At 64.3% G+C, this 40,485-nt stretch carries 33 protein-coding genes; 11 read left to right on the top strand and 22 right to left on the bottom strand.

Annotation, left to right across the window (positions count from 1 at the left end; genetic code table 11):
- Together EJC47_RS17965 and EJC47_RS17960 are read left to right on the top strand one after the other, a co-directional pair.
- Positions 1 to 670, top strand: a 670-nt coding sequence (locus EJC47_RS17965) for an SDR family oxidoreductase (RefSeq protein WP_126849167.1), incomplete at its 5' end; no start/stop codon positions are given.
- Positions 671 to 687: 17 nt separating this feature from the next.
- Positions 688 to 1,464, top strand: coding sequence for a haloacid dehalogenase type II (locus EJC47_RS17960; protein ID WP_126849166.1), 777 nt, complete (start codon positions 688 to 690; stop codon positions 1,462 to 1,464).
- A 285-nt stretch (positions 1,465 to 1,749) separates the two neighbouring features.
- On the opposite strand, the gene EJC47_RS17955 is transcribed toward EJC47_RS17960, so the two are convergent.
- From EJC47_RS17955 to EJC47_RS17910, 10 genes are all read right to left on the bottom strand, one after another.
- A complete protein-coding gene (locus tag EJC47_RS17955; protein ID WP_126849165.1) occupies positions 1,750 to 2,475 on the bottom strand; it encodes a cytochrome c biogenesis CcdA family protein in 726 nt (241 codons plus the stop codon).
- Between the two features lie 3 nt (positions 2,476 to 2,478).
- Positions 2,479 to 2,877, bottom strand: coding sequence for a thioredoxin family protein (locus EJC47_RS17950; protein WP_126849164.1), 399 nt, complete (start codon positions 2,875 to 2,877; stop codon positions 2,479 to 2,481).
- Positions 2,878 to 2,953: 76 nt separating this feature from the next.
- The gene (locus tag EJC47_RS17945; RefSeq protein WP_260591654.1) at positions 2,954 to 4,057 is read right to left on the bottom strand and encodes an ABC transporter permease; all 1,104 of its coding nucleotides are present in this window, start codon (positions 4,055 to 4,057) and stop codon (positions 2,954 to 2,956) included.
- Positions 4,054 to 4,788 (bottom strand): ABC transporter ATP-binding protein, encoded by a 735-nt coding sequence (locus EJC47_RS17940; protein WP_126849163.1) that lies wholly within the window; start codon positions 4,786 to 4,788, stop codon positions 4,054 to 4,056. Before EJC47_RS17940 ends, EJC47_RS17945 begins: the two co-directional genes overlap by 4 nt.
- Complete coding sequence (locus EJC47_RS17935) at positions 4,775 to 5,779, bottom strand: 3-oxoacyl-ACP synthase III family protein (RefSeq protein WP_260591653.1); 1,005 nt, start codon at positions 5,777 to 5,779, stop codon at positions 4,775 to 4,777. The genes EJC47_RS17940 and EJC47_RS17935 overlap by 14 nt, the downstream gene beginning before the upstream one ends.
- A gap of 50 nt (positions 5,780 to 5,829) precedes the next feature.
- On the bottom strand, positions 5,830 to 6,363 hold the full coding sequence (locus tag EJC47_RS17930) for a 3-oxoacyl-ACP synthase (RefSeq protein ID WP_126849161.1): 534 nt from the start codon (positions 6,361 to 6,363) through the stop codon (positions 5,830 to 5,832).
- 334 nt (positions 6,364 to 6,697) lie between these two features.
- Positions 6,698 to 7,255 carry a cytochrome P460 family protein gene (locus EJC47_RS17925; RefSeq protein WP_260591652.1) on the bottom strand — a complete coding sequence of 186 codons (558 nt, stop codon included), beginning with the start codon at positions 7,253 to 7,255 and terminating at the stop codon, positions 6,698 to 6,700.
- 56 nt (positions 7,256 to 7,311) lie between these two features.
- Positions 7,312 to 7,836 carry an NADPH-dependent FMN reductase gene (locus tag EJC47_RS17920; protein WP_185867717.1) on the bottom strand — a complete coding sequence of 175 codons (525 nt, stop codon included), beginning with the start codon at positions 7,834 to 7,836 and terminating at the stop codon, positions 7,312 to 7,314.
- A complete protein-coding gene (locus EJC47_RS17915) occupies positions 7,836 to 8,084 on the bottom strand; it encodes a DUF1348 family protein (protein ID WP_126849160.1) in 249 nt (82 codons plus the stop codon). Before EJC47_RS17915 ends, EJC47_RS17920 begins: the two co-directional genes overlap by 1 nt.
- Positions 8,085 to 8,175: 91 nt before the next feature.
- Positions 8,176 to 8,721, bottom strand: coding sequence for a carboxymuconolactone decarboxylase family protein (locus EJC47_RS17910; RefSeq protein WP_126849159.1), 546 nt, complete (start codon positions 8,719 to 8,721; stop codon positions 8,176 to 8,178).
- A 597-nt stretch (positions 8,722 to 9,318) separates the two neighbouring features.
- Between EJC47_RS17910 and EJC47_RS17905 the strand changes: the two genes are divergently transcribed.
- The 4 genes from EJC47_RS17905 to EJC47_RS17890 are packed head-to-tail and all read left to right on the top strand — an operon-like array spanning position 9,319 to position 12,046.
- Positions 9,319 to 10,254 carry a metallophosphoesterase family protein gene (locus EJC47_RS17905; protein WP_033963376.1) on the top strand — a complete coding sequence of 312 codons (936 nt, stop codon included), beginning with the start codon at positions 9,319 to 9,321 and terminating at the stop codon, positions 10,252 to 10,254.
- A 17-nt stretch (positions 10,255 to 10,271) separates the two neighbouring features.
- Positions 10,272 to 10,616 (top strand): cupredoxin domain-containing protein, encoded by a 345-nt coding sequence (locus tag EJC47_RS17900; RefSeq protein ID WP_033963377.1) that lies wholly within the window; start codon positions 10,272 to 10,274, stop codon positions 10,614 to 10,616.
- A 33-nt stretch (positions 10,617 to 10,649) separates the two neighbouring features.
- Positions 10,650 to 11,279, top strand: coding sequence for a sigma-70 family RNA polymerase sigma factor (locus EJC47_RS17895; RefSeq protein ID WP_212742081.1), 630 nt, complete (start codon positions 10,650 to 10,652; stop codon positions 11,277 to 11,279).
- The gene (locus EJC47_RS17890; RefSeq protein ID WP_033963379.1) at positions 11,276 to 12,046 is read left to right on the top strand and encodes an anti-sigma factor family protein; all 771 of its coding nucleotides are present in this window, start codon (positions 11,276 to 11,278) and stop codon (positions 12,044 to 12,046) included. Before EJC47_RS17895 ends, EJC47_RS17890 begins: the two co-directional genes overlap by 4 nt.
- A gap of 176 nt (positions 12,047 to 12,222) precedes the next feature.
- Here the strand turns inward: EJC47_RS17890 and EJC47_RS21585 are convergent, their stop codons facing one another.
- Positions 12,223 to 12,387 (bottom strand): MerR family transcriptional regulator, encoded by a 165-nt coding sequence (locus EJC47_RS21585; protein ID WP_409574493.1) that lies wholly within the window; start codon positions 12,385 to 12,387, stop codon positions 12,223 to 12,225.
- Positions 12,388 to 13,010: 623 nt separating this feature from the next.
- Between EJC47_RS21585 and EJC47_RS17875 the strand changes: the two genes are divergently transcribed.
- Genes EJC47_RS17875 through EJC47_RS17865 form a run of 3 tightly spaced genes read left to right on the top strand, consistent with a single transcriptional unit; the run spans position 13,011 to position 17,606 of the window.
- The gene (locus EJC47_RS17875; protein ID WP_260591651.1) at positions 13,011 to 15,404 is read left to right on the top strand and encodes a TonB-dependent receptor; all 2,394 of its coding nucleotides are present in this window, start codon (positions 13,011 to 13,013) and stop codon (positions 15,402 to 15,404) included.
- Between the two features lie 41 nt (positions 15,405 to 15,445).
- Entirely contained in the window at positions 15,446 to 16,543 is a 1,098-nt protein-coding gene (locus EJC47_RS17870) for an esterase-like activity of phytase family protein (RefSeq protein WP_185867716.1), read from the top strand.
- Positions 16,503 to 17,606: a LacI family DNA-binding transcriptional regulator gene (locus tag EJC47_RS17865; RefSeq protein ID WP_126849157.1), complete on the top strand. Its 1,104-nt coding sequence runs from the start codon at positions 16,503 to 16,505 to the stop codon at positions 17,604 to 17,606. The genes EJC47_RS17870 and EJC47_RS17865 overlap by 41 nt, the downstream gene beginning before the upstream one ends.
- 216 nt (positions 17,607 to 17,822) lie before the next feature.
- Here EJC47_RS17865 and EJC47_RS17860 read toward each other — a convergent pair whose 3' ends face one another.
- The 11 genes from EJC47_RS17860 to EJC47_RS17815 form a co-directional block, all read right to left on the bottom strand.
- Positions 17,823 to 19,259: an efflux transporter outer membrane subunit gene (locus EJC47_RS17860; RefSeq protein WP_126849156.1), complete on the bottom strand. Its 1,437-nt coding sequence runs from the start codon at positions 19,257 to 19,259 to the stop codon at positions 17,823 to 17,825.
- Positions 19,252 to 20,406, bottom strand: coding sequence for an efflux RND transporter periplasmic adaptor subunit (locus tag EJC47_RS17855; RefSeq protein WP_126849155.1), 1,155 nt, complete (start codon positions 20,404 to 20,406; stop codon positions 19,252 to 19,254). The genes EJC47_RS17860 and EJC47_RS17855 overlap by 8 nt, the downstream gene beginning before the upstream one ends.
- A complete protein-coding gene (locus tag EJC47_RS17850) occupies positions 20,399 to 23,617 on the bottom strand; it encodes an efflux RND transporter permease subunit (RefSeq protein ID WP_126849154.1) in 3,219 nt (1,072 codons plus the stop codon). The genes EJC47_RS17855 and EJC47_RS17850 overlap by 8 nt, the downstream gene beginning before the upstream one ends.
- A gap of 81 nt (positions 23,618 to 23,698) precedes the next feature.
- A complete protein-coding gene (locus tag EJC47_RS17845) occupies positions 23,699 to 25,057 on the bottom strand; it encodes a sensor histidine kinase (protein ID WP_126849153.1) in 1,359 nt (452 codons plus the stop codon).
- Positions 25,047 to 25,724, bottom strand: coding sequence for a response regulator transcription factor (locus EJC47_RS17840; RefSeq protein WP_126849152.1), 678 nt, complete (start codon positions 25,722 to 25,724; stop codon positions 25,047 to 25,049). The genes EJC47_RS17845 and EJC47_RS17840 overlap by 11 nt, the downstream gene beginning before the upstream one ends.
- A 210-nt stretch (positions 25,725 to 25,934) precedes the next feature.
- Positions 25,935 to 27,029 (bottom strand): sensor histidine kinase, encoded by a 1,095-nt coding sequence (locus EJC47_RS17835; RefSeq protein ID WP_126849151.1) that lies wholly within the window; start codon positions 27,027 to 27,029, stop codon positions 25,935 to 25,937.
- Complete coding sequence (locus EJC47_RS17830) at positions 27,026 to 27,412, bottom strand: response regulator (RefSeq protein WP_126849150.1); 387 nt, start codon at positions 27,410 to 27,412, stop codon at positions 27,026 to 27,028. The genes EJC47_RS17835 and EJC47_RS17830 overlap by 4 nt, the downstream gene beginning before the upstream one ends.
- Before the next feature lie 457 nt (positions 27,413 to 27,869).
- Positions 27,870 to 30,176, bottom strand: a complete 2,307-nt coding sequence (locus EJC47_RS17825) for a DPP IV N-terminal domain-containing protein (RefSeq protein ID WP_126849149.1) — start codon at positions 30,174 to 30,176, stop codon at positions 27,870 to 27,872.
- Between the two features lie 49 nt (positions 30,177 to 30,225).
- Positions 30,226 to 30,498, bottom strand: coding sequence for a hypothetical protein (locus EJC47_RS21225; RefSeq protein WP_260591650.1), 273 nt, complete (start codon positions 30,496 to 30,498; stop codon positions 30,226 to 30,228).
- Positions 30,438 to 32,684: a beta-galactosidase GalA gene (galA, locus tag EJC47_RS17820; RefSeq protein ID WP_221885184.1), complete on the bottom strand. Its 2,247-nt coding sequence runs from the start codon at positions 32,682 to 32,684 to the stop codon at positions 30,438 to 30,440. Before galA ends, EJC47_RS21225 begins: the two co-directional genes overlap by 61 nt.
- A 61-nt stretch (positions 32,685 to 32,745) precedes the next feature.
- Positions 32,746 to 35,688, bottom strand: a complete 2,943-nt coding sequence (locus tag EJC47_RS17815; protein ID WP_260591649.1) for a TonB-dependent receptor domain-containing protein — start codon at positions 35,686 to 35,688, stop codon at positions 32,746 to 32,748.
- Positions 35,689 to 35,961: 273 nt separating this feature from the next.
- Here EJC47_RS17815 and EJC47_RS17810 point away from each other — a divergent pair, with 273 nt between their 5' ends.
- On the top strand, positions 35,962 to 37,533 hold the full coding sequence (locus EJC47_RS17810; protein ID WP_409574492.1) for a peptide MFS transporter: 1,572 nt from the start codon (positions 35,962 to 35,964) through the stop codon (positions 37,531 to 37,533).
- A 135-nt stretch (positions 37,534 to 37,668) separates the two neighbouring features.
- A partial coding sequence (locus EJC47_RS17805) for a TonB-dependent receptor (protein ID WP_126849148.1) occupies positions 37,669 to 40,485 on the top strand: 2,817 nt, incomplete at its 3' end.

Below are 40,485 nucleotides of genomic sequence, written 5' to 3'. Positions count from 1 at the left end.
GTTCAAACATGGGTCACTTCTCAGTGGAAATTACTGGCCTCCCCGGGTCACTTCTCAGCGGCAATCAACAGTGCAGGACCTGCGGGACCCGAATTCCGCCTCGAACGTGATCGCTGGCACACTCGCGCAATCGGCAACAATCGACGCGATCGTCAACATCGCCGGTGCCGTGCCGCAGGCCGAGTTGCTGGCGATGACCGACGCGCAGTGGGAGGAGGGGCTTGCGCTCAAATTCCATGGCGCGCGCCGTCTTGCCACCGCGGGCTGGCCGCATCTCGCGGCCTCGCGCGGTTCGCTGATCTTCATGTCGGGGGCCACCGCCGAGGCACCCAAAGCGCTGCTCGCCGGGGTCTCCGCGATCAATGCGGCGATCTCCGGCCTGGCCAAGGCCTTTGCCGACCGCGGCATCGCAGAGGATGTGCAGGTCAACACCATCCTGCCCGGAGCGGTCATGACCGGTCGGCGCCTGGCGATGATCGAGCATTTTGCCGCAAGCCGTAACCTAGCGTTCAAGGACGCGCTGCAGGTCTATGCCCGCGAAGCCAACATATCGCGGTTCGGCCAGCCCGAGGACATTGCCGCGCTCATCGCCTTTGCGCTGTCGCCCCCGGCCCGCTGGATGACCGGATCGAGCCTGCGGATGGACGGCGGCGAAACCAAATCCCTGTGACCAGCAGAAAGCCAATCATGCCCGACCGCCCGACGTCACCTTCGCTCTCGCGCCGCGACGCTATCGGCGCGCTGGCGTTAGGCGCGGCGATTCTGCCCTCCGCCGCGCGGGCCGCACCGACGACGTTCGTCGATGCGATCGCCTTCGATGGCTTCCCGATCTTCGACCCGCGCCCGGTGGGGGCGCTGGCGAAACGGCTGTTTCCCGATCGCGGCGAGGCGCTTGCACAGCAATGGAACGCCAAGCTGTTCGGTTATGCCTGGCTCTACACCTCCGCCGGGCAATATGCCGGGTTCGATGCGCTCGCGGATGCGTCCCTGCGCTATACTGCGGAGGCGCTGCACCTCACGCTCAGCGACCGTGATCGCAGCGCACTGGTCGCCGCTTATGCCGAGCTCGATCTCTGGCCGGATGTTCGTCCGGCGCTAATGAAGCTGCGCGCTGCCGGTGTTCGGCTCGCGTTTCTGTCGAACCTCAGCGAGGAGACGCTGCGCGCCAACATGGCGCGCGGTGGCATATCTGCGCTGTTCGAACAGGTGCTGAGCACCGATCGAGTCCGCCAGTTCAAGCCCGCCAGGGCGGCCTACGCCATGGCGCTTGACGCGTTCGGCCTGCCCAAGTCGCGGATCGGCTTTGCTGCCTTTGGCGGCTGGGATGCTGCCGGTGCCGCCTGGTTCGGCTATCGGACCGCCTGGGTCGACCGGCTCGGCGTCCCGCGCGAACCGATCGAGCCGGGCCCGGCGATCGTCGCGCCCGGGATGGAAGCGGTGCTGGCCCTTGCCGGTATTGCCTGACCACAATCGCGCGATCGAGCTGAAAGAGCTTGGCTGCGGGTTCCGATCCTGTTGGCTCATACCGGGCCGACCCGGCCAGCGTCGCGCCTTCGCGATCGCCGCGATAAGGCGTCGAAAGGGACGCGGCGAAGTCGTGATCGTAGCGGCCGACTGTCCAGATCTTGGGCGGGTGACGCCGCTCGATATGGCGCAGTCCCGCTTGCTGAAATGCGTTCTCGCCTTCGTGCCGCGATAGGTGATCGGCATGCTCCGAAGCGTTCGGAGGAGGGAGGTCTGGACCGGTGGCTAGACGGAGGTCGTCAGATCGGTCAGCCAATCCGGAGAGATGCTGACCACCAGCCCTTCGAACATCCGGTCGCCACCAGTCAAAATCAGCAGGCCGACCAGGACGAGCAGGCCGCCGAGCACGCGCTTGCCGCCTTGTCCGGTGCTCATCAACCGACCGCGCCAGCGCGACAGGAAACCGCGCGTGGCGGTCGCGATCAGCAACAGCATTGTCGCAATCCCGGACCCGAAGGCGGCCATTACCAGCGCGACCTCCGCCAGATTCTGGCCTTGCGCGGCGAGCACCGTCGCGGCCCCCAGGGTTGGCCCGACGCAGGGGCTCCACACCAGCCCGAGCAGGACGCCGATACCGGCCTGTCCAGCCAGCCCGAAGCGCTCCAGTTCCGACTGCCGACGCCCGGCCCAGCCCGCGAGCGGCGACGCGAAACGTGCGAGCAGGTCTTGTGCCTGCGGCACAAGCAGCAGGGCACCGACCAGGAGCAGGATGACGGCACCCACCCGGCGCACGATTTCGCCGTCGAACCCGGACGAAGCGCCAAGCACTGCGACCGCGAAGCCGACCAGCGTGAACGACGCGACCAGTCCCAGCGCGAGCGCGAACGGACCCCATTTATGGCGCTGGGCGGCGCTGCCGATGACGATCGGCACCAGCGGCAATACGCAGGGTGACAGGATGGTGAGTGCGCCCGCCGCAAAGGCGAGCAGGGGGCTGAGGCCATTTGCCATGGGTCAGCGACCGGTCGCGGCGAGGAGGTCGGCGATCTTCGCCTTGTCGGTCATGAAGGCTATACGGCCGGTCTCGCGGCGGCCATGGAATGCGATCAGCGTCGCCTGTTTGGTAACCCCGAAGCTGCGCCAGACCTCCTTCTGCGTATCATAGTTGATGCGGAAGACGATCAGTTTGGGATAGGCCTCGGGCGTTGCGAGGCGCTTGATCGTGCGCGCCTGCGATCCGCACACCGGGCACCACCAGGCATGGACGTCGAGCAGGATTGGGCGGCCCTGCGCCTGCGCCGCTTCAAAGGCCGCACGGTCGAAATCCGCGAACTCGGCGGCCTGGACCGGCATGGCAGCGAAGAGTGCAACGGGTGCGGCGAGGGCAATGGTGGCAGTGCGAAGGAACGACATAGTGAATCTCCCGGATCGACCCAGCAGGGTCTTCACCTCCCATTCGGTTTGACTGGCGGCCCGGTTACAGCGCAGGTCAGTCGAGCTGGCGTGCCTGCGCGAGCAGTGCGGTGACGGTCGCGGCGAGCAGGAACAGGATCATGGGCCCGCCCTGCGCCAGCACCTCGGCCGCTCCCGCTCCGCGCAGCAACGCCGCGCGCGCGGCGCAAATGAAATGGGTGAGCGGGAAGGCATTGCCGATCCAGCGTGCCCAGGGCGGCAAGGTCTCGAATGGATAGAGAAAGCCCGACAGGAGCATTGCGGGCAAATAGAAGGCGACGGCACCCTGTAATGCCGCGAGCTGGGTTCTCGCCCTGACCGAGATCGCATAGCCGAGCGCGACGTGCGCCGCTGCGAACAGCGGCAGCAACACGACCAGCGCCGCGACGCTGCCGCGCGTCGGCAGGTCGAACAACATGACACCCGCTGCCAGGACCAGCAGGCCCTGTACCGTGCCGATTGCTGCATAGGGCAGGAGCTTGCCGAGAAAGGTCTGGGCGGGGCCTATCGGCAGGCCGAGCAGCCCCTCCCAGCTGCCGGATTCGCGGTCGCGTGCGAGGCTCAGGCTGCCGAGCATGACCATCGCGATCATCACCGTCACGCCAATCAGCGCGGGCAGGAAGGTCCAGTCGGCGCGCCCGCCGGGGTTGTAGAGCCGCTCGACGGCGATACCGGGGCCGCTATCGGCGGCCTCGGCGCGCTCGGCCAGCCCGCGCCAATAGCCGCCCTCGATCCGCGCGACCGCAGCATTGGTCAGCGCGGCATTCGTTCCGTCGACGACAATGCGCAACGGCCGCTGGATCTGGGTGGGGTTGGCGAACGAGCGGAGCGCCGGCACTTCGATGCCGATCAGCGCGCGACCGGCGCGTACCGCCGCTTCGGCGGAGCCGGGACTGGACGACCCGGTGATGACGGTCAGCCCCGGCAGGCGGTGCAGCGCGCGGGCCGCGTCAGCGGCATTGGCGGGCGTTGGCGCGGCGACCGCGACGCTGATGCTCGTCGCGGTCGGGCGGATCGCATAGCCGAACAGCAGCACCTGCAGCGCCGGCACCAGGACCAGCAAGGTGAAGGTCGTACGCGAGCGCATCAGCCGCAACACCTCGACACGGGCGACCGCCGCGATCCGTCGCAGCGCGATCACTGATCGGCTCCCGGTGCGAGCGCGGCGACCGCTGCCTCAAGCGTTGTGGCTCCACTTTTTTCGATCAACTCCGACGGCGCGATCGGGCCCTCCACCTGGCCGTCCCGGTAGTGCAGGATCATGGGGCAGCGCTCGGCCTCGGCCAGGTCGTGCGTCGCGATGACGACGCCGTGGCCGCGCCCGGCCAGTTCGATCAGCCAGCGCCAGATATCGGTACGGGTGACGACATCGAGACCCGCAGTCGGCTCGTCGAGCAGCAACAGGGGGGGCGTGTGAAGCATCGTCGCGGCGAATTGCACGCGCCGGCCCCAGCCGCCGGAAAGGCGCTCGAACCGCGTTGCGAGGACAGGGGCGAGGCCCCAGCGCGCCGCCGCCGTTTCGACGTGCCCTTTCGCATCGAGCAGCCCATGGACATCGGCCCGAAACCGCAGGTTCTCGGCGACGGACAGCTCGGGGTAGAGCGAAAGCCGTTGCGGCATATAGCCGATCCGCGCGCGGCGCGCGGTGCCAGGGTGCCGGATGTCGTCGCCGACGATGGTGCCGCTGCCAAGGTCCGGCCGGAGCAGTCCGGCGAACATCCGCAGCGTCGTCGTCTTGCCGCCGCCATTGGCACCGACCAGACCGACGATCGCGCCCGGCATCAGGCGCAGCGTCACATCGCGCACCACCGTGCGTGACCCGTAGCTTTTTGCGAGGCCGGCGACGTGGATCAGCGGTTCAGCCATGCTCATAGACAAAGCCGCCATGCATATATTTGGTCGCCTCGGCCCCAAGGATCAGCGCGCGCGTGCCGCTGGCAGGGCGAGCCTCGCGAAGCTCGGCGAGCGCAAGCCAGATCGCCGCCGAACCGGTATTGCCCAGCCGGTCGGCGTTCACGAAGAAGCGCTCGACGGGCAGTCCGAAATGCGTGGCGCTGTGTGCGCCAATCCGGCCGCTCACCTGATGTGGAATGATCGTGTCGACGGCGTCGAGCGCGACGCCGTGCGCGGCCGCAGCGTCCCGGCCAGCATCGAACAGCAGCGCGCCCGACGAAAGGATCGCGGCGAAATCATGATCGAACTCGCGGCCGCCCGCGCTGCGCATCTGCAGGCCCGGCGCACGGCCGAGCCCAAGCGCGCCGAACCATGCGGCCGCGACGCTGTCGCCGGTGCTCGTCGCCGGCCCAAGGATGATCGCGCCGGCACCGTCGCCCATCTGCACCATGTTGACCAATTGCCCCGAATCTTTCGCGACCCGGCCGGGGTCGAAGAACAGCGAGCCGGTCTCCGATCCGACGATCGCCACCGGCCGGGCCTCTGGTGCCGCCAGCAGACCGAATGCGATCATCAGGGCGTTGGCAAAGCCCGTACAGGCCTGGCGCAATTCGAGATGCGGACCGCGATAGTTCAGCCGATCCGCGACAAAGGCGATGTTGCCCGGCAGCGGCTGGACGGGGGTCGCGGTATGACCGATCAGATACCCGATATCATCGATCGCTAGGTTTGCCTCCGACAGCGCCCGGGCGATCGCAGCAGCCGCGAGGTCGGGATTGGCCTGGCCGGGGCGGGCGGCCTCGGTCGCGGCAGTGAAATCGCGGCAGACATGACGAGTGTTGATGCCCATGCGCCGCGCTACCGCCAGCGCCTCGCGGCGGCGCGGAAGGTCAAACCGCGCTGCGATCCGGCCGAGCAGCTGATCGGTCGATACCGCCGGGTCGGGCAAGGCATGGCCTGTGCCAAGCACCGCGACTCTTCCGCGCGACAGCCAAGTTCGATCCTGGGGTGTCGGCGCAGTCATGCCACGAGCAGCCCATCCGGCAGCCGTCTGATGTCGCGGTCGAGCGACACGGGATCGACTTGCATATCCGCAAAGGCGTCGCGGGCGAGCAGCAGGATATCGGCCAGCCCGTCGCGCGCCGCCGCGGCGGCGTTTCGTAGCGCCCGAGCCGATCCCGTTTCGAGCGCGAGCCTGCGCGCCACGCGCACATGGCGCGCTTCGTCGCGGTGGATGCGCCGCAGGACCGAAGCGACCTGGGGGTCGGCAGCGATCGGCCCGCCGGTTCGCAGCAGTCGGCCGAACATCGTACAGACGGCGGCGTCGAGCGCCGCGATCCGGGCGAGATGTAGTGGGGTGCCGCCGCGGACCAGTCCGATATGAAATCGACGAGCGGCTTCGATCTGGAACGCATCCTGCCTTGCCTCGGGCAGGCCGCGCTCCAGGTGTCGGATAAGCATGTCATGCAGCCGTTCCTCCTCGGCGATGGCACGGAGCGCGGGCGCGGCGCGATCATCCCCGGCGTGGCATGTGGCAAGGCCGTCAAAGGCCATACCGGCCGCTTCTTCGCCGCATCCAAGGAGCGGAAGCAGTGCCGCGAGGGCTGTGGCCGAGCGGGCGTCGAGCGCGACCCGCAGAGATGGAGAAGCGGGTTGCTCGAGACGACGCGCGACGTTGAAGCAGCGCGGCCGGCTTGCGCCGCCACTCCCCGGAGTATCGTTCACATTGCGGTCCTTCGCCCGACCTACCTTGGGTCTCGCCGTCTAGTTCGTCCGTTGCGGCTGATCGGTTACAGGAACCGAAAAGGGCCGCGTCACGGTAGCTCGGCGGTCCGTCCGGGGGGATCGGGCTTGGCGCGGCGTCAGGGACCGTCAGACTGGCGGAGGGCTATTTGCTGGCATCGAACGTGCCTGCTTTTACCGCGATCGGTTTGGCCGTCGGGTAGAATTGGACGAAGGTCGTCTCAACCGCCGCGTGCTGCTGGTGACAGGTGTAGCAGCTCGCCCAGGTGGGGAGCACTTTCGCCGGCTTGTCGCCCTCCGCTTCGAAGAACCCCCAGCCGCTCGGAAAGCGCTTCGCGTCGCGGATGTGAAATTCAAGATACGCGCGCTGTTCGGTCTGGAACTGCCCCGTGCGGTTGATCGAGCCTTTGGTCGCGCCACGGCGGCCTTCCTTCACGAAGATGGTGCCCTGCGGCCAGCGTCCGGTCGCCTTGAACACACGCCAGGAGGCCGGATCGACAAAGACATTGTCGAACGTATCGTGCCCGGCGATCGGCTCGTCGCCATAGTTCATGTTCAACCCCGATGTCAGGAAGATCCAGTCGCGATAGTCGGCCGGGACCACAAGCTCGCCAGCACCGTTATAGCGGGGCACGTCGCTTGCGTTCGCGGCACCAATGAGCAGCAGTGGTGTCAGCAGCTTGAGTGCGCGTATCATGGTCATGGTCCTGTTCTATCGTTGGCTGGAGCGGTTGGCGGGATTCCTGTTCGGTTGCGTTGTCATGGAGAGTTCGTCCGACGTGTGGCCGCGATGAGCGCCGCCAAGGCATCTGTCAGCATTTCCTTGATGGTCGGGCGGCATGGCGCTGCGTTCGGCAGCGGGATCGTGACCGACGCCTTCTCGACGACCTGCGCCGACATGGTCGACAGGATTTCGCGCAGTGCGGCATCGGCATGGTGCGCGCGCGGTGCGGCGTTCAACACCGCGACTGGCATAGCCGCGAAAGCCTCGCACGAGACCAGCCAGTCGAGCGCATTTTTCATGACGCCGCTGACCCCATGGGCATATTCGGGGCTGGCGATGATCAGCGCATCGGCTGCCGCGACCCGGCCCCGGAACGCCGTGACTGCCTGTGGTGGGGCCGACTCCAGATCGGGATTGAACAGCGGCAGTGTTTCCAGCGACACGATTTCGACGGCGACGCCGACGGGCGCGCGTGCCGCGATCTCTCGGAGGAGCGCTGCGTTGACCGACTGCCTGCGAAGGCTGCCCGACAAGGCGACAATGCGTATTGGGCGGACCATCAGCCCGCGCCGACCAGGCGGGGATGTCCCTCCGGCCGTGGGGGTGGGGCGATCCACAGGAAGCGGCGGTCGCTCGCTGCGATCGGCATGTCGTTCACAGATGTCTCGCGGCGGCGCATCAGGCCATCATATTTGCCGGTGAAGGTCCAGCGGTTCGTGACCAGGCGATATTCCGTCGCGCGAACCTTGAGCAGAGCGGGCTCTCGGGTGAAGGGTGGCAGCGGCGCGCGGGGAAGTTCGACGGTCATAGAGAATCTCCACGGGCAGCGGGCGCGTCGCGCAGCACCGGATGCCGTCGGCGGGCAGGGGCGTTGGGGAAGCCCGCCGACGGCAAGGGGATCAGGCGGCTTGCGCGGCGAGGACGACGGGGAAGTCGATGTCGGTCTCAGCCACGTTGTTGATATAGTTGGTCAGCACATTGAGCGCGACCGACGCGACGATCTCGATCACTTGCGCTTCACTAAAGCCGACAAGGCGGACAGCAGCGATGTCGGCTTCGCTGACCTTGCCGCGCGCGGCGAGGACCTGACGGGCGAACACGATCGCGGCATCGGCCTTCGCGTCACCCGAATGGCCGGCGCGGTTGAGCGCGATCTCGGCTTCGTCGATCTTGGCGAGGTTCAGCCCGAGATAGGTGTGCGCCGACAGGCAATAGTCGCAACCATTGGCCTGGGCGACGGCGATGGCGATCCGTTCGCGCGTCTTGGCATCAAGCGTGCGGCCCAGTGCGGCGTTGAGACCAAGATAGCCTTCGAGTGTGGCGGGGCTGGTGGCGACGAGGCGGAACAGGTTGGGGACGACGCCGAGTTGCCTCTCGACGGCGTCGAGCAGCGGTTGCGCTGCGGCGGGGGCATCTTCACGGGCGGGGATGGCGAGGCGGGACATCGAAACTTCTCCGGGCTGGCGGCTGGATGCCGCTTGCCCATTGAAGATGTCATTCCTGAGTGATTGTGATAATCTGTTCATTATACAATTCACTCATGCGGATATCGGGATAATCGCGGGGCGGCTGGAAGAGCTGCGCACCTTCGTCGCGGTCGCCGACTGGCGAGCTTCGCCAAGGCTGCGCACCACATACGGTATCGCCGACTGCGGCGAGCCGGGCGGTGGCGGGTCACCTTTCACCTTCGGGCGGCGGCACATCCTGCCGTTGGTGAACCGCCCGTCATCCCGACGTGCGCGTTTCGCTGACGCTGATCGACCGGGTTCGGCTGCGAACTTCCGGCGCTCCTGCAACGGGACAAGGGCCTGACGCACCTCTTTCGCGAGGTGCATGAGCAGGCGGCCTGGCTGCCGCTGGGGCGGATCACGCTTCATGGGCTCGCTGCGATCTTTCACCATGTGGTCGCGACGATGTGCTGCAGTCGATGCTGCCCTGGAAGCAGGCGTCGTGGGCAGAATCGCACTTTTTGGTCGATTTCAGGGAATAAACGAAGGCGATCTCCCGTCTTGCTCTCCGACCCCCCAATTGGAGTGCTGCACATGGACCTCTTCGACACGCCGGCCGATCGCCGTGATGCCCTCAGGTGCATGGCATGGGCAGGGACCGGCGCGCTCTGGGCGATGTCCGGCGGTGTCGCCTCGAGCACGATGCTCGTCGGCAAGGGGACGCGCGCCGACGTTGTTCCGAGCTTCACCTTCCTGCAGCTTAGCGACAGCCATGTCGGGTTCGCCAAGCCCGCCAATCCCGATGCGCGCGCGACCTACCGCGAGGCCGTCTCCAAGGTGATCGCGATGCCGGAAAAGCCCGACTTCATCATCCATACCGGTGACATCACCCAATTGTCGCGCGACCAGGAGTTCGACGATGCCGACCAGATCCTGAAGGAAGCCGGCATCCAGACCTTTCATGTGCCTGGCGAGCACGACATGCTCGACGAAGGCAATGGCAAGGCGTTCCTCGCCCGCTATGGTAAGGGTAGCAAAGGGGCGGGCTGGTTCAGCTTCGACCATAAGGGTGTCCATTTTGTCGGGCTGGTCAATGTTGCCGACCTGAAGCCGGGCGGGGCAGGGCGGCTCGGTGCCGAGCAGATTGCGTGGCTGGCCAAAGACCTGGCCGGTCATGCGTCCTCGACCCCAATCGTGATCTTCGCGCATATTCCGCTATGGATGCTCTATGCCGAATGGGGCTGGGGCACCGATGACGCCGCCCAGGCGCTGACCCATTTGCGCCGCTTCGGCTCGGTCACGATCCTCAACGGCCATATCCACCAGATCGCCCAGAAGGTGGAAGGCACGATGATCTTCCATACCGCGCGCTCGACTGCCTTTCCGCAACCGATGCCGGCGACTGCGCCATCGCCCGGCCCGCAAGTCGTGCCGGCGGGGCAGCTGCGCGGTCTGCTCGGCATTACCGAGGCGACGTTCAAGCGCGGCGAGCATCCGATCGCGCTCGTCGACACTACGCTTTCTGCCTGATCCCGGAGATTATCCTTATGGTCCGTTATTCTATCGTCCTGCTTGCCGCGCTCGCCGGTGCCGTCGCCACGCCTGTTGCCAGCCGCCCCGTGGCGGCCCAGGCAGCCGCAGCCGCGCCGATGGTTCATATCTCGAACTTCACCTTCGGGCCCCAGGTGCTGAAGGTGAAGGTCGGTCAGACCGTCACCTGGGTGAATGACGACGACATCCCGCACACCGTCGTGTCGGGCACGAACCTGTTCAAGTCCAAGGTCCTCGACACGGGTGACAGGTTCAGCTTCACCTTCACCAGGGCGGGTGCCTATGGCTATTTCTGCTCGCTCCATCCGCATATGACGGGCAAGGTTCTTGTCTCGGCTTGAGGGAGGCGCGCGGATGCGCGGTGGCGTGGCGTGATGGGCGGGCGCGGCAGCATTTTTCGGCCCCGGCTCGTCCCAGGCGGACGGGCGCGGGCGGAGGGTGCCGCCGCGCCCGAAGATGCCCGGCGTTTTCGCGAGGTCATGCTGCCGCATCTCGATGCGGCCTATAGCCTCGCGCGCTACCTTGCCGCCGACGCGACGGCGGCCGAGGACATCGTCCAGGAAGCCTTTCTCAACGCTTTTCGGGCGTTCGGAACCTATCAGGGCGGATCGGCCAAGGCATGGCTGTTCGCGATCGTCCGCAATTGCTGGCGCGACCGGGCGAGCGCCGAACTCGGCCGCAGCCGGGTGCTGGTGGACCATGCCGGCTTGACCGAGGGCCAAGCGGCGGCACTCGACAATTATCCCGATGACGGGGAATCGCCTGAAGCTGCTGTGCTCCGTCAGGAGGAGGTCGAGAATGTCCGTACCGTTATCGCCGCCATCCCGGAGCCGTTCCGGGAGGCGCTCGTGCTGCGTGAAATGGAGCAGATGTCGTACCGGGAGATTGCCACAGTGACCGAGGTTCCGATCGGGACCGTAATGTCCCGCCTGGCGCGGGCGCGCGACATGCTGGCGACGTTGCTGCTGCCCCAGCCGGACGCGCAGCGGGAGGAACGCGCATGACCGGGTGCGAGGATCGGCTGCTCCAGCTTCACGCGCTGCTCGACGGTGAACTGGATGCGGTGAACAGCGTCGCGATCGAGGCGCATTTGAAGAGTTGCGTCGGCTGTGCCGAGGCCTTCGCCCGACTGGAAGCGGTGCACGCCCAAATCAGCGACCCCGCATTGCAGCTCCAGGCCCCCGCGTCGCTGCGCGCGCGGATCGAGGCCGACATCGCCGCCGAGCGTCCCGGGCGTGTGCTGGGTAGCATGCCGCGCCGCAGCCGCTCAGCCGGTCCGTGGCTGGCCGGCGGTGCATTCAGCGCGATGGCGGCAAGCCTGGCACTGTTGGTCGCGGTGCCGCAGCTTACGACGGGAACGATCCAGGACCAGCTGGTCGCGAGTCATGTGCGCTCCTTGCTGGCGAACCACCTGACCGATGTCGCGACCTCGAACCGTCATGTCGTGAAACCCTGGTTCAACGGGCGGATCGATTTCGCACCGCCGGTGCCCGAACTGGCAGCGCAGGGCTTCCCGCTGGTCGGCGGGCGACTGGACTATCTCGATGGCCGGGTCGTCCCGGCGATCGTCTATCGTCGGCGGTTGCACACCATCAATCTGTTCGTGATTCCCGCAGGCACCTTCTCGTCGCCGGTCGGGATTGCGACGCGGCGCGAGGGCTATAGTCTGGTGCGCTGGACGAGCGGCGGACTCGAATTCTGGGCGGTGTCGGACATCGATCCGGGCGACCTCGAACTGTTCCACCACGCCTTTGCGCGTGCGGCATCATGATCGGAGGTCCGGTGCCAGTTGGCGGTCAGTATCGTGACGTCGCGTGCAGGGCGGTGCTGCTCGCGAATGACCGGAAATGCCCCAAAGGTCCACCGTGAACCGCGATGGCGTTCGTCCAAAGCTCGTGCTGCGCGGAATTAGACCTATCTGTAAGCGCATCGCGGGAGCTGAACCGATTACGTATACTTTTCGATAAGTGCGGTGATGCGCTGCTTGCGGCGCACTACCTCGTCGAGGGTAAAGCCAAGATCCTGCGCCTGGTGTATGAAGGTGAGTGTTTCCAGGATGTCTGAGCTGTAGTTCCGGTAGCCATTTTCGCCTCTTACCGCGAGGGGGATCAGCCCGCGCCGCCGGAGAGAGATTCCTCGCGACTGCTGGTCATTTCATGAGCGTCGCCCAGATGGCACAGATCTTGAGGGACCACCTTGGCCACGCGGCCCACGCCGTATCGACACGCCAATTGCCCAATTGGCTATTGAGAGCGGTCGCCCTCTTCGATCCCGAAGTGAGGAGCTTGTTGCCCGAGCTTGGAAAAAGAAAAGATGCGACCGCTGCTAAGGCACAGCACCTGCTCGGTTGGAACCCTCGCCCCCCTGAAGAGGCGATCATCGCGACTGCTACCAGTCTGGCGGAACTCAACTTGCTTAAATCCCGCTAGGTCAGTTCTTCAAGCGGAGTCCCGCGGGGCGACTTCCTATGGTTTGGTGTCGAATTTTCCCCGCAGCCTAATCGGTCAGACCAGCCGTATCGCGCACCGGCAGCGCGGCAGCGCATCACCTCGATCGCATCAACCTCAGTGAAATCATCCCAGCGTCGAGACCAAAATCCTCCGGTCTCTGAACCCTGAAACTGTCCCATGAGACCTAACGTCGAACAAAAGATGCGCAAAAAGTGAAACGTTTCATAAAGGCGTCATACTGCGATGCGACAGCGCGGTACCGAATCGGAAAAAAGGGGGACAAACATGGCTTTCAAGAAAATATCCGGAGCCGTAGGGGCCCGGGTGGCCAGCGGCGCGCTCGTTGCCATCCTGTGCGCGCAAGAGGCGCATGCGCAGCGCACGGAGCCCCCGGGCACCACACCAGCCGAGGTCGCCGCAGCAGATGGGAGCGACATCGTCGTGACCGGGCAAAAGCTCGGCGCGGGCAAGGCGCGCGCGACGTTTGAGCTGGACCGTACCGACATCGCCGACCGTCCGTTGGGCGCGGACATCACCCAAAGCCTGGCCAAAGTGCCGGGCGTCAAGGTTTCGACCGGCGACGCCCGAGGCGGCTCGTTCTCGTTCGAACTGTTCTTGCGCGGTCTTAACAAGGAACAGATCGGCCTGACGCTGGACGGTATTCCGACTGGCGATGCGCGGTTCAACGGCGGGTCGCCGCCGCAACGCTTCATCGATTCGACCAACATCGGCAGCATCGTCGTGTCGCAGAGCGCGGGGGACATCGGCGCGCCATCACGCTTCGCGCTCGGCGGTTTCATCGATTTTCGTACCGAGGAGCCGACCCGTGACTTCGGCGTGACGGCGGAAGGGGGCGTCGGCAGTTTCGACTATAATCGCGCCTCGCTGCGGATCGACACCGGCACTCTTCCAGGCGGTGTCGCCATGTATGGCAGCTTCTCGCACCAGCGGAATGCTGTGTGGGCGGGGCCGAATGCGCGACATTCCAATCGCGACCATGGCGAGTTCAAAGCGGTCAAGACGTTCGACAACGGTTCGTTCCTGAAGGCTCGGGTGTCATATAACAGCCAGTTCGACAACGACTTCAACATCGTGACGCTGGCGCAGTTCAACGCGAATCCGAAGAGCGATTTCCTCAACGATACGCTGACCGGCATTCCCAATCAGGATTTGAACTATGGCGGCACCTTCGGCGGGGCGCGCCGCGATTTCCTCGCCTATCTCAACGGCAAGTTCGTCCTTGCCGAACACGTGACCCTTGCCATCAACCCCTATTACCAGACGCTCGACGGCTATTCGCTAAGCTATCAGAACCGTCATCGTCAGCTTGCCGGCGCGGACCCGTATGCGGTGCTGGGGTATACCGCGAGCGGCGGCGCTGTGCGCCCGGCGCTGGCAACGACGTCCAATCCGAACGTGGCCGGTGGCCCGGCCGACATGCGCGTCACGCCGCGCAAGCGCGAACGCTACGGCAGCACGGCGGAGCTCACGATCGCTGACCTGGTGCCGCGCAATAGCGTCCGCATTGGCGGCTGGTTCGATGGCGGCACGTCGTCGGAGGAACGCGACTTCTATCCGATCATCCCCTCCACCACGCAGCTCGCGTGGAAGGGCGGTTTGCCATCCTATGTGCTCTACAATCGGTCGACGTCGATCACGACGCTCGAATTTTACGGTCAGGATTCCTTCCAGCTTGTACCGGGCGTGCTTCGCCTCGATGCCGGCGTAACGTGGTACCATGTCCGATATAAAGCGCAGTCGCCGCTGGAATATTCGGCGAAGCTCGATTTTTCGCAGAATTCGCCAGTTCAGCCAAAGGTCGCGTTCAGCCTCACACCGCTTGCCCACCTCGAAATCTTCGGCGGTTTCGCCCGCAATTTCTCGGGCATCCCGGAGGATGCTTTCCTCGGCTCGACCGCCATCATCCAGCCCGGCGACCTCAAGCCCTTGCAGTCGAGCAACATCGACGGCGGCGTGCGCTATACCGCCAAGCACCTGGCGCTGTCCGTACAGGCGTTTCATGTCCACCTGAAAAACGGCGTGGGAATCGTGCCCAACGATCCGACCGTCACCGATCCGATCGACATTCAGCGCGGAAACCTGGCCACGCGCGCCGCGAGCATTCTGGGGCAGACCAGCAACGGCGTCGAGGTCGCGGCGCTGGCGACTTTCCCCTGGATCGACGCCTATGCGACCTATTCCTATCAGCAGGCCAAATACGATGACGCCGCCATCGGCTCGCGCGATCGGCTCAATCTTGCCTCGGTCGGGATCATCGCGGGGAGCGATGTCCGGGATATCCCGCGCAACAGCGCCTATGGCGAACTGACGCTGAAGCCCGTTGCGGGGCTGCGGCTGCAGGGTAATGTCAAATATATCAGCAGCCGGGTGGGGGGCGACATCATCGCGCCGACCACCTTTCAGGAAGTCGCGATCGACCGCATCCCGGGTTACACGCTGGTCGGCGCAATGGCCCGCTATGACCTGCCGCAAATCGGCGCGCTGAAGAATGCCTCGATCCAACTTAACGTCGATAACGTGTTCGACGTCGGCTATATCGCCTCGGTCACCAGCGCGACCGCGACGGCGACCGAAACCGGTTTGCCCGGACGGTCGCTTGGCCGCTACTTCATCGGTGCGCCGCGCACTGTGACGGCCTCCTTCAGAGTGAGGTTCTAAGGGTGCCGAGCGGGCGCTCAGCAGCGATGGCGCTTTTCGCGATGAATCTCATGTCGACCGGGGCTGACATGTGTCACGCTCGGTCGGCAGCGGCCGCGCGGATTGTTGCGACCGCCGATGTACCGTCAGGTGCGGGCGACGGGCATGTCGGGGGCATTTCGGGTCTGGACTATGACCAGAGGCAGCGCGCGTGGCTGATGATCAGCGATGACAAGTCAGAACATGCGCCGGCGCGTGCTTACCGCCTGCGTCTGCGGCTCGCAGGGGATCGGCAACTGGCAGTCGACCATATTACGCCGGTGACCCTTCGGAGTGAAGCTGCGCGCGCTTACCCTCAGCCGGGCCATGGGAGCGAAGCGGTCGACCCGGAGGCCATCCGATTCACGCCGGATGGCAAAGACTTCCTTTGGTCAAGCGAGGGCGACGCCGCCGATGGCTTCGGTGCCAGCGTTAAGACAAGCGGACGCGATGGCCGCGTCCGCGCTCTTGTCACCTTGCCTGGCAATCTGCAAAACCGAGGGCGTCCCAACCGAACCGTCGAAGGTTTGAGCTTTGCTCCTGACGGCGCGCTTTGGGTGGCGATGGAGGCCCCATTGCGCGGAGACGGGCCGGTAGCCGATGCTGATCATGCGGCGGTCGTCAGGTTCACGCGGCTTCGCGCGGGGCGACCGCCTCAGCAATTCGCGTATCGGGTCGACCCGGTCGTTCGCGCGGTCGCGCATCGGCTGTCCGACAATGGCGTGAGCGAAATTCTCGCCTTGGATGCTGAGCGCCTGCTCATTCTGGAGCGATCCGGCGAGCAGCAGGATGATGGAACGTTTCGTTTTCATTGCCGCCTCTATCTCGCGGATTTCGGTGGCGCGCCCGACGTTGCTGACGTGGCATTTCTCGATACGGCACAGCCGACCTCGCCAAAACGGCTGCTCGTGGACTTTGACGCGCTTTCGCCGGAGGCGTCGGGCAATCTCGAGGGGATGGCATGGTGGCCAGGTACCACTTCGTCCAGGCACAACCGCAAGCTCGTCCTGGTCACCGATAACAATTTCGACGATCGCGTCGTGACCCGCTTCGTCCTCATCGATCTGCCCGCTCACCTGCTTGCGCGCGATCCTCGGCGACTTGTGGATCGATTTCGATAAACGTACCCAAGGCTGTGCCAGGTTGGAGGGAATAATAACCGCAATGGGGGACGCGAAGCGGGTAAGACCACCGACGCTGAAGGATCTCGCGCGCGAAGCCGGTGTCTCGCTCACCAGCGCGTCTTATGCCATTAATGGAACCGGCTCCGTAGGTCCGAAGACCCGCGCGCATATCCTCGATGTCGCAAAACGCATCGGCTTTCGCCTCAACCTGAGCGCGAAATCGATGAAGTCGGGCCGCTCCGGCATGTTGGCGCTGGTCATTCCGGATCTTGGCAATCCGTTCTTCGCGGCGCTGGTCCAGGCGGTTTTTCGCGAGGCCCGCGCGGCGGGGTATCAAATCTATATGACCAACACCGAAGGATCTGAAGAGATCGAGGCGGAAGCGCTGGCGATGGCGGTCGGGTTGCGCGTCGACGGCCTCATATGGTTTTCGATACGAGACAAGGACACGTCGGACGGCATCCTGTCCAATACGCCGACGGTCGTGCTCGATCGCTCGGTCCCTGGATATGACACCGTGAGTGTGGACTATCTGGAGGCGGGGCGTCTTGCCGGGCAGTATCTTCTGGAACGCGGCCATCGCCGGATCGGGATTGTGTCCGGCCCCCTCGATATCGCCAGCATGCGGGACCGCTGCGCGGGTGTGGTCGAGGCCTTTCAAAAGGGCGGGGAGATCGTCTTCAACTTGGAAAACAGCTTTTCGCTCGACCTCGAACCGATGGTCAAATCGCGACTGATCGAGGACCGCCCGACGGCTATCTTCGCGGGGGCGGACATTATCGCGATCGGCGTCATTCGGTTCGCACAGACCCTGGGTCTGTCGGTGCCTGCCGATCTGTCTGTGCTGGGGTTCGATGATATCGATCTCGCCAGCCTGACACAGCCCCAGCTATCAACCTGCGAAATCCCGATCGAACACCTCGCCGGACGCGCCTTGCAAACGCTCGTTGCTCGAATCAAGGGTCGGGACGATGCCATCCAGTCGTTGCTGTTGGAATCCCGCGTAATCGAGCGAGAGTCCGTTGCTCGCCTGCTGCCGTTGCTTTCCGTCGAAGCTTAACAACAACATTATGCCGCCGCGGACGTCATCGATGCGGCAGAGTAACTTGCAATCCAACGCCTTCGGAAGCCTGGAGTGGTTTAATCTGCGACATCCACGCCGAGGTGGCGGACGGTATTTTCGATGTTCACATCGCAACCTCGCAGCGTGCGGTCACGAAGACGACGGTGCTGGTCACCGCGTCACGCGGTCGAATCAGCGCAGCCGTGATGGGCGTCAACCCGGCGCGGCAACCCCATCGTGTTGCGCAGACCATCCGCCCCCCAGTGCCCGGATCAGGCGGATGCTCGCCTGTAGTCGGCGGGTCTCGAGGTCGAGCGCGGCGCGACGAGTGCGCAATGCTGTGGTCTGCGCAGTGAATACCTCGAGATAGGTGACCGCGCCCTTGTCGTAGCGGTTGAGCGAGAGGCGCTCGGTCGCGGCCGCTTGGCGCACCGCCTCATTCTCGGCCGCAGCCTCGTCGCCGAGATGGTGGAGCTGCGCGAGATTGTCCTCGACCTGCTGGAATGCACTCAGCACGGTCGCGCGATACTCGGCACCGGCGCTCGCCCATCGTGCCCGCGCGACCGCAAGCTCGGCTCGTCGGCGGCCCCCGTCGAACAGGTTCAACACTGCGCCAGGGCCGATCGACCAGATCGTGTTCGACGCGGACAGGAGACCTGGCAGGCCAGTATCCTGGAAACCGGCGCTTCCGCCGAGCCGGATCGCTGGGAAGAAGGCGGCCTTGGCGATCCCGATTCCGGCATTGGCCGCAGCGACGCGGCGTTCGGCGGCGGCGATGTCAGGACGTCGCTCGACCAAGGTTGCCGGCAGGCCGAGCGGCACGACGGGGATCGCGAACGGCGTCGTCGCGGGGGCGATGGTGAAGGCCGAGGCGGGTGTTCCGACCAGGCTCGCGATCGCATGTTCGGTCAACGCGCGGGCGGCGGCAACGTCGGCGAGCTGCGCGCGGGCCTCGGCGAGCTGTGCGCCCGAACGGCTGGTCTCGATCCCGCTGACAATCCCGGCCTGGAAGCGCCGCGCGATCAGATGGTCGGCCTTGGCAAAGGCGTCGACGGTCTGCGCAAGCAGCTCGGATTGCCGGTCAAGCCCGCGCAGCGCCATATAGTCGGAGGCAAGCTCGGCCTGCAGGCTGAGCCGGATTGCGGCGAGATCGTCGCCCGAGGCCTGCATTTCGGCCTTGCCTGCGGTAACGCTATTGCGCACGCGGCCCCACAGGTCGACCTCATAGCCGAAGCCCGCCTCGATCGTGTTGGCACCGTACACATCGGGCTGGTTGCTGCCGCGCAGCGGGCGATGGTCGGACTGGCGGTTGCGCGTGACGCTGGCATCGGCACCAAGTTGCGGGAGCAGCCCGGCGCGGGCCTGGCCAAGATAGGCGCGAGCAGTGTCGTAGCGCGCCAGTGCGCCGGCGAGCGTCGGATTGTCGCTCGCGACTTTCTGTTCGAGACCGTCGAGCTGTGGATCGGCGAACACGCTCCACCACGCGTCGGGCACGATCGCGCCGGGCGCGACTGCGGGCTGCCAGGTCCCGGCTTCCTTGAAAGCGGGCGGCGTTGGCGTGATCGCCGGATGGTAGGGTGGGGCGAACGAGCAGCCAGCGAGGCTCGCCAAGGTGATCGCCGCGATCGCCGCGCGCAATCGGTCAGCCACGCGCGCTTCCTTCCACGCGCACCAATTGTCCGTCGGTCAGCGAATCGGGTGGATTGTCGACGATCTTCTGCGTCGGCGAGAGCCCCGACAGCACTTCGACCGTCTGGCCGAGATCGCGCCCGAGCGTGACGCGCTGGAGGCGGATGTGGTGCGTGGCATCGACCGTCGCGACTTGCGTCCCCTGCGCGCGGAACAGCAGCGTGGTCGAGGGGATCTGCACCGTGCTCGCTTGCCCGCGCACATCGAAGCTGACTTGCGCAAAGCCGCCGGGGCGCAGCGCACCCTCGGGATTGTCGGCGACGAGCTGGACCTGGAAGGTGCCGCTTTGCGGCGCGATCGCGCCCGAATTGCCGACGACGTGTGCGGTAAAGCTGCGGCCTGGATAATCGGGCACGCTCAGCGTGGCGGTGAGTCCCGGCGTCATCGTCGCCGAATAGCTTTGCGGCACGCTGACATAGATGCGGATTCGCCGTGTGTCGGCGACGACGAACATCGGTTGCTGCACCGAAGCCCCCGGCCCGACCAGATCGCCGATATCGGCAGAGCGCAGCGTCACCGTCCCGGCAAAGGGCGCGCGCACCGTCGCGAAGGTTTTCAGCGCGAGCAGCCGCCCGAGATCGGCGCGTGCCGATTGCACCGCGGCGTTGCGCACGGCGAGATCGCCATTCTTTTCGTCGACTTCCTGCTTCGACACCGAATTGTCGGTGAGCAAGTCGTTCCAGCGCGCCGCTGTGCTGCGCGCAAGACCGGCATGTGCCTGCGCGCTGACCAAAGCGGCGCGCGCGGCGATGATCTGCTGGTCGAGCTCGGGCGTGTCGATCCGGCCGAGCGGCATGCCCGCCGCAACCGGCGCGCCGATATCCTTGTACCAGCCGCTGACATAGCCGCCGACGCGCGCATAGAGCTTGGCCATGTTCCACGCTTGCATCGTGCCGGGCAAAGCGAGCGTGTCGCCCGCCGTCGAGGATGTGATGGCGACGAGATGGACCGTCGGCACCGATCGCGCGTCGGACCAGGTCTGCGCTTCGCTGGTGTCGTGAAAGCGAACAAACGTACCGGCGGCGACCACGCCTGCTGCGACGACGAGCGCGACGATCCCGGCAGTTTTGAGACCCTTGGGCGGGGCGGCGGCGAGGGCTTCATCCATGAGCGAGCTGTCCGATTGTCGAAGGGGTGGGGGAGGGGCGGCGTTCGCGGCGATGCGCGATCGCGAAGACGACGGGCACGAAGACCAAGGTGGCAAGCGTCGCGCAGATGAGCCCGCCGATGACGGCGCGGCCAAGCGGCGCATTCTGCTCGCCGCCTTCGCCGAGACCGAGGGCCATCGGGGCCATGCCGATGATCATAGCGAGCGCGGTCATCAGTACCGGGCGGAAGCGCGTGGCCCCCGCCTCGGCGGCGGCGCGCAGCGCGTCGCCGGTCTCGGCCAAGCGCTCGCGCGCGAAGCTGACGACCAGCACCGAATTGGCGGTGGCGACGCCCATGCACATGATTGCGCCGGTCAGCGCCGGCACCGACAGCGGCGTATGGGTCGCGAACAGCATCCAGACGATCCCGGCCAGCGCGGCGGGCAGTGCCGAGACGATGACGGCGGGATCGACCCAGCTTTGGAAATTCACGACGATCAGCAGGTAGATCAGCGCGATTGCCCCGATCAGGCCGAAGATGAGCCCCGAGAAAGCTGCGTTCATCGTCCGCACCTGGCCGCGCAAGGTCACTGCCGACCCAGAGGGCAGCGCCGCCTTGGTGCCGTCGATCACCTTCTGGATGTCGCCCGCCACCGCGCCGAGGTCACGCCCTTGGGTCGTTGCATAGACGTCGAACGATTGCTGCAGCGCATAGTGCGTGACGACCGCAGGCGATGGCTCGCGGTGGAGCGTGCCGAGCCCGCCGAGGATCTGATAGGCACCAGCGCCCGATCCGGTGATGGGGAGGTTCTGGAGGTCCGACAGCGAGCCGGTGCGGTATTGCGGCGTCTGCACGACGATCGGGTAGGACACGCCGTTTTTGGGGTTGAGCCAGAAGGCGGGCGCGATCTGCGAGCTGCCCGCGAGGTTGACGGCGAGGCTGCGCGTCACGTCATTCTCGGTGATTCCGACGCGGTCCGCCTGCGCGCGATCGACGTCGAAGCCGAGTTCGGGCGCGGCCTCGGTCTGCTGGACGCGGACGTCGGCGATACCGGGAATGTGGCGCATCCGCTCGGCGAGTAGATGGGCATAGGCTTCGCCCTGCTTGGCATCGCTACCGGTCACCATCACGTCGATTGGGGCGGGCGCGCCGAAGTTGAGGATCTGGCTGATGATGTCGGCGGGCAGAAACGAGAAGACCGAGCCGGGGAAGGCATCGGGCAAGGCTTTGCGCAACGTCCGGACATAGTCGGCGGTCGGTTTGTGGTTTTCGGCGAGCGTTACCAGGATATCGCCGTCCTGTGAGCCGACGCCGCCGGTGTTCGAATAAGCGCGGTTGATGCCCGATACGGGCATGCCGATATTGTCGACGATCGACACCAGCTCGTCGGCGGGAATGGTCGCGCGGATGCGGTCCTCGACATGGTCGAACAGCGCTGCCGTCTCCTCGATCCGCGTGCCGATCGGCGCGCGGACGTGGAGGTTGATTTGCCCGGCGTCGATCGTCGGGAAGAAATTGCGGCCGAGCATGGGCACGAGCGCGAACGACAGCAGGACGACTGCCATAAAGGCAGGAATGAACACACGCCGCCGCGCCAAGGCGAAGGCAAGGACCGCGACATAATAAGCGCGTACTGCTTCGAAACGATGCTCGAACCCGCTCTGGAAGCGGATGAAGACGTTGCGCGTCTCCGGTCGACCGGTCCGGGCATCGTGCGACACCATGATCTCGGCCGTGTGCTGGGTCGCATGTTCGCGCAGCAGGAAATTGCCCATCGTCGGCACCAGCGTGCGCGACAGGATGAACGACGCGATCATCGCGAACACCACCGCCATCGCCATCGGCGCGAACAGGAAGCCAGCGATGCCTGGCAGGAAGAACATCGGCAGGAACGCGATGCAGATGCACAGCAGCGATACGAAGGCCGGCTGGACGATCTGCTGCGCGCCATCGAGGATCGCGTCGCGCACCGACTTGCCCTGTTCGAGGTGCCAGTTGATATTCTCGATCGTCACCGTCGCATCGTCGACCAGGATGCCGACCGCGAGCGCGAGCCCGCCGAGCGTCATGATGTTGAGCGTCTGCCCGACCACCGCCAGCCCGGCGACCGCGGCGAGAATGGCGAGCGGGATCGAGGCGGCGATGATTACGGTCGAGCGCCACGAGCCGAGGAACAGCAGGATCATCATGCTGGTCAGCGCCGCCGCGATCGCCCCTTCCTTGATCACGCCCGATACCGCCGCCTTGACGAACAGCGACTGGTCCGAGAGCGGCTGGACCTTGAGCGAGGGCGGCAGCGTGGCCTTGAGCCCCGGGAGCAGCGCCTTCGCCTGATCGACGATCGCGATCGTCGAGGCCGCGCCCGATTTCAGGATCGTCATCAGCACCGCGCGGCCGCCATCGACGCGCACGACGTTGCGCTGCGGCGGCGAGCCATCGCGGACATGCGCCACGTCGCGCATGAACACCGTCGTCCCGTCGACGGTCTTGATCGGCAGGTCGTTGAGCTGATCGACCAGTTCGGGCGAATTGTTGAGCCGAACGTTATATTCGAACTGGCCGATCTTGGCGGTGCCTGCGGGCACGATCTGGTTCTGCGCGGCAAGTGCTGCACCGACGTCGCCCGCCGAGAGGTGCCGCGCCTGGAGCGCTGCCGGATCGAGATCGATCTGGATCTGGCGTTCCTTGCCGCCATAAGGCGAGGGGATTGCGGCACCCTGCACCGAGGCGAGCGCGGGGCGGATGAAGTTCTGGCCGAGATCGTAGATCTTCTGCTCGCTCAAGTCCTTCGACGACAGCGCGAGCTGGAGGATCGGGACGGTCGAGGCGTTGTAATTGAGGATCTGCGGGGGGGTGATGCCCGGCGGCATCTGCTTCAGCACCGTCTGCGAGGCCGCCGTCACCTGTGCCGAGGCAGTGCGGATGTCGACGCCGGGCTGGAAGAAGATCTTCACGATGCCGACGCCGTTGAGCGACTGGCTCTCGATATGGTCGATATCGTTGACCGTGGTCGAGAGCGAGCGCTCGTAATAATAGACGACGCGGCCCGACATGTCCTTGGGCGGCAGGCCGCGATAGGTCCACACAGCGGCGATCACCGGAATCTTGATGTCGGGGAAGATATCGGTGGCGGTTTCGAGCCAGGCGATCGATCCCCCCAGGACGATCAGGATCGCCAGGACGACGAAGGTGTAGGGCTTGCTGAGGGCAAGTTTGACGAGCTGCAGCACGGTGGACCCGATGTTTCCGGAGGAAAGACGGGGCTCCATTTATGCGTGTTGCGGTGCAGCGCTAATTAAATGAATTTCACCTCAGGAGGCGGCCGGCGCTTGGATCCGCACGATCAGGCCAGGGGCGGCGTCGCCGAGCTCAAGTGTAAAGCCGTGAAGATGGGCGATCGCCGCGACGATGCTGAGCCCCAGCCCGCTGCCGGGGATCCCCGCCGCATCGACACCGCGATAGAAGCGCCGGAGCGCCGCGTCGCGCTCGTGCGGAGCGAGACCGCGCCCAGTGTCGCGGACGGTCAGGCTCAGCCCCCCGGGATCGAGCGTTGCCCCAAGCACCACCTCGCCACCCACGGCACTGAACTTGATCGCATTGTCGAGCAGGTTGCTGATCGCCTCAAACAACAATTGCGGATCGCAGCGGATCGTCGCGTCGGGAATCGGCGCGAGCCGCAGCGTCACGCCAGCATCCTCGGCCAGCGGCTCGTAGAGCTCGCACAGGCTGTCCAGCAACGGTGCGAGCGGGACGGTGGTAAAGCCCGCCTGGCGGCCGCTCGCTTCAAGCTGCGAGATGCGCAGCAAAGCGCCGAACCGTTCGAGCACGAGATCGAGATCGACCATCGCGGCATGGCTGAGCGCGACCGCACGCGGATCCGCGTCGGGCAGCGCGATAGTGCGTTCGAGCTGTCCGCGGACATGCGCCAGCGGCGTGCGCAGATCGTGCGCGACGGCGTCGGTCACGCCCTTGACCTGCGCGACCACGCGCTCGACCTCTTCGATCATCGTGTTGACCGTGCCTGCGAACAGATCGAGTTCGTCGCCGCGCGTGCTGACCGGCATCCGCAAGTCGAAGCGCCCTGCCGCGATCGCGCGGCTGGCCGCCTGCAGGTCGCGCACGCGGCGTAGCGGCGCGAGGCTCAGCAGCACGCCGGCACCGAGCACGAGGACCACGATCGCTATGCCGCTGCCAATGAGGATTTCGAGAATGCGGCGGCGCAGATCGACGATGGGGGCGATGTCGCGCGCGATCAGGATTGTCTCCCCGGTCGGGGCCTCGATCGCGAGCACCCGCAGCGGTCCATGCGCGCCGGGCTTCGCGGCGATGTTGACGGGATGATCGAAGCGGAAGTTTCGAACGATGTTGAGATTGCCCGCGATCGGTTGGCCGCTCCGCGATTGCAGCGCGAAATAGTTGAGGCCGCTGGTGCTATGGGCAAGCGCGCTGGCGATCCGTTCGGGCAGCGCATCGGGCGAACTCGCGCGCAGCCTGCTCGCTTCGATTCGCAGAACGCGGTCGGAGCGTAACGTCAGTTCGCGCGCCGACAGCCCGTAGATCAACCCGAGCAGCGCGATAACGCCCACCGCAAACACCAGCCCGAGCAAGGCTGTCAGCCGAAAGGTGCTGGTCCGGCGGATTTGCCCGAGATGCAGCCGTTCAATCGGCATCGAAGCGATAACCTTCGCCCTTCACGGTGACGATCGCCGACGGCCGACCGGGCCGGTCGAGCTTCTTGCGCAGCCTGGCGATATGCACGTTGATGAGATTGGCACCTGGGTCGAAATAATACCCCCATACCTGCTCGAAGATGATCCGGCGGCTTAGCGTGTCGCCCGCATGGCGCACGAGGAACTCGAGCAAGCGGAACTCCATGTGCAGCAGGCGCACCGGCTGCCCCGCCACGGTAATCTCACGCCGGATGAGATCAACAACGAGGTCGCCGACCTGCAACGTCGCGGCATTGGCCGGGTCCTCGCGCCGACGCAGCAGCACCTCGATCCGCATCGCCATCTCCTCAGGCGCGAACGGCTTGACGAGATAATCGTCGCCGCCCGCGCGCAAGCCCGCGATCCGCTCGTCCACGTCACCGAGTGCGCTGATCATCAAGACAGGAAGCGCGATGCGCCGCGCCCGTAATGCGGCGACGACCGACAAACCATCACGACCCGGCAGCATGCGATCGAGCGTCGCCGCATCGAACGGCTCCCGCGTTGCGCGCTCCAACCCAAGGTCACCGTCGGCGACGTGGGTCGTCACATGGCCATGCGCCTGCAGCGACGCCACGATGTGGTCTGCCGTGGCAGGATCGTCTTCGATGACAAGGATGTGGGCCATGACGGTTCCTTTATGCGTCATCGCGGCGGTAATAGGGCAGCCCCGCGCGCCTCCCTGGCGTTTCGATGCGGCACCGCTTGTGAGTGGCGCGACAGAGGGGTGGTCTAGCGGCCACGACCGTGAAGCTGAACACATCGCAGAAGCTGGGGAGCCGTGAGTAAATTTTGAACGTCCGGTTCTGGGCCCTCGCAGACCGATCAGGAAGCGCCGCTATTCGTTTGCGTCTGCCCGCGCAAAAAAGATCGTCACGCGCATTCCGTTCCCCGGCGTGGACTCAACGTCGAGCGTTGCTTTTGCGTTTTGACGAAGCGACTGAACGATCATTGCGCTCAGCTTACCCGGTTTCGGCCAGTGGGTGCCGACATCCAGCCCAATCCCATCGTCCGCGATGGTAACGCGACACCCGGCGGGATCAACGAGACTGTGCAACGAAATTGTCCCCCCGCTTCGTCCCGTGAACGCGTGTTTGAGCGCGTTCGTCAAAAGCTCGTTAACGACGAGCCCGGCCGGCATCGCGACGTTAACGGACACCGGCCAGGTGTCGACCTGAAGGTCAAGGTGAATGCCCTCCACGGCGTGAGCACGCATTACCGCCGATGCGATCTCGCTCAGATAGACGCCAAGATCGATCGTGGCGCGATCCGAGGTCTCCGACAGCGAGCGGTACAGCAGCCCGAGCGCCTCGATCCGGCCCGCCAGTCGGTCGAAGCGGGCGGTCGTCGTATCATCGGGTATCGTGCGGGATTCGAGCCGGATCAGCGCCGTGATCATCTGGAGGTTGTTGGTCACGCGGTGCTGCAACTCACGCAGCAGCGTGTCCTTTTCGCGAACGGCGGCCTGGAGCTCGGTTTCATCGTCATCGGCGCGGCGGCCGGCCTCTGCGAGCGCGACAAGCCGGAACACCGGCTCGCCACCATCGTCCTGAATGAGGTTCGACCAGACATCAACCGCCACCGGTTTTTCGCCCCAGTCGAGTTCGAAGGTGCCGACGAAATCCTCCCCCAATGCAATGGCTTCGCTCAAGCCTTCGCCACCGTCCGTCGCGACCGCGCTGGAGGGGAACATGGTCCAGTCCTTGCCGAACAGGTCGGGCGCACTTCTGCTCGTCAGCCGCTCGAATTCGATATTGGCATATACGATGCGCTCCTCAGGCGTGAGTTCGGCGACGGCAATGGCGATCGGGATATGGTCCAGGAACTGCTTGAAGCGGTCGCTTTCCAGGGCATTGGCGAGGTCGGTTGTGGCGAGCAGCTGCTCGACACCAGCGGGGCGATCATTGGGACTCGCCGGATCGGATATGTTCATAAGTCCGCCTTACCGAGCAAAAGCGCAATCACTGCAACAATTTGATCAGGCGCAAATGGCTTGGGTACGATTTGGCTGCCTGGAACGCTCTTTGCGCTCCATTCATGAGCACTCGCGCCGCTAACATAGACGACGGGTACCCCTGGCATCGCTGCCCGCGCCTCGATGGCAACCTCCCATCCGTTGGGGCAGGCACCAAGATCGACATCGGTTACAAGTCCGCGCAAAGCCGAACCAGCGGACGCGAGTTTTTCCAAAGCCTCGTTGCCGTCGCTCGCGGTCCAGACATCATAGCCGGCATCGCTGAGCGCCGTTTCAACAAGATGCTGCGTAAAAATTTCATCCTCGACGTAAAGTATAAGCGGCTTTTCTACATCGGGCATGGTGGAGCTTTCAGGAACGTCGATTGCCCGGTCGGGCGATGTGCGTGGCGCGGCTATTGTGTCGCTGAGAACGCACAATCGAGACGTTCGTGCCCGGACCGGCTGCCTTGATTTCGATCATGGCCTCCAACTGTTTTGGCGATCGTACCCACGATCCCATTTCCACGGCCGGGTTTCACTTCTGCGTGGTCGCTGGGCATACCTGCGCCGTCGTCGCCGACCATCGGCGCGTCGCTGCATAATCGGCGATAATCGCTCCGGTTCGGTAGCGACCGGGGAGCGCGTGCTTCGGTGCGTTGATGACGGGTTCCGTGATGATGGGACCGAGGCTAAGATGGGGGTGCGCCGCCATGAAAGCGCCGAGGATAGCCGGACACTGCCCATGACGCCCGCTACGTTATCGCGCAGGACGGAGCGTGGCACGCCGGATATCGGTGCCGATTAAGCCAGCTGTCCGTTAACCGATGCGCGTCGGCGCAGCGTTCCAGTCGGGCGTGGTGTCGCCCAGCAAGTTGCGTACGAAGAAGCCAAATTGCCGACGCGTGACATAGTCGATCGGGCCGGTTGAGCGGCCGACGCTGTGTTCGCCGCCCGGTACCGACAATAGATCGAAATCCTTGTTCGCCTTGATCAGTGCATCGACCACCTGCATCGTCGACGCGGGGTCGACATTGCTGTCCTGCTCGCCGACGATCATCAGCAGCTTGCCTGTCAGCCGCCAGGCATTGTCGATGCCCGAGGCGGCGGCATAGCTCTTATCGACTGGCCAGCCGAGCCACTGTTCGTTCCAACTGATCTTGTCCATGCGATTGTCGTAGCAACCGGCATAGGCCACACCGACCTTGTAGAAGTCGCCGTGGAACAGCAAGGCGTTGAGGGTACTCTGGCCGCCGGCGGAGGCACCGTAGATGCCGACGCGGGTGATGTCGTAGGATGCGTCGCGCGCGGCCAGCGCGCGGTGCCACGCGATGCGATCGGGGAAACCCGAATCGCCGAGATTCTTCCAGGCGACGTCCTGAAACGCCTTGGAGCGATTGGCGGTGCCCATGCCGTCAATCTGGACGACGATAAAGCCGAGATCGGCCAGCGCCTGCATCCCGATCACCTTGTCGCCACCGGCATGATAGCCGAACGGCCAGAAACCCTTGGGCACGAAGCTGTCGTGCGGACCGGCATAGATGTTCTCGATCACCGGATATTTCTTGCGCGGATCGTAATCGCGCGGTCGCACGACGATGCCCCAGATATCGGTTTTGCCGTCGCGTCCCTTGGCGGTGACGACTTCGGGCGGGCGAAACCCGGCGGCAACCAGGCGCGTGTCGTCGCCTGTGGTGATCCTCGCCACCAGGGTGCCGTCGTCTGCGCGGTGCAGCTCGCTGATGGTGGGCAAGTCGACGCGCGAATAGGTGTCGACGAACAGCGCCATGTCGGGCGAGAAAGCGACGTCATGATCCGCGTTGGCGGGCGTCAGCGGCGTCAGGTGGCGGCCGTCGAAATCGATGCGGTAATAATGTTTGAAATAGGGGTCCTCGCCCGGGTTCATGCCGCTCGCGGCGAACCAGATCACGCGCTTGTCATCGTCAACTTTGACGACCTCGCGCACGACCCAATTGCCATGGGTGATGCGATTTTTCACACGGCCGGTATGGCCGTCGATGAGATAGAGCTGGTTCCAGCCATCGCGCTCCGAGGCCCAGACGATCTCGTCGCCGAGCCCGTGCACGGTATGCGCGAACCGACGATCGGCATAGACGAACGTTGCGGCGTTTTCCGTGACTGCGGCGTGCGCCTTGCCCGTGTCGGCATCGACCGCGATCACGCGCGCTTGTTGGAAGCCGCGGCGGATATAATCGAACTCGACGCTGTGCCCGTCGCTGCGCCAACGCGGTTGCGAGAGTTGATAGGGGTTGGGGAACAGCTCGGCGTCGATCACCGTCTCCCGCCGCGTTGCGACGTCGAAGAGCACGGGCTGCTCCTGGTCGATCGCGTCGCCGGGCTTGGGGTAAAGCTGCGTGCGCAGCGCCGGCTGCAGCCGTCCCACCGGTGCCGCCTCGACGCGCAGAACCTGGCGCGCATAGCCCGGGCGGACACGGTAGAGCAGGATGTGGCGGCTGTCGGGCGACCAGGCGAGCGTTTCTGGATCATAGAAGTCGCCGGCCGATCCGTCGCTGCTCAGGCGGATCGCGTCCTTGCCGCCCGGCCTCCGCAGCACGAGTTGGTTGTCCTCGACCAAGGCTTCCCATTTGCCGTCGGGGGAGGGCGCTGGCCGATTGTCGGCGGGTATGGACAGATCCCGGACGACACCGAAGCCGCGCGGGCGGCGATGGTCGGCTACGACGGCACATGCGTGTCCGTCGAGCGCGCAGGACCAGGCTGCGCCGTCCAGCTCGAACAGGATGGCCGTGCCGTCCGCATCATAGTCGAACGCCGCAAATGGCAACCGCAGTGGCGCGACGGGATGCCCGAGCGCGGCGGCGAGCGCGTGGGCGATTTTCACCTGATCGAACGCCGCCGATTTGGCGAGCGTTCGGCGATCGACCGTTTCGAAGGCGAAGCCGCCCTCGACCGTCTTGCGGTAGAAGAAATGGCTGCCATCCGCGGTCCAGTGGGCCGGCCATGCCACGTCCCGCGTGAGATATTGCCATTGCTCGCGCAGACCGATCGAGCGGGTGAACGCCGCCGCGTCGGGCGCGGCGAGCAGCTTGGCCGGAAAGCACAGGGCGGCGATGGCGAGGACGAGGGCCTTGGCGCGGAGAGGGATCATCGGAGGGTCTCGGTCGATGGAAAGGAGCGTGCGGTAGGAGCGCAGCGCGTCAAGCGCGTGTCGCGAGGAGCGGCAGCATCGCGGCATCGAGGCCATCACCCGTCGCGGTGAGGCGGATCGCGCCGCCGCGCTCTCCGGCCTGGACGATCGCCATGCACAGGCCATTGAACGCCGAGCGAGCGCTGGCATGGTCGGGCTCGAGGCAGCGCGGGTCGCCATTGCCGACGCCGAGCAAGGTGGCGTCACCGTCGAGCGTGAAGGTCACGCGGTTGCTGGCGGTCGGCACCTCACGCCGCTTCGCATCGAGGATGGCGGCGCGCACCACCGCGACCTCGCCGGTGCCAAGCTGCGCCGGTCGCTGGTCAGCCCGATCCGTTGCGGCATGCCGGTCGTCTCGCGCACTTCGGTGAGGATATGGCGACCGCGTGCGAAGCCGTGTGCCTCGATCCTGCCGGGGGCATAGGGCACCTGCCATTCGAGGTGGCGATTGCGCGTCACGCTCTGATGCCCGAGGCTGTGGCCATTGAGGAACAATTCGACCGTGTCGCAATTGCTATGGACCCAGACCGCGATCTCCTGGCCCTCGCGCCCCGCCCAGTTCCAGTGGGGGAAGAGGTGGAGCGCGGGCTTGGCCCCCCACCAGGCGCGGTAATAATGATAATTGTCCTTGGGGAAGCCGCAGCTGTCCATCTGTCCGAAATTCGAGGCGTTTTCGGGCCAGCGCTCGAACGGCGTCGGTTCCCCGCGATAGTCGAACCCGGTCCACACGAACCCGCCGGCAAGGAAAGGGCGGGCATCGTAGAAGCTCCACCATGTCTCGGCGGTGGTCGCCCATTTCGGGAAGTCCGTATCGTAAGCGGGCACGATCCCGGCGGCATCGTCACGTTTATATTCGCCGCGGGTCATGACGGTGCTGCCCGTTTCGGTGCCGATCATCGGCATCGTCGGGTGCGCAACGTGATAGGGATCGATCGCGTCGAGATAGTAATTGCAGCCCATCACGTCGAGCACGGGCGACGCGCCCTCGCCGAACTTGCCGTTGAACGCTTCGGTGACGGGGCGTGTGCCATCGAGTTCGTAGACCCGGCGCTTCATCGTCGCGGCGATCCGCGCCCCGGTCGGCGTGCCGCGGTGGATTTCCTCGTTGCCGAGGCTCCACAGGATGATGCTCGGATGGTTGCGCCCTTGGCGGACGATCCGGTCGAGCTGGCTCAGCGCTTCGGGGTTGCTCGACATCTGGCGGGTCTCGTCCATCACGAGAATGCCCAGTTGGTCGCACGCCTCGAGAATCGCGGGGGAGGGCGAATGGTGCGTCGAGCGATAGGCGTTGGCACCCATCGCCTTCAACCGCTCGAGCCGCCAGACATGGAGGCTGTCGGGCACTGCGAAGCCGACGCCGGCGTGATCCTGGTGGTTGCACGTACCCTTGATCTTCACCGGCAGGCCGTTGAGGAAAAAGCCGTGATCGGGATCGAAGCGGATCGTGCGGATGCCGAAGCGGCTGACCGTGCGATCGACGGCGACGTCGGCGATGATGATCTCGCTAGCAAGACTGTAGAGCTGCGGCGTGTCGAGCGACCATAAGGCAGGATCGGACAGCCGCGCCTCCTGCGCGAAGCTGGTCCGGCCCCAGTCCGGCAGGGCGAGCGGCTGGGACAGCAAGTCGGCAACGATCCGGCCATCGGGCCCCGTGACGCGCGAGCGCAGCCGCGCGGTGGCGGCGGGTCCGTCATTGTCGATTTCGGTCTCGATCCGGATGGTCGCCCCGTCGGTGCGCACCTCGCATCGGACCGTGGCACCCCATTGCCGGATATGGGGCGGCGCGGTTTTGACCAGTCGGACGTGGCGATAGAGTCCGGCACCTTCGTACGACCACGCTTCGCCAAGGCTGACGTCGCAGCGGAGAACGAGGAGATTCTCCTCGCCGGGCTTGGCAAAATCGGTGATGTCGATGCGGAAGGGCGCATAGGCACTTTCGTTCGATCCGACGACGAAGCCATTGAAGATGACGAGGCAGTTGCGCGAGACGCCGTCGAATTCGAGCGACAGGCGTTTGCCCGCGTCCTCCGCCGTGATCGGGATCGCGCGGCGATACCAGCCCACGCTCGTCGCGGGCCACATCCGGCCGAGCGGTTTGAACCCCTGGAACGCACCGCTACGGTCAGCCTCCGAACCGGGTGCCCCGAACCGTTCGAAGGGGAGATCGACCGCCCAATCATGCGGCAAATCGACCGCTTGCCAGCCGCTGTCGTCGAACTTGGCCTCGGCAACCGGTGTCCCGACATCGCCGGATTTGCCATAGGTGTCGTGGCCGGCACCGAAACCGAAATCCTTCGCTGGATCCGCCGCATGCCCCAGCGCGAAGCGCCAGCCGCGATCGAGCGACACGATCGCACGCGGACTGTCGGTGGCAGCCGGTGCCACCGCCGCGCGAAGCGGCGGCGCAAGCGCAAGTCCGCCCGCCGCGCCGGCGGTCTTGAGGAGATCGCGGCGCGACGGGCGGGGCATGGAGAATCCTTTAACAGTGTCGGCAACGGCCCTTCATAGGAGGTGCCGCGGACTTGGACTTTCAGAAGGCGACGGTGGCCCCGACGAAGATCGTCCGCCCGAGCGGATCATAGACACCGGGATAGGTATTGCCATTGCCGAAGCTCGCCAGAATCCCCTGCGCGATGGCGGGCGGGTCTTTGTCGAGCAGGTTGTTCACGCCCGCGCGGAGCGTCAGCCCCTTGGTGAAGTTGACCGTCGTCGCGAGATCGAAATAGCTGTACGCGGGGATCTTGCTGTTGATGATGCTGCCTTGGCCATTCAGGAACGCATTGTCCGACAAGCTCGAAAGCTTGACGCTGTCGAGATAGCGCCATGCGAGCGACAGCGTGGCCTTCTCCTTCCCCGGGATCATCCAGGTGGTGCGCAACTGATGGCGCCACGTCGGCGACGGCTCGCCGCAGGTATAGCCGTACAGGCCCTTGCAGTTATACGTCCCGAGCCCTGGCAGCGGCTCGGTCGAAAGATCGAGCAGGAAGGTGCCGACAAGGTCGAGGTTGACCTTGCCGAAACGGTTGAGGTCGAGCGTGTAGCTGCTCGTGATGTCGAGGCCCGACGTCTGGAGCGAGCCGGTATTGATCGTGGTGCCGACGACGTAACCGTTATTGCCGAACAGCACGCCGCTGCGCGGATCGCGGTGGAACAGCCCGCAATAATAAGGGTCGCCGGTCGAGGCGCATTGGCTGATCGTCAGCGAAGGCGAAATCGTGCTGATGTAATCGGTCACCTTGATGTTGAAATAATCGAGCGACAGCGTGAAGGTGCGCAGCATCCGCGGGGTCAGCACCAGACCGATCGTGTAGGTGTCGGCCTGTTCGGGTTTCACATCGCGATTGCCGCCATATTGCTGCACGCAGACCCCCGCCGGGCATTCGGGAATGTTGCCATATTGCGCCGCCGTCACGCCGGTGCGCTGGCAGACCGTGAGCGATGCCGCCGGGCTGGAGCCGGCGCATGGGTCGGTCGCGGTCACGTTGCCAAGGCTGACCGCGCCGAACAGTTCGCTGATGTTGGGCGCACGAAATGCGTGGTTGTAGCTCGCGCGCAATCGCAGGTCGCTGCTCGGTGCCCAGGACAGTTCGCCTTTGTACGTCAGCGCGTGGAAATCGGATTTGAAGCCGGTCGAATCCTGTTGGTTATGGTAGGTCGAATAGCGTGCGCCGCCGTTGATCGTCAGCGCCTTGGCGAAGGGCAGGTTCGACAGGATCGGTATCTCAAGCTCGCCATAGCTTTCGTTCACGGTGATCGTGCCGTCGGAGCCGACATAGCCGTTCTGGATCGCAATCGCGTCGCCGCTGGCGCTCAGCGTCTCGCGGCGATGCTCGGCACCCAGCGCGATGCCGATGCCGCGATCGGCCCAGGGGATCTGAATGCCATATTGCCCCAGGTCGCCGTTGATCGTGCCCGAAACCACCGTCTGTGTATTGCGGCTCTGCGTCGAGCTGTTCGAAAAGAGATAGGGCAGCGCGGTGGCGCTGATCGCGCCGGCGGCGAACACGTCGATCGGCAGGCAGGTCTTGTCGGTTCCGTCGATCACCGACTGGCAGGTGGGGGTGCCGTTGACGTTGACGACGTTAAGCGCGCGTTGCGCCTTCACGTTGTCGACATTGTTCATATAGGTTTCATTGTACCGCACCAGCGACCGCAGATAGTTGACGTCGTAGCTGAAGCCCTTCGCGAAACTGCCGCGCACGCCGGCCGTGTAGCGGAAATCCTCATGCCGTAGATCGTCGCGGCGCGGGGTGGTCAGGCGCAGACCGATAAACGTGTCTTCGGTCTGCGCGGTGCCAGCGGCTGCGCCGCACAAGGTGGTGGCCTGGCTCGCCGACAGAAACGGATTGTTGCAAGGGATCGTAAAGGTCGTGCCCTGGAACAGCGCGGACGGTGCCGCCTGTGAAAAGGTACGGTCGTTCATATACATGAAGCTGCTATAGATCTCGGCAAGCGAGCTCAGCTTGAACTTGGCGAAAGCGCCTGCCGTGTAGCGCGTGTCGGAGCGCTGGAAATAATTGGTGGGCGAGTAATTGTACGCGAAGCTCGAATCGTAGGGTACCCAAGTGTGCTTGCCGTCCTTGGTATTGTCGAGCGTCTTGCCCTTGTTCGGGCCGGTCAGCAATGTGAACAGGCCGTAGGCGTTGTTGCTGGAACCACCGCATTTCAGGTTGGTCCCCGCATCGTCCACGGGGTCGAGCGCGCATGCCGAAACGTCCCGTGAATCCTGGGTTACCGGCTGCGATGTGCGATAGCCGCCATAAACGGTGACGTTGCCGCGCCCGTCCGCGAAATTCTTGCCGAAGCTCGCGTTGATGTCGGTCTTGCCGCCGTCGAACACGGTGCCGGGCGCTTGCGGATAGCCCTTGCTGTTGACCAGGCCATGAAGATAGCCATTGCCGTTGTCATGTTGGTTGACGCTGCTTTGCGCGTCGATCCGAACGCCATCGAGATTGTCGCGCAGGACGAAATTGACCACGCCCGACAAAGCGTCCGACCCGTATACTGCGGAGGCACCACCGGTTACGACGTCGATGCGCTGGACCAGCGACGACGGCACGAAATTCACGTCGATCGCTTGCTGCGGCAGCATCCTCTGGCCGTTCAGCAGGATCAGCACGCGGCCGGACCCGAGGTTGCGCAAATTGATGTTCGACGTGCCGTCTGACCCGTTCGAGACGTTCTCGTTCGCATCGGCGGTGAATTGCGGAAGCTTGTTGAGCACGCTCTCGACGCTCGTCGCGCCCTGATAGCGGATCTCGGCTTCACCGACCATCGTAAGCGGGCTGTTGCTGGTCAAATCGCGGCGCTTGATGCGCGTGCCGGTGACCACGATGTCGCTGCTTTCGGGGGTGGCCACGGTCTGCTCCGCCGTCGTCGGCGCAGCGGCGATTTGCGCATAAGCGCTGGTCGACAGCAGTGCGGATACCGATGCAGCGAGCGCTGCTCCCCGGCGGGAGTTGCGAATGGTCATAAATACCCCTGATTGGCCCTTTGCCTTCAAGCGAATGCACCACGCTCGCAGGGTTATGTCAAATATAATATACGATATTCGGTATTCAAAAGTCTCTGCGTTTCGCAAGGGTCTGACGTTACACGTTAAAAGATTGCATATAAAATACCGTATACCCTAGGGTGAAGGTTAGGATGTTGCGGAGGGTGCGATGGTTGAGGATGCGCGAAAGAGTGAGCGATGCGCCGAGCGAGCGCCCGAACGCTGCCCGACATTCGATGGCGGTTGTCCAGCATGACGTCTGTCGGCAATCGCCCCGCGACCGATGACACCAGCCGGTTTGGAGTGTCGGAGACGCCTACCGACGCCAGGACCGTGCTCGGCCATCCGCGCGGCCTCTTTGTCCTGTTTTTCGCCGAAATGTGGGAACGCTTTTCCTATTACGGCATGCGCGCGATCCTGATCTTTTACCTGACCAAGCACTTTCTGTTCGCGAAGGATCATTCGTACGCCGTTTATGGCACCTACACCTCACTGGTCTACATAACCCCAGTGATCGGAGGTTATCTGGCCGATCGCTTTCTCGGTGCGCGCAAGGCGGTGCTCGCGGGGGGTGTCTTCATCGTCACCGGCCATTTGCTGATCGCGCTGCTCGAAGGGCCGGCCGGAGCACAGGGCTTGTATCTGAACGGTTTCTATCTCGGTCTTTCCGCGATCGTGGTCGGAACGGGCTTTCTCAAGGCGAACGTGTCGGTCCTGGTCGGCGAGCTGTATGCGCGTGGAGATCGGCGGCGCGACGGCGCTTTCTCGATCTTCTATATGGGGATCAACCTCGGCGCGTGGATTGGGCCGATCCTGATCGGTATCCTCGGGGAGACGGTCGGCTGGAGTTATGGTTTCGGTGCGGCGGGCATCGGTATGCTGATCGGGCTCGTCGCGTTTGTGGTGTTTCAAAAGGATCTGCGCGGCGCGGGTCGGCGGCCCGGCGCGTTGCGCGGCGCGCCCGTGTTTGCCGGGCTTTCGCTCGAACCGCTAATCTATCTCGGGGGTATCGGTGCGGTCGGCGTCGTGTGGTGGTTGATCCGATCGCAAGGCGCGGTCGGGATTCTGCTGATTGGCTTTGCGGTGCTGACGGTTGGCTATATCGTCTGGCGGTCGGTGTACACCTTGCCACGGGTCGAGCGCGATCGCGTTTTTGCTGCGCTGTTTCTCGTCGCGCTGAGCCCGCTCTTCTGGGCGTTGTTCGAACAGGCCGGATCCTCGCTCAACGTTTTCACCGACGAACGCGTCGATCGGATGCTGTTCGGCTATCAGATCCCGGCGGCGGTCTTTCAGTCGATCAACTCGGCTTTCATCATCGTGCTTGCGCCGCTGTTTGGATGGGGGTGGGCCATGTTGGCGCGTCGGCGGCTGGAGCCCAACGTGCCGCTCAAATTTGGGATCGGGCTGATCCTGGTCGGGCTCGGTTTCCTGGTGTTGGTTGCCGGCGCGGCACCGCGCGGTGCGCTGACCCCCGCGCTGTTCATCGTGCTGGTCTATCTGTTCCACGCGATGGGCGAATTGTGCTTCTCGCCGATCGGCCTGTCGTCGATGACTCGATTGTCCGTTACGCGAATGACGGGCTTGATGATGGGAACCTGGTTCCTGTCGACAGCGGCGGGGAATTTCATCGCCGCCTTGATCGCCCAAACGACTGGTGCCGCAAGCGCGGGCCCGGATACCATCCTGAATGTCTATACGAGGATCAGTGGATTTTCGATCGTAGTCGGTCTGGGTGTCGCGGCGCTCAGCCCATTGGTCGTGCGTCTGATGCACCTCGATACGATCGCGGACACGTCGAACGTGGCCGATACCGTAGCGGTTTAAGCGGAAAAGGCATCGCCGCAGCCTTGAATCACAAGGCGCAAATTGCGACTTGTATACTTTATATCGTATGTCATAACTCTGTCATGGGACGTGTGGCGAAAAGGCCAGACGAAGGACCTTAAGGGGAAAATCGGCATGCGAATGAAAGTTGTTCTAACGCTCACTTGCTGCATGGCGGCACTATCGGCCACGTGTCCCGTGGCTGCTGCTGCCGCGATCGCACCTTCGGCCGTCGCGCAAGACGCCGCTCCAGCCGTGCCGCTTGGCAAGGCCGAGCGGATCGCTGCCCGGCGTAAAGCGCGCGCAGAACGCGAGGCCGCGCGTCGCCGCGGCAAGGCGGTGCAGCAAGCCGTTGCCGCTGGTGCCGATTCGGCAACGTATAAGGGCGAAGGCGGCAACGACATCGTCGTCGTCGGCCTGCGCGCCAGTTTGAAGTCGGCGCGCGATCGCAAGCGCAACTCAAAGCAGATCGTCGATTCGGTCGATGCCGAGGATGCCGGCAAGCTGCCCGACAACAACGTACCGGAAGCGCTCGCGCGCGTTTCGGGCGTGCAGATCGACCGCGCGCACGGCGAAGGCCAGAACGTAACGATCCGCGGCCTGGGCGACGTGCAGACCACGATCAATGGCTTTGAGGCGGCAAGTGCCGGGTCGCGCGCGCTCAATCTCGCCGACATTCCAGCCGAGTTGCTGAAGTCGGTGCAGGTCTACAAGACCCGCAGTGCCGACCAGATCGAAGGTGGCATCGCCGGAACGGTGAACGTCGAACTCCGACGGCCGCTTGATCTCAAGAAGGGGTTGACCGTCGCAGGGAGCTTTCGCGAGACCTTCTCCGACATCGGCAACACCAAGAGTCCCTATGCCAGTTTGCTGTTGGCCGACCGCTTCGACACGCCGATCGGCGAGATGGGCTTCCTGCTCAACGGCTCCTACACCAAGAACAATTACAACGAGAATTATGTCGCGGCGGAATCGCCGTTGCCGATCGGCATCTATGTCGGCAGCCCGGTCTATAACGCACAACCGGCGAACCTTCAGAACACCATTATTCCCTACGCCGTAACCTATGGCGTCGAGTCCGGTTCGGTAGAGCGCCCGTCGCTCAATGCCTCATGGCAATGGAAAGCGAACGACCATCTCGATTTCGTGCTCGAAGGATCATATTTCGGCGCACGCGAAACCAATTATAGCGATTATCTGAAGGTGCAGACGAACGTCGACACCGGCGTCTATTCGGATATCGTGACCAATCCCGACGGCACGATCCGCTCTGTGACCTATTCGACGCCGTCCACCGGCGGGCTTCCGGGCGGTCCATTGAGCCTTTACCAAAAGCGCAAGACCGACGGCTACACCACCAACTTCGAGACCCACTGGCACAGCGACAAGGTCCAGATCAATTTCGGCGCACAGTATAATTGGTCGAAGACCTCGGTCTATTTTGTGCAACAGCAGTACCACTTTCCGGTCGGTACGTCGGTGCATACCGACTTCAACTCGTCGAACGTTCCGGGCGGCGGTCCCTATGTGACCTTCCTTGGAACCGACTTGAGCAATCCCGCTAATTACAAGCTGTTCCAGGTGCATGATCAGAACGGTACCAACAGCGACACGATGTTCGCGACCAACCTCGATTTCACAGTCAAGACGAGCGACGAAGGCCTGCTGCGATCGTTCCAGTTCGGCACGCGCTTCACGAAACGGACATCGGGATACGTCTATGGGTATCGCGATGCGTTCTTCAGCAATGTGACGACAGGGCCATCGCTCACGACGGTGGGAAGCAAGACCGGCATCGGAACAGTCGCAACGACGCCCGATATCAGTGGCGCGGGCCAAATTCCGACCTGGTATCATCTCAATGACGCCCAGTATTACAGCAACTTCACCGCTGTGCGGAATTACATCATCGCCAACGGCGCGGATCTGGCTGGATCGGACTGGACCAAGGCGGAGCCCGGCGCGACCGATCTCGGTTCGGGCTTTGCCGAAACCGAACGCACGTTTGCAGCGTACAGCCAGGGCAATTATGCGTTCAAGGCGGCGGGCATACCGATCGACGGCACGTTCGGGCTTCGTTTCGTCAACACCTGGGGCACTGCGGCAAGCGCGCAGAATGCCTATCAATTGGGTGCTGACGGAAAGATCCTGAAGAATGCCAATGGTCAAGCCGTTTACAATACGGTCGTGACGAGCGTTGGCAGCAAGGGTAATTATGTCGACTTGCTGCCAAGCGCCACCGGCGTTTTGCACTTCACGCCGACGCTGCAATTGCGCCTGTCATACACCCACAACGTGCAGCGGCCGGATTTTTACTCGCTCCGCAACTTCAGGGAATTGCGCGATGCGATCGCGAGCCCGACCGGGACGGTCTATGCCGGAAATCCCGCGCTCAAGCCGGTCCAGGAAAACAACTATGACGCCTCGCTCGAATATTATTTCGGCAAAGGCGGCCTGGTGTCACTGGGCACCTTCCTGAAGAATCAGACCGGGTTTATCTATACCGTTCGAGCATCGGAGTACGTGCCCGAGGTCAACGCGATCCATCCGGTCGAGCAACCGCGCAATGCCGGGCCGGGCAAGACCTTCGGTCTTGAAGCGCAGGTGAATACGTTCTTCGATTTTCTGCCCGGCTTCGCCAAGCACTTCGGCGTGAACGCGAACTTTACGTATCTGCCCGTGGCGACGCTGGATTTGGCGGGAGACATTCCCGATGTGCCGCATGGCCGCGACGCGCCGTTCACCTCCAAATATTCCGGGAACATCGCGTTATTGTATGACACCCCGGTGCTGAGCGGACGCCTCGCGTATAACTATCGTTCGTCCTACAAGACCTATGCCGACTATGTTAATCCAGGCTATTCGGTCTATTCGGCAGATACGTCGCGCCTCGACGCCGCGATCAACGTTACGCCGGTCAAGTTCATGACCTTGAGCGTCGAAGGAACGAAC

This window comes from Sphingomonas sp. TF3, assembly GCF_003985085.1.
GTDB lineage: Bacteria > Pseudomonadota > Alphaproteobacteria > Sphingomonadales > Sphingomonadaceae > Sphingomonas.
The sequence above is the reverse complement of the archived record's forward strand: the minus strand, read 5'-3'. Positions and strand labels throughout refer to the sequence as shown.

Excerpts from the sequence above, each read along its gene's own strand:
- EJC47_RS17960 (WP_126849166.1), top strand. The coding sequence starts at position 688 with ATGCCCGACCGCCCGACGTCACCTTCGCTCTCGCGCCGCGACGCTATC.
- EJC47_RS17955 (WP_126849165.1), bottom strand. The coding sequence starts at position 2,475 with ATGGCAAATGGCCTCAGCCCCCTGCTCGCCTTTGCGGCGGGCGCACTC.
- EJC47_RS17950 (WP_126849164.1), bottom strand. The coding sequence starts at position 2,877 with ATGTCGTTCCTTCGCACTGCCACCATTGCCCTCGCCGCACCCGTTGCA.
- EJC47_RS17940 (WP_126849163.1), bottom strand. The coding sequence starts at position 4,788 with ATGAGCATGGCTGAACCGCTGATCCACGTCGCCGGCCTCGCAAAAAGC.
- EJC47_RS17930 (WP_126849161.1), bottom strand. The coding sequence starts at position 6,363 with ATGGCCTTTGACGGCCTTGCCACATGCCACGCCGGGGATGATCGCGCC.
- EJC47_RS17925 (WP_260591652.1), bottom strand. The coding sequence starts at position 7,255 with ATGACCATGATACGCGCACTCAAGCTGCTGACACCACTGCTGCTCATT.
- EJC47_RS17920 (WP_185867717.1), bottom strand. The coding sequence starts at position 7,836 with ATGGTCCGCCCAATACGCATTGTCGCCTTGTCGGGCAGCCTTCGCAGG.
- EJC47_RS17915 (WP_126849160.1), bottom strand. The coding sequence starts at position 8,084 with ATGACCGTCGAACTTCCCCGCGCGCCGCTGCCACCCTTCACCCGAGAG.
- EJC47_RS17910 (WP_126849159.1), bottom strand. The coding sequence starts at position 8,721 with ATGTCCCGCCTCGCCATCCCCGCCCGTGAAGATGCCCCCGCCGCAGCG.
- EJC47_RS17905 (WP_033963376.1), top strand. The coding sequence starts at position 9,319 with ATGGACCTCTTCGACACGCCGGCCGATCGCCGTGATGCCCTCAGGTGC.
- EJC47_RS17900 (WP_033963377.1), top strand. The coding sequence starts at position 10,272 with ATGGTCCGTTATTCTATCGTCCTGCTTGCCGCGCTCGCCGGTGCCGTC.
- EJC47_RS17895 (WP_212742081.1), top strand. The coding sequence starts at position 10,650 with ATGGGCGGGCGCGGCAGCATTTTTCGGCCCCGGCTCGTCCCAGGCGGA.
- EJC47_RS17890 (WP_033963379.1), top strand. The coding sequence starts at position 11,276 with ATGACCGGGTGCGAGGATCGGCTGCTCCAGCTTCACGCGCTGCTCGAC.
- EJC47_RS17875 (WP_260591651.1), top strand. The coding sequence starts at position 13,011 with ATGGCTTTCAAGAAAATATCCGGAGCCGTAGGGGCCCGGGTGGCCAGC.
- EJC47_RS17870 (WP_185867716.1), top strand. The coding sequence starts at position 15,446 with ATGAATCTCATGTCGACCGGGGCTGACATGTGTCACGCTCGGTCGGCA.
- EJC47_RS17855 (WP_126849155.1), bottom strand. The coding sequence starts at position 20,406 with ATGGATGAAGCCCTCGCCGCCGCCCCGCCCAAGGGTCTCAAAACTGCC.
- EJC47_RS17845 (WP_126849153.1), bottom strand. The coding sequence starts at position 25,057 with ATGCCGATTGAACGGCTGCATCTCGGGCAAATCCGCCGGACCAGCACC.
- EJC47_RS17840 (WP_126849152.1), bottom strand. The coding sequence starts at position 25,724 with ATGGCCCACATCCTTGTCATCGAAGACGATCCTGCCACGGCAGACCAC.
- EJC47_RS17835 (WP_126849151.1), bottom strand. The coding sequence starts at position 27,029 with ATGAACATATCCGATCCGGCGAGTCCCAATGATCGCCCCGCTGGTGTC.
- EJC47_RS17830 (WP_126849150.1), bottom strand. The coding sequence starts at position 27,412 with ATGCCCGATGTAGAAAAGCCGCTTATACTTTACGTCGAGGATGAAATT.
- EJC47_RS17825 (WP_126849149.1), bottom strand. The coding sequence starts at position 30,176 with ATGATCCCTCTCCGCGCCAAGGCCCTCGTCCTCGCCATCGCCGCCCTG.
- galA (WP_221885184.1), bottom strand. The coding sequence starts at position 32,684 with ATGCCCCGCCCGTCGCGCCGCGATCTCCTCAAGACCGCCGGCGCGGCG.
- EJC47_RS17815 (WP_260591649.1), bottom strand. The coding sequence starts at position 35,688 with ATGACCATTCGCAACTCCCGCCGGGGAGCAGCGCTCGCTGCATCGGTA.
- EJC47_RS17810 (WP_409574492.1), top strand. The coding sequence starts at position 35,962 with ATGACGTCTGTCGGCAATCGCCCCGCGACCGATGACACCAGCCGGTTT.